At 72.7% G+C, this 55928-nt stretch carries 52 protein-coding genes (1 of these 52 only partly in view); 28 read left to right on the top strand and 24 right to left on the bottom strand.

Going from position 1 to position 55928, the window contains the following annotated elements:
* The 3 genes from ACIPSJ_RS23860 to ACIPSJ_RS23850 all read right to left on the bottom strand — a co-directional run.
* On the bottom strand, positions 1 to 603 hold the 5' portion of the coding sequence (locus ACIPSJ_RS23860; protein WP_401348600.1) for a peptidyl-prolyl cis-trans isomerase. Its footprint begins 63 nt before the window's first position; only the first 603 of its 666 coding nucleotides appear in the window; the start codon lies at positions 601 to 603; the stop codon falls past the left edge of the window.
* Positions 600 to 4862, bottom strand: coding sequence for an NEW3 domain-containing protein (locus ACIPSJ_RS23855; protein ID WP_401348597.1), 4263 nt, complete (start codon positions 4860 to 4862; stop codon positions 600 to 602). Before ACIPSJ_RS23855 ends, ACIPSJ_RS23860 begins: the two co-directional genes overlap by 4 nt.
* Positions 4863 to 4969: 107 nt before the next feature.
* The gene (locus tag ACIPSJ_RS23850) at positions 4970 to 5854 is read right to left on the bottom strand and encodes a MurR/RpiR family transcriptional regulator (RefSeq protein ID WP_359222766.1); all 885 of its coding nucleotides are present in this window, start codon (positions 5852 to 5854) and stop codon (positions 4970 to 4972) included.
* Positions 5855 to 6005: 151 nt separating this feature from the next.
* On the opposite strand from ACIPSJ_RS23850, the gene ACIPSJ_RS23845 reads away from it, so the two are divergent.
* Positions 6006 to 6794 carry a sugar isomerase domain-containing protein gene (locus ACIPSJ_RS23845; RefSeq protein WP_401348595.1) on the top strand — a complete coding sequence of 263 codons (789 nt, stop codon included), beginning with the start codon at positions 6006 to 6008 and terminating at the stop codon, positions 6792 to 6794.
* 18 nt (positions 6795 to 6812) lie between these two features.
* On the opposite strand, the gene ACIPSJ_RS23840 is transcribed toward ACIPSJ_RS23845, so the two are convergent.
* On the bottom strand, positions 6813 to 8261 hold the full coding sequence (locus tag ACIPSJ_RS23840) for an amidase (protein WP_401348592.1): 1449 nt from the start codon (positions 8259 to 8261) through the stop codon (positions 6813 to 6815).
* A 98-nt stretch (positions 8262 to 8359) separates the two neighbouring features.
* Between ACIPSJ_RS23840 and ACIPSJ_RS23835 the strand changes: the two genes are divergently transcribed.
* Positions 8360 to 9235, top strand: coding sequence for a helix-turn-helix domain-containing protein (locus ACIPSJ_RS23835; protein ID WP_401348591.1), 876 nt, complete (start codon positions 8360 to 8362; stop codon positions 9233 to 9235).
* Between the two features lie 483 nt (positions 9236 to 9718).
* Here ACIPSJ_RS23835 and ACIPSJ_RS23830 read toward each other — a convergent pair whose 3' ends face one another.
* From ACIPSJ_RS23830 to ACIPSJ_RS23810, 5 genes are all read right to left on the bottom strand, one after another.
* Positions 9719 to 12016 carry an FUSC family protein gene (locus ACIPSJ_RS23830; protein ID WP_401348588.1) on the bottom strand — a complete coding sequence of 766 codons (2298 nt, stop codon included), beginning with the start codon at positions 12014 to 12016 and terminating at the stop codon, positions 9719 to 9721.
* A gap of 135 nt (positions 12017 to 12151) precedes the next feature.
* Positions 12152 to 12922: a polysaccharide deacetylase family protein gene (locus ACIPSJ_RS23825; protein WP_355729050.1), complete on the bottom strand. Its 771-nt coding sequence runs from the start codon at positions 12920 to 12922 to the stop codon at positions 12152 to 12154.
* Positions 12923 to 13384: 462 nt separating this feature from the next.
* Positions 13385 to 14449, bottom strand: a complete 1065-nt coding sequence (locus ACIPSJ_RS23820; RefSeq protein ID WP_401348585.1) for an LLM class flavin-dependent oxidoreductase — start codon at positions 14447 to 14449, stop codon at positions 13385 to 13387.
* Entirely contained in the window at positions 14449 to 14955 is a 507-nt protein-coding gene (locus tag ACIPSJ_RS23815; protein WP_401348582.1) for an SRPBCC family protein, read from the bottom strand. Before ACIPSJ_RS23815 ends, ACIPSJ_RS23820 begins: the two co-directional genes overlap by 1 nt.
* Positions 14956 to 15037: 82 nt before the next feature.
* Positions 15038 to 15538 (bottom strand): winged helix-turn-helix transcriptional regulator, encoded by a 501-nt coding sequence (locus ACIPSJ_RS23810; RefSeq protein ID WP_401348580.1) that lies wholly within the window; start codon positions 15536 to 15538, stop codon positions 15038 to 15040.
* Positions 15539 to 15710: 172 nt separating this feature from the next.
* Here ACIPSJ_RS23810 and ACIPSJ_RS23805 point away from each other — a divergent pair, with 172 nt between their 5' ends.
* Together ACIPSJ_RS23805 and lpdA are read left to right on the top strand one after the other, a co-directional pair.
* Positions 15711 to 16409: an SDR family oxidoreductase gene (locus ACIPSJ_RS23805; protein WP_359222758.1), complete on the top strand. Its 699-nt coding sequence runs from the start codon at positions 15711 to 15713 to the stop codon at positions 16407 to 16409.
* A gap of 53 nt (positions 16410 to 16462) precedes the next feature.
* Positions 16463 to 17860, top strand: coding sequence for a dihydrolipoyl dehydrogenase (lpdA, locus tag ACIPSJ_RS23800; protein ID WP_359222757.1), 1398 nt, complete (start codon positions 16463 to 16465; stop codon positions 17858 to 17860).
* A gap of 38 nt (positions 17861 to 17898) precedes the next feature.
* Here lpdA and ACIPSJ_RS23795 read toward each other — a convergent pair whose 3' ends face one another.
* Positions 17899 to 18315, bottom strand: coding sequence for a VOC family protein (locus ACIPSJ_RS23795; protein WP_401348576.1), 417 nt, complete (start codon positions 18313 to 18315; stop codon positions 17899 to 17901).
* Between the two features lie 383 nt (positions 18316 to 18698).
* Here ACIPSJ_RS23795 and ACIPSJ_RS23790 point away from each other — a divergent pair, with 383 nt between their 5' ends.
* From ACIPSJ_RS23790 to ACIPSJ_RS23780, 3 genes are all read left to right on the top strand, one after another.
* Positions 18699 to 19802 (top strand): DNA alkylation repair protein, encoded by a 1104-nt coding sequence (locus ACIPSJ_RS23790; RefSeq protein WP_401348574.1) that lies wholly within the window; start codon positions 18699 to 18701, stop codon positions 19800 to 19802.
* Positions 19803 to 19904: 102 nt separating this feature from the next.
* Complete coding sequence (locus ACIPSJ_RS23785; RefSeq protein ID WP_401348571.1) at positions 19905 to 20255, top strand: ArsR/SmtB family transcription factor; 351 nt, start codon at positions 19905 to 19907, stop codon at positions 20253 to 20255.
* Between the two features lie 142 nt (positions 20256 to 20397).
* Positions 20398 to 21405, top strand: coding sequence for a zinc-dependent alcohol dehydrogenase family protein (locus ACIPSJ_RS23780; protein ID WP_401348569.1), 1008 nt, complete (start codon positions 20398 to 20400; stop codon positions 21403 to 21405).
* 43 nt (positions 21406 to 21448) lie between these two features.
* Here ACIPSJ_RS23780 and ACIPSJ_RS23775 read toward each other — a convergent pair whose 3' ends face one another.
* Both ACIPSJ_RS23775 and ACIPSJ_RS23770 read right to left on the bottom strand, forming a co-directional pair.
* A complete protein-coding gene (locus tag ACIPSJ_RS23775; RefSeq protein ID WP_401348566.1) occupies positions 21449 to 22081 on the bottom strand; it encodes a TetR/AcrR family transcriptional regulator in 633 nt (210 codons plus the stop codon).
* Positions 22082 to 22178: 97 nt separating this feature from the next.
* Positions 22179 to 22691: a MarR family transcriptional regulator gene (locus ACIPSJ_RS23770; RefSeq protein ID WP_359222751.1), complete on the bottom strand. Its 513-nt coding sequence runs from the start codon at positions 22689 to 22691 to the stop codon at positions 22179 to 22181.
* Between the two features lie 62 nt (positions 22692 to 22753).
* Here ACIPSJ_RS23770 and ACIPSJ_RS23765 point away from each other — a divergent pair, with 62 nt between their 5' ends.
* The 3 genes from ACIPSJ_RS23765 to ACIPSJ_RS23755 all read left to right on the top strand — a co-directional run bounded on the left by ACIPSJ_RS23765 (position 22754) and on the right by ACIPSJ_RS23755 (position 26691).
* A complete protein-coding gene (locus ACIPSJ_RS23765) occupies positions 22754 to 24055 on the top strand; it encodes a multidrug effflux MFS transporter (RefSeq protein WP_401348563.1) in 1302 nt (433 codons plus the stop codon).
* A 269-nt stretch (positions 24056 to 24324) separates the two neighbouring features.
* On the top strand, positions 24325 to 24771 hold the full coding sequence (locus ACIPSJ_RS23760; RefSeq protein WP_359222749.1) for a hypothetical protein: 447 nt from the start codon (positions 24325 to 24327) through the stop codon (positions 24769 to 24771).
* 9 nt (positions 24772 to 24780) lie between these two features.
* Positions 24781 to 26691, top strand: coding sequence for a M64 family metallopeptidase (locus ACIPSJ_RS23755; RefSeq protein ID WP_401348561.1), 1911 nt, complete (start codon positions 24781 to 24783; stop codon positions 26689 to 26691).
* A 50-nt stretch (positions 26692 to 26741) separates the two neighbouring features.
* Here ACIPSJ_RS23755 and ACIPSJ_RS23750 read toward each other — a convergent pair whose 3' ends face one another.
* Positions 26742 to 28217: a subtype B tannase gene (locus ACIPSJ_RS23750; protein WP_401348558.1), complete on the bottom strand. Its 1476-nt coding sequence runs from the start codon at positions 28215 to 28217 to the stop codon at positions 26742 to 26744.
* Between the two features lie 251 nt (positions 28218 to 28468).
* Here ACIPSJ_RS23750 and ACIPSJ_RS23745 point away from each other — a divergent pair, with 251 nt between their 5' ends.
* Together ACIPSJ_RS23745 and ACIPSJ_RS23740 are read left to right on the top strand one after the other, a co-directional pair.
* Complete coding sequence (locus ACIPSJ_RS23745; RefSeq protein WP_401348555.1) at positions 28469 to 30220, top strand: SulP family inorganic anion transporter; 1752 nt, start codon at positions 28469 to 28471, stop codon at positions 30218 to 30220.
* A 135-nt stretch (positions 30221 to 30355) separates the two neighbouring features.
* Complete coding sequence (locus ACIPSJ_RS23740) at positions 30356 to 30706, top strand: ArsR/SmtB family transcription factor (RefSeq protein ID WP_401348683.1); 351 nt, start codon at positions 30356 to 30358, stop codon at positions 30704 to 30706.
* 46 nt (positions 30707 to 30752) lie between these two features.
* Here ACIPSJ_RS23740 and ACIPSJ_RS23735 read toward each other — a convergent pair whose 3' ends face one another.
* Both ACIPSJ_RS23735 and ACIPSJ_RS23730 read right to left on the bottom strand, forming a co-directional pair.
* Positions 30753 to 31091 (bottom strand): ArsR/SmtB family transcription factor, encoded by a 339-nt coding sequence (locus ACIPSJ_RS23735; RefSeq protein WP_401348552.1) that lies wholly within the window; start codon positions 31089 to 31091, stop codon positions 30753 to 30755.
* Between the two features lie 5 nt (positions 31092 to 31096).
* Positions 31097 to 31279 (bottom strand): hypothetical protein, encoded by a 183-nt coding sequence (locus tag ACIPSJ_RS23730; RefSeq protein ID WP_365678480.1) that lies wholly within the window; start codon positions 31277 to 31279, stop codon positions 31097 to 31099.
* A 136-nt stretch (positions 31280 to 31415) separates the two neighbouring features.
* Between ACIPSJ_RS23730 and ACIPSJ_RS23725 the strand changes: the two genes are divergently transcribed.
* The 6 genes from ACIPSJ_RS23725 (at position 31416) to ACIPSJ_RS23700 (ending at position 36932) form a co-directional block, all read left to right on the top strand.
* Positions 31416 to 32252 (top strand): hypothetical protein, encoded by an 837-nt coding sequence (locus ACIPSJ_RS23725; protein ID WP_401348549.1) that lies wholly within the window; start codon positions 31416 to 31418, stop codon positions 32250 to 32252.
* A 91-nt stretch (positions 32253 to 32343) separates the two neighbouring features.
* Positions 32344 to 32766 (top strand): BlaI/MecI/CopY family transcriptional regulator, encoded by a 423-nt coding sequence (locus ACIPSJ_RS23720; RefSeq protein ID WP_359222742.1) that lies wholly within the window; start codon positions 32344 to 32346, stop codon positions 32764 to 32766.
* A gap of 4 nt (positions 32767 to 32770) precedes the next feature.
* Entirely contained in the window at positions 32771 to 33772 is a 1002-nt protein-coding gene (locus tag ACIPSJ_RS23715; protein WP_401348546.1) for a M56 family metallopeptidase, read from the top strand.
* Positions 33773 to 33788: 16 nt separating this feature from the next.
* Positions 33789 to 34232: a hypothetical protein gene (locus ACIPSJ_RS23710; protein ID WP_401348543.1), complete on the top strand. Its 444-nt coding sequence runs from the start codon at positions 33789 to 33791 to the stop codon at positions 34230 to 34232.
* Positions 34233 to 34797: 565 nt separating this feature from the next.
* The gene (locus ACIPSJ_RS23705) at positions 34798 to 36186 is read left to right on the top strand and encodes a glycosyltransferase (protein ID WP_401348541.1); all 1389 of its coding nucleotides are present in this window, start codon (positions 34798 to 34800) and stop codon (positions 36184 to 36186) included.
* Positions 36183 to 36932: a polysaccharide deacetylase family protein gene (locus ACIPSJ_RS23700; RefSeq protein WP_401348538.1), complete on the top strand. Its 750-nt coding sequence runs from the start codon at positions 36183 to 36185 to the stop codon at positions 36930 to 36932. Before ACIPSJ_RS23705 ends, ACIPSJ_RS23700 begins: the two co-directional genes overlap by 4 nt.
* Before the next feature lie 40 nt (positions 36933 to 36972).
* Here ACIPSJ_RS23700 and ACIPSJ_RS23695 read toward each other — a convergent pair whose 3' ends face one another.
* The 6 genes from ACIPSJ_RS23695 to ACIPSJ_RS23670 all read right to left on the bottom strand — a co-directional run bounded on the left by ACIPSJ_RS23695 (position 36973) and on the right by ACIPSJ_RS23670 (position 42827).
* Positions 36973 to 37815, bottom strand: a complete 843-nt coding sequence (locus tag ACIPSJ_RS23695) for an ABC transporter permease (RefSeq protein WP_359222737.1) — start codon at positions 37813 to 37815, stop codon at positions 36973 to 36975.
* Positions 37812 to 38768 carry an ATP-binding cassette domain-containing protein gene (locus ACIPSJ_RS23690; protein WP_401348535.1) on the bottom strand — a complete coding sequence of 319 codons (957 nt, stop codon included), beginning with the start codon at positions 38766 to 38768 and terminating at the stop codon, positions 37812 to 37814. The genes ACIPSJ_RS23695 and ACIPSJ_RS23690 overlap by 4 nt, the downstream gene beginning before the upstream one ends.
* Before the next feature lie 147 nt (positions 38769 to 38915).
* Positions 38916 to 39578: a transglycosylase SLT domain-containing protein gene (locus ACIPSJ_RS23685; RefSeq protein WP_359222735.1), complete on the bottom strand. Its 663-nt coding sequence runs from the start codon at positions 39576 to 39578 to the stop codon at positions 38916 to 38918.
* 174 nt (positions 39579 to 39752) lie between these two features.
* Positions 39753 to 41420 (bottom strand): DEAD/DEAH box helicase, encoded by a 1668-nt coding sequence (locus ACIPSJ_RS23680; RefSeq protein WP_401348531.1) that lies wholly within the window; start codon positions 41418 to 41420, stop codon positions 39753 to 39755.
* Positions 41421 to 41507: 87 nt separating this feature from the next.
* Positions 41508 to 41711 (bottom strand): cold-shock protein, encoded by a 204-nt coding sequence (locus tag ACIPSJ_RS23675; RefSeq protein ID WP_355727909.1) that lies wholly within the window; start codon positions 41709 to 41711, stop codon positions 41508 to 41510.
* A gap of 156 nt (positions 41712 to 41867) precedes the next feature.
* The gene (locus ACIPSJ_RS23670) at positions 41868 to 42827 is read right to left on the bottom strand and encodes a GlxA family transcriptional regulator (protein WP_401348527.1); all 960 of its coding nucleotides are present in this window, start codon (positions 42825 to 42827) and stop codon (positions 41868 to 41870) included.
* A 102-nt stretch (positions 42828 to 42929) separates the two neighbouring features.
* Here ACIPSJ_RS23670 and ACIPSJ_RS23665 point away from each other — a divergent pair, with 102 nt between their 5' ends.
* A complete protein-coding gene (locus ACIPSJ_RS23665; RefSeq protein WP_401348525.1) occupies positions 42930 to 43568 on the top strand; it encodes an HD domain-containing protein in 639 nt (212 codons plus the stop codon).
* Positions 43569 to 43578: 10 nt separating this feature from the next.
* On the opposite strand, the gene ACIPSJ_RS23660 is transcribed toward ACIPSJ_RS23665, so the two are convergent.
* Positions 43579 to 44238: a TetR/AcrR family transcriptional regulator gene (locus tag ACIPSJ_RS23660; protein WP_401348522.1), complete on the bottom strand. Its 660-nt coding sequence runs from the start codon at positions 44236 to 44238 to the stop codon at positions 43579 to 43581.
* 151 nt (positions 44239 to 44389) lie between these two features.
* Here ACIPSJ_RS23660 and ACIPSJ_RS23655 point away from each other — a divergent pair, with 151 nt between their 5' ends.
* Positions 44390 to 44944 (top strand): cysteine hydrolase, encoded by a 555-nt coding sequence (locus ACIPSJ_RS23655; protein WP_359222730.1) that lies wholly within the window; start codon positions 44390 to 44392, stop codon positions 44942 to 44944.
* An 8-nt stretch (positions 44945 to 44952) separates the two neighbouring features.
* Here the strand turns inward: ACIPSJ_RS23655 and ACIPSJ_RS23650 are convergent, their stop codons facing one another.
* Positions 44953 to 46227, bottom strand: a complete 1275-nt coding sequence (locus ACIPSJ_RS23650; protein WP_401348519.1) for a cytochrome P450 — start codon at positions 46225 to 46227, stop codon at positions 44953 to 44955.
* A gap of 10 nt (positions 46228 to 46237) precedes the next feature.
* Positions 46238 to 47596 (bottom strand): glutamine synthetase family protein, encoded by a 1359-nt coding sequence (locus tag ACIPSJ_RS23645; RefSeq protein ID WP_401348517.1) that lies wholly within the window; start codon positions 47594 to 47596, stop codon positions 46238 to 46240.
* Between the two features lie 361 nt (positions 47597 to 47957).
* Here ACIPSJ_RS23645 and ACIPSJ_RS23640 point away from each other — a divergent pair, with 361 nt between their 5' ends.
* The 8 genes from ACIPSJ_RS23640 to ACIPSJ_RS23605 all read left to right on the top strand — a co-directional run bounded on the left by ACIPSJ_RS23640 (position 47958) and on the right by ACIPSJ_RS23605 (position 55810).
* Positions 47958 to 48146: a ferredoxin gene (locus ACIPSJ_RS23640; protein ID WP_355729126.1), complete on the top strand. Its 189-nt coding sequence runs from the start codon at positions 47958 to 47960 to the stop codon at positions 48144 to 48146.
* 2 nt (positions 48147 to 48148) lie between these two features.
* Positions 48149 to 49342, top strand: a complete 1194-nt coding sequence (locus tag ACIPSJ_RS23635; protein WP_401348514.1) for an NAD(P)/FAD-dependent oxidoreductase — start codon at positions 48149 to 48151, stop codon at positions 49340 to 49342.
* 10 nt (positions 49343 to 49352) lie between these two features.
* Positions 49353 to 50165, top strand: coding sequence for an acetoacetate decarboxylase family protein (locus tag ACIPSJ_RS23630; protein WP_359222726.1), 813 nt, complete (start codon positions 49353 to 49355; stop codon positions 50163 to 50165).
* A gap of 99 nt (positions 50166 to 50264) precedes the next feature.
* Positions 50265 to 51725: an aldehyde dehydrogenase gene (locus ACIPSJ_RS23625; protein ID WP_401348512.1), complete on the top strand. Its 1461-nt coding sequence runs from the start codon at positions 50265 to 50267 to the stop codon at positions 51723 to 51725.
* Entirely contained in the window at positions 51718 to 52653 is a 936-nt protein-coding gene (locus ACIPSJ_RS23620; RefSeq protein WP_401348509.1) for a 3,4-dihydroxyphenylacetate 2,3-dioxygenase, read from the top strand. The genes ACIPSJ_RS23625 and ACIPSJ_RS23620 overlap by 8 nt, the downstream gene beginning before the upstream one ends.
* 11 nt (positions 52654 to 52664) lie before the next feature.
* Positions 52665 to 53510 carry a fumarylacetoacetate hydrolase family protein gene (locus tag ACIPSJ_RS23615; RefSeq protein WP_401348507.1) on the top strand — a complete coding sequence of 282 codons (846 nt, stop codon included), beginning with the start codon at positions 52665 to 52667 and terminating at the stop codon, positions 53508 to 53510.
* A gap of 43 nt (positions 53511 to 53553) precedes the next feature.
* A complete protein-coding gene (locus ACIPSJ_RS23610; protein WP_401348505.1) occupies positions 53554 to 54180 on the top strand; it encodes a TetR/AcrR family transcriptional regulator in 627 nt (208 codons plus the stop codon).
* A gap of 187 nt (positions 54181 to 54367) precedes the next feature.
* The gene (locus tag ACIPSJ_RS23605) at positions 54368 to 55810 is read left to right on the top strand and encodes an APC family permease (protein WP_401348502.1); all 1443 of its coding nucleotides are present in this window, start codon (positions 54368 to 54370) and stop codon (positions 55808 to 55810) included.
* Positions 55811 to 55928: the final 118 nt, after the last annotated feature.

Raw genomic sequence — 55928 nt, 5'->3', positions numbered from 1 at the left:
CGCGACGCCCTCGCGGGCCCGGTCCAGCCAGTCGAAGAAGGCCTGCCGCCCCCGCGCCCGCCGCAACTCCCGTGCCACGTCGTCCCGTACGCGCTCGTACGGCCGGAAGTCGTCGGCCGTCGCCGTCGCGAAGGGGTCCACACCGCGCCGCAGCGCGTCCTTGGTGAGGAAGCGGTCCCGGTTGCGGACGTAGTAGTCCCGCCCGGCCTCCTCCAGCACCCGCTGTTCGGCTTCCAGAGCGGCCAGCAGGGCGCGCGCCGCGGGGGAGTGGGCGAGCGCCACCGCCACGATGCTGCCCAGGTCGGCGACATCGGTCCCGGACACGGCCAGGACCCGTTCCGGGGACACCTCCCCGGGCGGTGCGAGCCCGCGCTCCGCACAGGCCCGGCGGGCGAGTTCGTCCGTGACGACCACCTGGGTCGCCCATCGTCTGCGCTGCCGTTCGGCCCGCGCGAGGGCTTCCGTGCGGGCCGTCTCCCGGTCCCGGGTGGATCGCCGGTCCCGGGGCGTTCTCGCGTCCCGCGCGGGAACGGCCGCCAGCAGCGCGTCCACCCGCTCCACCGGCACCGGCTCCCCGCTCACCACGGCCGCGTGCTCGCTCACGGCGTCACCTCCAGTACGACCGCCTCGGTGTAGGCGACGGATCCGTGCCCGGCGACCTTCGCCAGCAGCCAGTACGACCCCGGGTCCACCGCCGAGCCGTCCACCTCGATGCCGCACTCCAGCGTCTCCCCGGCACCCACGGTGAAGCCCTGACAGCCCGGGGCGACCCCGCCCCAGGTGCCCCACGGCGACACCGCCCACAGCGTTCCGCCGACCGGCCCCCGGGTCGTGTTCCGCAGCACGACCGGCACGGTCGCCCGCTCCCCCCGGCGCACCCGGACCCGCTCGGCCCCCAGCCGGGCCGTGAGGGTCCGCCCGTCCGGCTCGCCCTCCGGCACGGCGCCCGGCACATCGACGGCGACCACGTCCTCGTACGCCTGTCCGTCGTGGGTCAGCCGGGCGCCCAGCCAGTACCGGCCCGGCGGTGTGTCCGGCGGCGGGCTGACCGTCACCTCGGTGAGGGTGAAGCCGCCGGGGCCCAACGCGTAGGGCAGCTCGGCGGGTTCGGCCGCCCAGCCGGGCGGTCTGCGGAACCGGACGGTGCCCGAGGCCGGTGCGTCGGTGAGCTCCGAGGAGATCCGCACCGTCACGGTGACCGGTCCCGGGGCGGTGAGCAGACCCGGCGAGAGAAAGACGGCGACCGGCAGGTTGCCGCGCGGCGCGGGCCCCGAGTTGTGCAGCCAGTAGCGGGTGGCGACCGGCTGGGCGGGCTCGTGCGCGGCGACACCGGGACCCTCGGCGTGCCGTGCGTTCGCGGGAGTCGCCCCTACGGTGGCCACCTCGAAGCCGCCGAGGTCGAGATCGAGCGCGCCGCCGACGGGGGCCAGCGGCTCTCCCGGCGTCTCCAGTACGTCGGCCCGCGCCCCCCGCGTCCAGGGGAGCGGACCGGTCAGCCGGGCCCGCACCGGACGCCCGTCCACCTCGTGCAGCCGTACGACGACACCTCGCGCCGGTTCGGCGGGTGCCGCGCTGCCCCGGGCGAGGGGCGAGCCGCTCGGTTTCAACGCGTCCAGCAGCACCCGGCCCTCGGGCTCCAGTGACAGCAGGGTCCCTGTGCGCGGCAGCCGGCCGGCCGGCCCGGCGGGCGGTCTGATCCGGGCGGTGAGCGGGTGGTTGTAGGCGTGCCCGGCCCGGGGCAGCCCCAACTCCCGCCAGTCGCCCGCCCCCGCCACCACCGCGTACTCGAACGTGTGCGACCAGCGCTGGAGTTGGAAGCCCGACCCGTCGGGCGCGGTACGGCGGGGCGGGTCCACCCAGATGCCGGAGGGCCAGCCGGTGCAGGACCGCATCAGGGACATCCACAGGTCGCCGGAGGAGGTGACCACACAGCCCGGCGTGCCCCGGTTGAGCACGGCGAAGCTCCGCCCGTCCCAGGCGTCGCCCGGCGGCAGCGCCTCCCCGCGCCCGGCCGCCGTGGCCCGCACGACCGCGTCGTCCAGGTCGGCGACCAGCGCGTCGACCGCCTTGGCGTCGTCCTCGGGCCGGGCGCCCGCCACCACCAGCAGCGGCAGCCGCTCCAGATCGCGCAGGTCGGCGCCGGGCACCCACTCCTCGCGCAGCGAGGCGCGCGGGGCCACCCAGATCGCCGCGAGCCCGTCCGCGGCCAGCTGCCGGTGCAGCTCCCGGGCCGCCGCCGGGTCCCAGCCCAGCGCCTCGGCGACCACGGCGTTGCGGTCCGGGCCGCCGACGGCGATCCGGATGTCGGGCAGATTGGAGTCCACCTCCAGATCGCCGTAGCGCGGACCGCCGGCGATCGTGGACGTGGCCGTGACACCCGCCCGGACCAGCGCCGCCGCCAGCGGGGTGCCCAGCTCACCGGCGGTGTCCCAGTCGGCGTAGACGAGTTCGGCGACCCCGATCGCCCGGTGCCCGAGCAGCCGCCCGGTGTCGTCGTGCACCGCGACCCGGGCCGTCGAACCGAGCCCGAACCAGGTGTTGGCCGGGTTGTCCAGGGTCCACGGGAACCGCTCGCTGTCCACGTCCACGAAGCCGAAGCCACGCCCGATCACGGCGTCCGCGACCTCGTGCACGGGCAGCCCGCCCCGCACGTCCGAGGGCCAGCGCACCCGGATCAGCCGGTCGGCGCCGTCGTACCCGTCGACGGTCGTCGTCACGTCGAGCCGGTCCACGCCCGTCCAGAGCGTCAGCCGCTGGGTGTACCGGAAGAGCCCCAGGTCGCCGCGGACGGTGATGCGCGACCCGGCGGGGGAGTGCTCGACCTCGACGTCCGCGGTGACGTCCCGGCTCCGGGCGGCCGTGGTCCCGGTCGGGGTCAGGTGCCAGGGGCCCTCGCCGAAGCGCGGATGCCGCGGGTACTCCTCCTGGACGACCAGTTCGTTGCCGAGGTCGCCGGTGCGCAGCAGCTCCCGCCCGCCCTCGGTGAGCCGGCGCAGACCGCACACGCCGCCCCCGCGTGCCGGGTCGACCGTGACCTCGTAGAACTCGTTGCGGACGGTGCGCCCCTCGCCCGGTGTCCAGCCGGGCACCGGACCCTCCGCGAGCGAGAGCGCCTTGAGCCCCATGCCGGGTACGTCGGGTACGACGACCCGGAGCAGGCCCTCCTCGCGCACCGCCGGCAGCGGCAGACCGGTGAGGTCCAGCGGGACCAGACCGCCCGGGTCGTCGACGACGAGCACGTCCCGCCGCTGCCAGGTCGCGGCGTTGAAGACGACCAGGTCCGGTGCGCCGCCCGGGAGTTGGGCCACCTCGCGGGCGAGCGCGTCGGTGGCGTCGGCGTGGACCGTCCGGGCGAGGTCGTGCAACTCCCGCCAGCCGGTGAGGAGATCGATGTAGACCTGGTCCGACTCCGAGCCGGTGATGGCGTCGTGGTGGGCGCCGTAGATCAACTGCCGCCAGGCCTTGTCCAGGGCCGCGTCCGGGTACGGATGCCCGGTGACGAGGGAGGCGAGGGTCGCCCAGGCCTCCGCGTCGGCGAGCAGGGTCTCGCCGTACCGCTGGGCCTGCTTGGTGTCGATGTAGGAGACGTCCTTGCCCGTGTAGACCGGGTTCATGTCGCGGGTCTGCGGGGACGCCCTGCGCCCCTCGGCCGCCAACTCGGCGCGCACGGCGGCGAAGAAGTCCCGGGGGAGGGCGCTGACGAAGCGCGGCCAGACGTACCGCTCGTTCCAGTCGCGGTGGATGCCCATGACCCAGCGGCACGGCGGCGCGTAGTCCCCGCCGACCGGCAGCAGCACGTTCCTGGTGAGCGCGACCTTCTTGAGACCCTGGAACAGCTTGAAGGCGGCGGCCTCCGCGGCGGGCAGGGTGGCGGCGTTGTCGATCGCCCAGCCGGCGCCGTAGTGGTTGACCATGTACGCGGTCAGCAGTCCGCGCCCCGAGGGCGCGATCCAGCTGAACTCGGCCGGGAACTGCATCCGTCCGGGGTCGCGCGGCTCCTCGCCGAAGACGGAGAGCGTCGGCCCCCACTGGTGGAACGGCCCGCGCGCCCACGAACTGGAGGAGATCCCGGCGTCCGCCATCAGCCCCGGGAACTGCGGATCGTGCCCGAACGCGTCCAGCTGCCACGCGGTCTCGGGCGCCGCCCCCATGATCCGGCGCTGGAAGCCGTCGCCGTACAGGGCGTTGCGTACGGTGGCCTCGGCGCCGGTGAGGTTGGTGTTCGGCTCGTTGTAGGTGCCGCCCATGATCTCGACGCGCCCGGAGCGGATCAGCTGGCGCAGAAAGGCCCGCTCCTCGGGGAACGCGTCCCAGTAGGGCTTGAGGTAGTCCACCTCGGCGAGCACGAAGGTGTACGCCGGGTCGCGCCGGGCCAGGTCGCAGTGGGCGCGCACCAGGCTCATCCCGGACTGGCCGCGCGAGTCGAAGGTGCGGGCGGGCAGACCGGTCACGGCCGGTTCGTCGGCGTGGTCCCAGGTCTCGGTGTAGGCGGCCTGGGTGTTCCACCAGACGGGGTCGTAGTGGAAGTGGCTGACCATGAACATGGTCCAGCCGGGCTCGGCGGCCGTGAACTCGGCCGAGTGGTGCAGGAGCAGGCCCGCGTCGGCGTCCTCGACGGTGACGGTGATCCCGCGCCGGTCACCGGGCGCGAGCGACCCGGCCGCCACGGGTATCTCCGCGCGCACGGTCCCGTCCTCGCCGGTCGTGACGCGGTTCTCGCCGACACCGCGCACCCCGGGCCCCGCCACGGTCAGCAGGACCGGGCGGCCCGGGAGGTGCTCGACCTCGACGGCCACGACCTGGTGCGGTCGGTGCGCGGTGCCGGTGAAGAGCTCGGTCGACTCGACAGAGGTGACGCGCATGAGGCTCCTACGAGTGCTCGGCGGAGCCCCATCCTGGCATCGAGGGGTGGTTCAATCAACCGTGAACATTGTTCATTGATGGTTCATCCATGCAGATCGGATGGCGCTCAGCGAGACCGCCGGGCCTTCGCCGCGTGCTGTCCGGCGATGTGGTCGGTCAGCGCCAGTGAGGCGCTGGTGCGCTGGTAGGTGAGCTGGGCGACCCGGACGTAGAGGCAGTCGATGAGGAGCAGCACCGAGTGGCGGGCGCCGATGATGCCGGTGGGGAAGCTGGTCTCCGAGGTGGAGGAGATGAGCCGGATGTCGGCGGCGCGGGCGAGCGCGGAGCGCGGGTCGGAGGTCAGGGCGACGGTGGTCGCGCCGCGTTCCCCGGCCGTCTCGAACGGCTCGATCGTCTCGCGGGTCGCCCCCGAGTGGGAGATGCCGATCGCGACGTCGGCGGGCGTGAGCAGCGCGGCGGAGGTGGCCGCCGCGTGCACCTCGGTCCAGCCGCGCACCGAGCAGCCGATCCGGAACAGCCGGGTCTCGGTCTCCTGCGCCACGGCCCCGCTGCCGCCCACGCCGTAGACGTCGATCCTGCGCGCCCGGGCCATGGCCTGCGCGGCCCGCTCGACCGCGTCCAGGTCGATCCGGTCCACGGTCTGCTGGATGGCCCGCAGGTCCGCGGTGCCAACCACCTTCACGACCCGCTCCAGGCTGTCGTCCGGGGAGATGTCCGGACCGATCTCGGCCGTGCCCCAGTCGGACACCTCGCCGCGGCCCCGCTCCTGGGCCAGTGCGATCAGCAGATGCTGGTAGGAGTCGAGGCCCACGGCCCGGCAGAAACGGGTCACGGTCGCCTGGGAGGTGCCGGTGCGGCGGCCCAGCTCCGCGGCCGAACAGTGGGTGACGGCGGCCGGATCCTCCAGGATCAGCTCACCGACCTTCCGCAGGGAGCCGGCCAGGCGCGGCAACTCGGTTCGGATCAGTGTGGTGACGTCGGTCGAGGGCATGGGGAGAAGGTATCAGCCACCCTATATGGGGCGAGTTGAATACCAGGACCGGATCGGCGGGGCATTGCACTGCACAGCGAGCCCGTGATTTATTGATTCATCGATAGGTGCGAATCTTGGGTGGTTCAATCCATCAGTGGGGAGTGCGTACGTGTCCGTCGAGTCCGCCAACGAGTCCGGGACCGAGCCGGTGAACGCCGAACGCTTCGCCCGCGAGGGCCTCGCCGCGCTGCACCGCCTCACCGAGTCCGCCCACGCCGACGTGGCCCGGGCCGCCGCACTCATCGCCGACTGCCTCCGCGCCGACGGGGTGATCCAGGCCTTCGGCACCGGCCACTCCCAGGCCATGGTCCTCGAAGTCGCCGGCCGCGCGGGCGGGTTGGTGCCCACCAACCGGATCAGCATCGCCGACCTCGTGCTCTACGGCGGCGAGCACCCCAGCGTCCTCGACGACCCGCTCCTGGAACGCGAGCCCGGCATCGCCGCCCGCCTCTACGAACTCGCCGCCCCGCGCCCGCAGGACCTGTTCGTCATCATCTCCAACTCCGGTGTGAACAACGTGATCGTGGAGATGGCGCTGCGCGCCAAGGAGCGCGGACACCGCGTCCTCGCCGTCACCTCCCTCGCCCACACCCGGGCGGTCCCGGCCGGCCACCCCAGCGGCGGCAGACTCGCCGACCTGGCCGACGTGGTCCTCGACAACGCGGCCCCGCGCGGCGACGCGCTCCTCGAACTGCCCGGCGGCGGCGCGGTCTGCGCACTGTCCACGCTCACCGGGGTCATGCTCGTGCAGATGGCGGTGGCCGAGGCGGCCGGCCTGCTCCTCGCCGCCGGTGACCGCCCCCCGGTCTATGTCTCGGCCAACGTGCCCGGCGGCTTCGAGGGCAACCTCGACCTGGAGAAGCGGTACGCCGGCCGGATCCGGCGCACCGCGAGCTGACCCCGCGAGGCCCGGGCCTCAGCCGACGGGCGGGCGGCGGCCGCCCCAGGGCAGGGCGAGCTCCAGGGTGCGCGCCACCTGGAGCAGCAGGTCCTCCCGCCAGGGCGCGGCGACGATCTGGACGCCGACCGGCAGCCCGGTGGCCGCGTCCTGGTGGAGGGGCAGCGAGATCGCGGGCTGGCCGGTCACGTTGAACACCGAGGTGAACACACCCATCGGATAGCTGTTCAGCAGCGCGGCCAGAGGATGGTCCTCGGTGCCCGCCCGCCAGGCGCCGACACGCGGCGGGAGGCACGCCATCGTCGGGGTGACCAGCAGGTCGAAGCCCGCGACGAAGCCCTCCACGATCTGCCGGGAGAACCGCTGGGTCCGCTGCACCGCCTGCGCGTAGGCCCAGGAGTCGACCGACCGTGCCGCCTCGCGCAACGCCCGGTTGTGCGGCTCGATCCGCTCCGGGTCCGCGAGGTCCACCCCGGCCGCGCCGATGTTCCAGATCGTCGTGAACGCGGCGACCAGTTCCTCCGCCGGAGGCAGCGGAAGCGGAGTGTCGACGAGGTGGTGGCCGGCCGCTTCCAGCGCCCGCAGCGTGACCTCGACGGCTGTCACACACGCCGGGTCCACGTCGATCCCGTCGACCGGGGAGGTGGTCAGCGCACCGACGCGCAGCCCGGTCGGCGGGTCCGCCTGCGACGCGGCGGCGAACGACCCGCGCGGGGACGGCGGCGACCACCACGCGCCCGGATCATGGCGCGCCAGGACATCGACGGCCGCCGCGGTGTCCGCCACCGTGCGCGTGACCACACCGCCGACGGCGAGGCCCTCCACGAGGACGGTCTCGCCGCCGATCAGCCCGCGGGTGGACTTGAGGCCGACAAGACCGGTGCAGGAGGCGGGAATGCGGATCGACCCGCCGCCGTCCTCGGCGTGCGCGAGGGGTGCCATCCCGGCGGCGACGGCCACCCCCGCCCCACTCGACGACCCGCCCGGTGTGCGGTCCGGGTCCCACGGATTGCGCGAGACGCCCAGGGCCTCGCTCTCGGTGAAGGGCAGGGCGCCGAACTCGGAGGTGGTGGTCTTGCCGAGCGGCACGAACCCGGCGTCCACGAACCGCCGTACGATCCGGTCCGAGGCCGCCGCCGGTTCCTTGCGGGCGCCCGCGGAACCGTAGGTGGTGGGCCAACCGGCCACGTCCACAAGGTCCTTGACCGGCAGTGGCACACCGTGGAAGGGCGGCAGGTCGGCGGGCGAGGCGGCCCGCACCACCGCGTCCGCCGCCTCGGCCGCGGCCTTGCGGACGTCGTCGTCGGCCCGGTGACAGAAGGCGTTCAGCCGGGGATCCAGCTCGTCCATCCGCCGCAGACAGGCGTCGGCCACCTCCACCGGGCTCACCTCCTTCCGGCGGATGGCCGCGGCCAGTTCGACGGCGGGCGTGAACAGATCGATCGACTCCATCGGCGAGCGCGTCACGAGCGGTCCTCTCGGGTCCGGGGCGCTTGCGGGAACGACGTCAGTCTCGGCGCGCCCGCCCCGCTCCGTCTTGGACGAATGTCCCCTACGCTGACGCCATGCGTTCCGCCCGGCCGGCCCAGGAGGCCGCGCAGATCTGGGACATCGCGACCCCGGCAGGACCCGGTCGGCCGCCGGGGGTGAGCATGGCCGGTTTCCGCGCGCGGACCGCGGACGCCGTCGAACTGGGCGTGGTGCCCTTCCCGGCCGTCACGGTGGTCGTCGACCTCGGCGACCGCTCACTCGCCGTCGACGACCTCGACGGCCGACGCCACCACGGCGTCATCGTCGCCGGTCTCGCGGCCGGCGGCCTGCGCGGCAGCGGCCGTTCCGTCGAGTGCCTGCAGATACGGCTGTCACCCGTCGTCGCCCACGCGGTGCTCGGCGCCTCCTCGGAACTGGGCGGCACGGTGGTCTCCCTCGACGACCTCTGGGGCCGCGAGGCCCTGCGCGTCCAGGAACGGCTGCGGGCCGCCGGAACCTGGGCGGAGCGGTTCGCGCTCGCCGAGGCCGCGCTCGCCCGCCGCCGGCAGGCAGGCCGCCCCGTCGACCCCGAGATCGCCTTCGTCTGGCAGCGGATGGCGGCACACCGGGGCGCGGTCCGGGTCGAGCCGCTGGCGGCCGAGGCCGGCTGGAGCCGCAAGCGCCTCTGGTCCCGCTTCCGCGCCCAGACCGGCCTCACCCCCAAGCACGCGGCCCGCCTGATCCGCTTCGACCACGCGGCCCACCGCCTCGCCGCCGGCCACAGCCCCGCCCTGGTGGCCGCCGAAGCGGGCTACACCGACCAGTCCCACCTCCACCGCGACGTCAGAGCGTTCACCGGAGCGACCCCCACAGCCGTCTCCATCGCACCCTGGCTCGCCGTCGACGACGTCGCGTGGGCCGCCCCCGGCTACCTGGGCGCACCACCGCCACGAACACGGTCCGGCCGATGACACGGCACCCACCCACCTGAGCCCGGCGGGTGCAGGAGGCCCGTCGGGGACGGTCGTCGAGCGGTGACACGGCGGCCGGGCTCGGGGCGGGCGCCGGGAGGTGTCGTTGCGGGCGGCTGTCGAGCGGTGGTGCGGCGGGGCCGGGGGCGGGTGGGTGTGCGGAGCCGTTGCGGGTGGTCGGTGGGCGATGGCACGGCGTGCTGGTCCGGTCGGGTGTTCGGAGCCGTTGCGGGTCGTTGGTGGGCGGTGGTGCGGTGAGAGTCCCGGGTGGGTGTCGGAAGAGGTGCTGTGGGTGGTCACCGGGCGATGGCGCGGCGTCCGGGTCCGGTGGAGGGTTCGGAGCTGTTGTGGCTGGTCGGTGGACAGTGGTGCCGGGGTGGTGCCGGGCGGGGTGTCGGGAGGGCTTCTGTGGGCGGCTGGCGGGCAGGGGTGTGGTGGGCGTGACGAGGTGGGCCGGGTGCTGGGACTGCGGGGCCGGTGTTCTCAGTTGGTGCGGCTCTTGCGGGGCCAGTTGTGGTGGGCGCGGGCCTGGGCTCGGGCGGCGTCGGCGAGGCCGGGTTGGAGGCGGCGGGCGGCGTCGACGTGGTCGTCGGTCCAGATGACCCGGACGGCGACGGGGGTGGCGCGGCCCTGTGCGTCGCTGAGTTCGGTGCGGACGGACTCGACGAGTCGCGTGGCGCCCTCGGGCCAGAGCGGGACGACGTCGGGGACGGTGGAGCGGCCGCCGAGGCTGGCGGCGAACTCGTGGTACCAGCCGGTGACCTGGGCCGCCGTCCCGAGGACGGCACGGTGGGCGTCGGCCCGGACCGCCTGGCCCCGGGCCCGGTCCTCGCACTGCCACAGGGAGACGACCGCGTCGCCGGCCAGGCGCAGCCCGACGACCCCGGTGACCAGGGTGGTCGTACAGGCCAGTGACAGCGGCTTGGCGCCGCGTTCGGCCAGGTAGCTGCGGAACGCGTCGTCGAGGCGGCGGGCGGACGCCGCCGCCTCGCGGCCCTGCGGATCGGGGTCGACGGGACGGTGGTGGCCGAGGGCGTAGTCGACGGCGGCGCCGAGGTAACCCGCGCTGTCGTGGTACGCGTCGGCGAGCGCCTTGTGGACGGCGGCCCGGGCGCCGCGCGGCCAGAAGAACAGGGCGACGAGGATGCTGACCGCGCACCCCAGTGCGATGTCCTGGACGCGCAGCAGGGCGATGTGCCAGTCGGGGTCCTGGCCGATGTTGAACAGCACCACGAGCGTCACGGTGAACGCGGCCTGCCCGGCGGCGAAGGAGACGGCGGCGGGCGCGATGCCGGCGACGAGGATGGCCACGGGGAGCACGAACCACAGCGCGGTGCCGTGGTGGCCGATCAGATGCAGCAGCGCGGCACCGACCACGGAACCCGCCACCGTCCCCAGCACCGCGCGGACGGCGTTCTGCCCGGTGCTGAGCGCGTTGGAGCGCAGCACGGAGAGGGTGCCCAGCAGCACCCAGAAGGAGTGCCCCACGCCGGTCACCCCGGCCAGGTACACGGCGATGCCCAGGCCGACGGCGCCGCGCAGACTGTTGTGCAGCCACACCGAGTCGGGCCGCAGATGGGCGACGGCCCGTTCCCGGGCGGCGGCCAGCGGCGCGGCCAGCGCGCCCGGCTCATGTCCGAGGAGCCGCTCGGGCCAGCTGCGCTGCCAGGCGGTGGCCGCCGTGTCGACGTTGGCGGCGATCTGCAGCACGGCGAAGCCGACCTCCTGGGCGCGGAAGGAGACGTCGAGCGTGGCGATGAACCCGTAGACCTCCGCCGTGCTGGTGCCGCCCGGGTGCTCGGCCGGCACCTGGACGGTGGAGCTGTGCTCCATCCCGGCCAGCGCCGCCCGCAGCCCCTCGACGTCGGCCCGCAGCGGTCCGGTGTCGCCGTTCAGGTCCGTCAGCAGGTCGCAGGCCGCCTCCAGGACACGGGCGGCGGCGCGGCGCACGGTGTGCGCGGCCGGATCGCAGCCCGGGGGTTCGTCCGTGTAGTCGGACCGGTCGACGAGGACGGCGCACAGCCAGGTGAGTTCGTCCACCAGCCGGACCAGGGCGCGGGAGCTGGCGGACAGGCCGGTGGGGCGGTAGGGGGTGGCGTCGAAGACGCCCCGCAGGTCCGCGCGGCTGCCGGCGGTACGGTCCGCCGCCGCCCGGCACCGGTCGGCGTCGGACACCGGCCCGTCCGGGCCCGGCAGGGAGGCCCGGGCGCGCAGATACCCGGCGGCGGCACGGCAGACGGCCGCCGCCGGGGCGCTGAGCGGGTCGGCGACGGGACGCGGCCACAGCAGGGCGACGGCCGGGAGCGCCACCGCCGCCGCCAGGCCCGCGCCCGCGAGACGTTCGGGCAGCTGGGACAGGGGCACCGGGGCGCTGACGGGCAGCACGAAGGCCAGCAGGAGCGCCGTCGCGCTGCCCGCCAGGACCGAGCTGACCACGCCCGCGAAGAGGATCGCGAAACCCACCACGACCGTGCCCAGCACGGCGAGCCACAGCTGCCCGGCCGCCAGCGTCCCGGCACAGATCAGCACCAGCCACGCCACCGCGAGGGCCGCCTGGGCCCGCAGCCGCTCCACCATCGGGCCGGAGTAGTCGGCCAGCAGCAGCATCGAGAACGACCCGAACGCGGCGTAGCCCGCCATCGTCGGGGAGCGGAGCACCTCGGTGCACAGGGCGAACAGGGCGGGCATCACGAGCGCCGTACGCGCCGCCCGCCGGGTCGCCGCCAGGTCCGGGTCCCTGTCGCGCAGCCACGTCACCCAGCGTGCTGCCCGCCCCGACATGGACACCTCCGGCTGGGCCCAGGGCAGCCGGCCCCGCCGCCGCACCGCGCACACCACCCATATGCGGCCACCGCCGGGCCGTCCGCAACATTTGCCGGGGCGGGCGGCGCCCCGGGCGGGAGGTGCGCCCCGCGCTCAGCGCACCGGGAAGCCGAAGGAGTAGCCCTGCTCCTTCAGCCACGGCAGCACCTCGCGCAGCGCCGCCACGGTCTCGGAGCGGTCGCCGCCGGCGTCGTGGAAGAGGACGGTCGGACCGTTGGACATCTCGTCCTTGACGGTGGCGACGACCGTCTCCGTGCCGGGGCGTTCGAAGTCCTTCGAGTCGACGTTCCAGCCCAGCGGGCGCATGCCGTGGGAGGCGGCGAGCTTGCGGCTGTACGGGGTGAAGGCGCCGCCCGGGGCCCGGTAGTAGAGCGGTCGTACGCCCCCGGACGCCTTGGTGATCATGCGTTCCGCGTCGAGGATCTGCTGGGACTGGTAGGCCTCGGACTTCTTGTCCATGGTGACGTCGTGCGACACCGTGTGGTCGCAGAGCCGGTGCCCGGCCGCCACCACCGCCTTGACCAGGTCCGGGTGCGCCTCGGCCTGCGGGCCGATCATGCAGAACGTGGCCTTGACGCCGTACTCCTTGAGGACCTGGAGCACCTGGGGCGTCCAGACCGGGTCCGGTCCGTCGTCGATGGTGATGTTCACGCCCCGGGCGCCCCGGTCCGAGGCGTGCGCGATCTCCACCGACACGGGGGCCGCCTTGGGAGCGGTGCGGTGCGCCGAGGTCCCGGCTCCCGACCGGGTGTCGACGGGACCGGCCTGCGCGGTCCACAGCGAAGCGGCCACGGCCACCCCCGTGACCCCGAGCGCCGCCGCGGCCACCTGGCCGTACCATCCCCGTCCGCCGTGCCGCGCCATGTCCGCCCCGATCCTTCTCGTTCTGTCGATCTCGTGCACCCGTCAGGACGGGCGGCAGCGGGTGTCGGCTCCGTCCGTTACCAATCACGGACAATTCCGCGAGAGTTCTGCGACAGACGCTCCGCGTGACCTCTAACGCGCCTCCGGGCGATCGGTGTTGGCGGTGGCGGTGGCGGAAGAATTCGGACCGGCCTGGGTGCCCCGGTCCGGACGCGTCGGCGCGACGCGGTTGTGGTGACATTTCGGGTCATGAGTTCACCCCGCCCCCAGCGCGCCCGCAGCGGGGCCGCCGAGCGGCAGCGCGAGCGAGGTGACGCCGACCGACACCGCCGCCGCCGTGGTCATGCCCAGGTCCGCGATGCCGCGGTACTTCGAGCCCCGGGAGCAGAACTTCCTCCGGCTGCCCGACCCGACCCGACCCGCCCCCGCGCTGCCGTCGGGCGCCGGGAAACGAAGGAACCCTCAGGTGCCGTCGGCTCGGTCGAGGTCGCGGACCAGTTCGATCGCGCGGCCGAGCGTGTTGAGCCGCTCCTCCGGTGTCTCTCCGGCCGGGTAGAGGCGGACGGTGTCCACGCCCGCGTCGTGCCAGACGGCGAGCCGGTCGCGCACCATGGCCTCGGTGCCGATCAGCGTCGTACCGAGCACCATCTCGTCGGTGACCAGGGCGGCGGCGCCGTCGCGGTCGCCGGACTGCCAGCGGTCGCGCACCTCGGCGGCGACCTCGGCCCAGCCCTGGCGGCTGTAGGCGTTGTTGTAGAAGTTGGTGGACGCCGAGCCCATCCCGCCGAGGCTGAAGGCCAGTTCCTTCCTGCGTCCGGCGACCATCGCGCCGAGCGCCTCCTCGTCGGCGGCGAAGGCGACCTCGGCGCCCTGGCAGACGTCCAGGTCCGCGCGGGTACGACCGCTGCGGGCGAGGCCCTCGTCGAGGTGGGCGAAGTAGGCGTCGGCGGCGCCCTCGGGCACGAAGCTGGTGCCCAGCCAGCCGTCGGCGACCGCACCGGTCAGCCGGAGCATCGCGGGGGAGAGGGCGGCCAGGTAGACGGGGATCTCGTGCTCGGCGCGCATCGACAGCCGCATCGGCACGGCCTCGCCGCCCGGCAGCGGGAGGGTGAACTCCTCGCCGGAGTAGGCGAGTCGGCCGCCCTCGACCACCCGCCGGACGATCTCCACCGTCTCGCGCATGCGCCGCAGCGGCCGGGCGAAGGGGACACCGTGCAGTCCCTCGATCACCTGCGGGCCGGAGGCGCCGAGACCGAGCAGGAACCGCCCGCCGGACAGGTTGGAGAGCGTGATGGCCGTCTGGGCCACGGCCGTCGGGGTCCGGGTGCCCAGTTGGATGACGCCCGAGCCGAGCAGCATCCGGTCGGTGAGCGCCGCGTAATATCCGAGCGCCGAGGGCGCGTCCGAGCCCCAGGCCTCGGCGACCCAGCAGACGTCCAGGCCCAGCTTCTCCGCCTCGACGACGAAGTCGGCCTGCTGGGACCAGCGTGCGCCGCCCGAGGCCTCGATCGTGGTGGCCGTCCGCATCACGCCTCCGCCCGCCGCTTGATCTGCGCCAGGGTGGCGGTGATGCTCCGCTCGAACTCCCGCAGCCGTACGAACACGATCTTCTGCTCCTTCTCCGGCATCCGGTCGATCGCCGCCGACAGCCCCGAGCGCCCCGGCCCCAGCTGCATCCACTGCGCCAGTTCGGTCCCGCCGTCCTCGGGCCGCAGCCGGAACCGCCAGACCGCGGAGGGCTCGGCGGGGTCCTGCACGGCCCAGGCGAGGACCGACTCCGGGACGTACTCGATCACCTGGGAGGTGGTCTCCCAGGTGCCGAACGCCTCGTGCTCGCTGCGCCCGACGAACCTGGCCCCCACCGCCGGCCGCGCGGCCCCGTCCAGCCAGGTGACGGACCGGAGTTCCTCGCTCATGTCCGGCATCAGCTCGATATCGCAGACCAGGGCCCACACCGTGGCCGGTGGGGCGTCGATCCAGGTCCGTACCTCGACCGTCGGTCTGTCCGCGTAGCGTGCGCCCGTCCACTCCAAGGCGGTCGGCCTCCTTGCCGTCAGGGATCTGACCTCCAGAGTTGCGATATGAGACTCACCTTGTCAAGAGGGAGCGCCCCGCTCAGTCGGTGCCGAACCGCCGTCGCACGTCCGGCCGCAGCTTGAGCCGCTCGGGGTAGCCGGGCCCCATCCGCATCGAGGTCTCCTCGGACCGCAACGGCGTCCGGCACTGGGCGCAGACGACCTCGGGCGTGGTGTCGTGGTCGCAGGCCTCGTGATGGAAGACCACCGGGACGCCCTGCTCCCCGGCCAGCCACCGGTCGCCCCACGCGGACATCGCGGCGAGCACCGCGAACAGGTCCCGCCCCTTCTCCGTGAGGACGTAGTCGTAGCGCGGCGGCTCCGCCTCGTACAGCCGCTTCTCCAGGATCCGATCGTCCACCAGCCGGCGCAGCCGGTCGGTCAACGTGTTGCGGGCGATGCCCAGTTCCTGCTGGAACTCGTCGAAGCGACGGATCCCGTAGAACGCTTCCCGCACCACCAGCGGAGTCCAGTGGTCACCCAGCAGATCGACGGTCCGTGCGATGGAGCACGGCCACTTGGCGAACGACGTCCGTTTCATGGTCCTCACGATAGCGAGTCTCGGCATGAAACCCAGCTGACGGTGGGCACGCATGGACAGCGGTGCCCGGCGCGCTTTCACTGGTCATGACGGGGTTCCTTCGAGGAGGCGGCGTACGGCGAAGGACATGAACCCGAGAACGGCGGCGAACCGCGGAACGAGGTGTCCGACGATGAAGATCGAGGGATCGGTCGCGCTGGTGACCGGAGCGAACCGGGGGATCGGGCTGGCGTTCTGCCGCGCCCTGCTGGCCCGGGGCGCCGCCAAGGTGTACGCGGGCGTCCGCCGGCCGGAGGACTTCGCCGAGCCCGGGCTGTCAGCGCTGCGTCTCGACGTCACCGACCACGACCAGGTCGCGGCCGCCGCCAGGACGGCGTCCGACGCGACCATCGTGATCAACAACGCGGGCATCCAGGCCGGGCCCGGCCTGCTGGAGGGCCCCCTGGACGGCGCCCGGCGCGAGCTGGAGGTCAACTACCTGGGCACTTGGGCCGTCTCGCGGGCCTTCGCGCCGGTACTCGCCGCCCATGGCGGCGGCGCCCTGGTGAACATGCTGTCCGTGGCGTCGTGGCGCTCCACCGAGCGGTTCCCCAGCTACGCCGCGTCCAAGTCGGCGCAGTGGTCGCTGACCAACGCACTGCGGGTCGCCCTGCGGGAGCAGGGCACGCTGGTGGTCGGGGTGCACGTCGGCTGGGTGGAGACCGACGCCACCGTGCGGGTCGACGAGCCGAAGACGGACCCCGCCGAGGTGGCCGCGCGGACCATGGACGCGATCGAGCACGACGAGCCGGAGGTGCTCGTCGACGAGACGGCCCGCCGGGTGCGGGCCGCGCTGTCCGGGCCGCTGGATCTCCTCTACCCGACCGCCTGATCGTGCGACGGTGGAGTGAGCAGATCGACCCGACACCACGGTGAGGTGGAGACATGCACACCGATTTCGACGTCGTCGTCCTGGGCGCCGGGCCGGGCGGCTACGTGGCCGCGGTCCGCGCCGCCCAGCTGGGCCTGCGCACCGCCATCGTGGAGGGCCGCTTCTGGGGCGGTGTCTGCCTGAACATCGGCTGCATCCCGGCGAAGGCACTGCTGCGCAACGCCGAGGTGGCCCAGCTGATCCTGCACGACGCGGAGAAGTTCGGCGTGAAGATCAGCGGGGAGGTGAGCCTGGACTACCGTGCCGCCTACGAGCGCAGCCGGGTGGTGGCCGACGGACGCGTCAAGGGCGTCGGCTATCTCATGCGCAAGAACAAGATCGAGCAGTTCGAGGGGCAGGGCACCTTCCTCGACCCGAACACCCTGCAGGTGCGCATGCGGGACGGCGAGACGACGCTCTCCTTCCGCTCCTGCATCATCGCGACCGGCTCCACGGTGAAGCTGCTGCCGGGGACGACCCTGGGCCGGCGCGTGGTCACCTACGAGGAGCAGATCCTCTCCGACAGCCTCCCGGCGAGCCTGGTCATCGCCGGCGCGGGCGCCATCGGCGTCGAGTTCGCCTATCTGCTGCGGTCGTACGGTGTCGACGTCACCCTCGTGGAGTTCCTGGACCGGATCGCACCACTGGAGGACGAGGAGGTCTCGGCCGAACTCACCCGGCGCTTCAAGCGCCAGGGCATCAGGATCCTGACCTCCACCGCCGTGCAGTCCATCGAGGAGACCCCGGACAACGTCCGCGTCACCGTCCGGCAGGGCGGCACCGAGCAGGTGCTGGAGGCGGAGAAGATCCTGCAGGCCACCGGCTTCCAGCCGCGCACCGCCGGTTACGGGCTCAGCAGCACCGGGGTCCGGCTCACCGAACGCGGCGCCATCGACGTCGACGGGCACTGCCGCACCAGCCGGCCGCACATCTACGCCATCGGCGATGTCACGGCGAAGCTGATGCTCGCGCACACCGCCGAGGCGATGGGCATCGTCGCCGCCGAGTCCATCGCGGGCGCGGAGACCATGGAACTCGACTACCGGATGATCCCGCGTGCCACGTTCTGCCAGCCCCAGATCGCCAGCTTCGGCTGGACCGAGGCCGAGGCGCGCGCCCAGGGCTTCGACGTCCGCGTCGCGAAGTTCCCTTTCACGGCCAACGCCAAGGCGCACGGCCTCGGCGACACCGTCGGCTTCGTGAAACTCCTCAGCGACGCGCGGCACGGCGAGCTGATCGGCGGCCACATGATCGGACCGGACGTGACCGAACTGCTCCCCGAGCTGACGCTGGCGCAGCAGTGGGATCTCACGGCGTACGAACTCGCCAGGAACGTCCACGCCCATCCGACCCTGAGCGAGGCGGTCCAGGACGCCCTGCACGGACTCGCCGGACACATGATCAACCTCTGACGCGCGCAAGCGCCGCCGGGGAACCGCTAGGGGCGGACCTAGGGCCGGGTCATGATCTCCATGTTGTGGCCGTCGGGGTCCTCGAAGTAGGCGCCCCGACCGCCGAACAGGCCGTTGGTGCGGCCGGGTTCGGTGTGGTGGGGGTCCGCGTAGTAGGTGACGCCGGCCGCCTCCAGCCGGGCGATCATCCCGTCGAACCCCTCCTCGGGCACGAGGAAGGCGTAGTGCTGGGACTGGATCGGCTCGTCCCGCTTCTCGTAGTAGTCGAGCGTGACGCCGTTGCCGAGGTCGACGGGGAGGAAGGGCCCGAACGGGGTGCCGACCCGCAGGCCCAGGACGGCGGCGAGGAACCCGGCCGACCGGTGCCGGTCGGTGGCGTAGATGTTGGTGTGGTCCAGCCGGACGGCGGCCGGCGGCCGCTCGGATGCGGGCAGGTGTGACTGAGCAGAGGGCAAGGGTGTCTCCGGTCTCGGGATGCGCGGGAGGAGGGCGCCGCTTCGGGCGCCGGGGCGAGGACGCGGAGGGAACGGCGGGCCCCTGGCCCGCCTCGTGCTCACGCCGAGGCCGGGAACCTCACTCGTGCGTGGCCCATGGCCGACCCGGCAGTCACCCGACCGACCCTAGTGCCGACTGCCCACCGGGGCAACGGAGTTGTCCGGCGTACCGCGTACCGCGCTGCCGGTGCGCGCGTCCCTCACCACCTGCTGGGCATCGCACCCTCCCGACCTGCCGAGCTGCGACCGCACTACGGTGGCGTCATCGTCGCCGTCGAGTTCGACGGCGAGTACGACAAGACCGGCCGCCCGACCCCGCCGGACCAGCGCTTCCTGGAGGAACCGTGCCCACCGCCGACGAGCTGATCAGTCCGGACAGCATCCGCCGTCTGGCCGTCGTCCTCCGGGAGGCCGCTCCCGGAGCGTCACGCTGGCAGACCGTCGCGGACAGCGTGGCCGTCCTCGGCCCGCTGGGCCTCAGCGAGCGGGCGCGGACGGTCGGCGACGCCCTCCTCGCCGACTGCGGCCAGGACTACGAGCTGTTGGCCCGGTCGGTACGGCAGGCCCTGGCCCGTGCCGATCTGGCGGGCTGGATGATCTGGCCGGTCACCGAGGCCGTGGCCACCGGTGCCACCGCGTCCGGCACCCGCGGGCACTTCGACGACGGGCTGGACCTGCTCGCCCGGCTCACACCCCGCCTGACCGGCGAGTTCGCGCTCCGCACCTTCCTCAACGCGGACCTGGACCGCACCCTCGCGACGGCGCTCGCCTGGACCGAGTCCCCGGACCCGGCCGTCCGGCGGCTGGCGACCGAGGGCAGCCGCCCCAGACTCCCCTGGGCCCGGCAGGTCCCCGAGCTGAACCGCAACCCCGGAGTCACGGTCCCGGTGCTGGACCGACTGCACACCGACCCCTCGCAGGACGTACGCCGATCGGTGGCGAACCACCTCAACGACATCTCCCGCCTGGACGCCGCACTGGCCGCCGCGACCGCCGCGCGCTGGCTGCGGGACCCGGAGCCGACCACCCCGGCCCTGGTGCGGCACGCTATGCGCACCCTCGTCAAGCAGGGCGAGCCGGCCGCCCTGGAGCTGGTCGGCTTCCACGGCGGCCCGGAGGACCTGGAGGTGGTGGGGCCGCTGCTGACGGAGACCGACGTCCCGATGGGCGGCGACCTCGTCTTCACCGGGCGCATCACGAACGTCTCGGACCGGCCGGTCTCCCTGGCCGTCGACTACGTCGTCCACCACCTCAAGGCGAACGGGAAACTGGCGCCCAAGGTGTTCAAGCTCGCCAAGCGCGAACTGGCCCCCGGCGCCTCCGCCGACGTGACGCGCAGCCATTCCTTCCGCCCCGTCACCACGCGCGTCTACTACCCGGGGACACACGCCCTGCAGCTCCAGGTCAACGGCCACCGCTTCGGCATGACGGACTTCCGGCTCGGGTGACCTGACCGACCGCGCCGCCGGGAATGATCTTGGGGCCGGTGGTGGTTTCGATGACGGTCGTACTATGACGTGACCGTCCATGAGCCGCCCCGAGGAGTCACCGTGGCCCGCCCCCGCACCAGTACCCGCACCGTGGAGCACCCCGAGCTGTCGGAGGTCTCGCTCCAGCAGGTGCTGGAGGCGCTGGTGGATCCGGTACGGCGGCGGGTGACGGCGCAGCTCTCCCGCGCCGGGGAGGACATGAGCTGCGGGACGTTCGACGCGCCGGTGTCGAACTCCACCCTGACGCACCACTTCAACGTGCTGCGCGAGGCCGGTGTGATCCGGCAGTACTACGTCGGGACGACCAAGATGAACACCCTCCGCGCCGACGAGCTGGAAGAGCGGTTCCCCGGCCTGCTGCCGGCCGTGCTGGCCGCCTCGGCCGCGGAGGAAGAGGTGAGCGCGGTCTGAGCGGGAGGACGGGCATCTATTTCGATGATGCTCGAAATTTGACGGTCATCGAACTTTGGGGCAGGGTGGGTGCCACCACCGAGCGTATTCGGTGTGTTTCTCCCGGATCGTCGCAGATCCCTGCTTTGAGGACGGATGCACCATGGCACGAGTCGTACAGTTCGACCGGACCGGTGGCCCCGAGGTCCTGACCCTCCGCGATGTCGAGGTCGGCGCGCCCGGCGCGGGCGAGGTCCGGATCCGCGTCGACGCCATCGGCCTGAACCGCGCCGAGATCATGTTCCGCGAGGGCGGCTACTTCTACGAGCCGGTCTTCCCCTCCCTGCTCGGCTACGAGGCCGCCGGCGTCGTCGAGGCCGTCGGCCGGGGCGTGACGGGTCTCGCCGAGGGCGATCCGGTCGCGGTCGTACCGCAGTTCCTGCAGACCGACTACGGCACCTACGGCGACCGGGTCCTCGTCCCCGCCTCGGCGGTCGTGCCCCGCCCCGCGGAGGTCGACCCGGTCCTTGCGGCGGCCGTGTGGATGGCCTACGTCACCGCGTACGGCCCGCTCGTCGAGAGCGGCCGGGTGCGGCCCGGCGACCACGTCCTGATCACGGCCGCCTCCAGCAGCGTCGGACTCGCCGCCATCCAGATCGCCCGCCACATCGGCGCGATCCCGATCGCCACCACGCGCGGCCCCGGCAAGAAGCGGCGCCTGCTGGACGCGGGCGCCGCCGAGGTGATCGTCACCGACGAGGAGGACCTGCCCGCCCGCCTCAAGGAGATCACCGGCGGCGAGGGCGTCCGGCTGGCCTTCGACCCGGTCGCGGGACCCGGCGTGGAGACCCTCGCCCAGGGCATCGCCCCGGGCGGCTTCCTGGTGGTCTACGGCGCCCTCGACCCGCGCCCCACCCCGCTGCCCAACGCCCAGTCCTTCCCGGCGCTGAACAGCAGCACGTACACCCTCTTCGAGATCACCACGGACCCCGAGCGCCTGCGCCGCGCGGTCGCCTTCGTCAACGCGGGGCTCGGCTCCGGCGCCTTCACCCCGGTCGTCGACCGCACCTTCGACCTCACGGACATCGTCGAGGCGCACCGCTACTTGGCGGCCAACGAGCAGGTCGGCAAGATCGTCGTCACCGTCGCCCACGGCGACACCGCCTCCTGACCGGGCGGCGGGTCGCGAGCGGGGCGCGGCGGTGTGACGGCCGTCAGTACCCCGCGGGCGGAGCCAGCCGGGCGGCGGCGTCGTAGATGAGCCGGGCGTGCAGTTCGAACAGGGTCACCAGGTCGACGGAGTCGCCGTTGACCTCCCGGTGCACGAACAGGCCGTCGGCGCCGGCCACCGCGTAGGTGGTCAGGGTCTGCACGTCGTCCTCGGCCAGGGTGGGGAAGAGGTCGGCGACGACCTCGGCGACCCGCTCCTGGGCGACCGCGCGGACCTGGAGGAAGACCGTACGGCCGCGGGGCTCGGCGGGCCGGCGCTCCAGCGCGAGCATCAGGCCGAGCCGCAGGAAGTCCGGCTCGGCGACGAGGGACCTGGCCACGTTCGCCGCCATCAGGGCGACCCGGTCCTGCGGGGTCCCGGCCTCCTCGCCCGGCAGCGTGACGGCCGCGAGCCAGGTCTCGAAGCTGCGCTCGATGACGGCGGCGATCAGGTCGTCCTTGTCCTTGAAGTGCCAGTAGATCGAACTGGCGGGCAGCCCGCACTTGGCGCTGACGGCCGCGATCGAGGTGCCGTCGTAGCCGCGCTCGCCGGCGATCTCCACCGTGGCGTCGAGGATGCGCCGGCGCGACTCCACCCCGTTCGCCCGCTTCCTGCGTGCCGTCTGCGGCCCGGTCATCTCTGGTGTGCCTCTCGGGGGTTCTCGGCGGCCTGGGCGCAGGCCGCCTCCGAAGTGTCCACTCTAATTGGAACAGCTCCTACAGGAGGGGTCCGGATCAGCCCTGCCCCACGCGCGACTCCATGGCCTCCACCAGCCGGTGCAGCGCCCTGGTCACCCCCTCCCGGTCCTCACCCAGACCGGCCAGCAGCCCCACCTCGACGGAGAGCTGCCGGGGAAAGAGCTCGTCGACCGCCGCCGCGCCGGCCTCGGTGATGGTGACCAGGGCGGCGCGCCGGTCGGCCGGGTTGGGGGTACGGGTGATGAAGCCGCGTTTCTCCAGCTTGCCGAGGGTCTTGCTGACACCGGCCCGGGACAGGCCCAGCCGCTCGGCGAGGCTGCGGGCGATGAACGGCTCGGTCGCGTGCCGGAGCGGGATCAGCATGTCGACCTCGGGCGAGGTGAGGGCGGCGCCGGCGTAGAGGTGTTCCACGGCGCGGTTGAGCAGGCCGGTGGCGTGCTTGAGCAGGCCGACCAGCTCCATGGGGCTGGTGTCCAGGCCCGGGTTGTGGGCGGCCCACAGGGTGCCGACGTCGGAGGCCGAGGGGCTGGCGGAGGCGGGGGAGGGCATGCGGCTCGTCTTCTCGTTCGGCGTATTTGTTAGCTAGTGAACTATCGGTTACCTTTATTTTCATGGTAGCTCCGCCATCCTCGCGCAACCGCGCCGACGCCGTCCCCGACACCGCCGGACCTGCGCCTTCGGGCCGCACGGCCACCGCTCTCATCGCCGTGCTCGGCGCGCTGACCGCCGTCGCCCCGCTCGCGACGGACATGTACGTCCCCGGCTTCCCCGCGCTGGGGGAGGCGCTCGGCGCGAGCAGCTCGGCCGTGCAGCTGACGATGACGGCGTTCCTCGCCGGACTCGTCGTCGGCCAGCTGGTCATCGGTCCGCTCAGCGACGGGCTCGGCCGGCGCCGGCTGCTGACCGCCGGGGCGGCCGGGTTCGTCCTCTTCTCCGTCGCCTGCGCCGCCGCTCCGGACATCGCCGCCCTGACCGGCGCCCGCTTCCTGCAGGGCGTGGCCGGTGCGGCGGGCATGGTGCTGGCCAGGGCCGTCCTCACCGACCGCTTCCACGGACCCGAGCTGCCCCGCTACTTCGCGGTGCTCTCCCAGGTGATCGGCGTGGCACCGGTCGCCGCACCGGTGCTCGGCGGGGCCGTGCTGTCCGTCTCCACCTGGCGGACGGTGTTCGCCGTGCTGGCCGTGCTCGGGGTGCTGCTCCTGCTCGCCGTGGTGCGGGCGGTGCCCGAGTCGCTGCCGCCCGAGCGACGGCACGGCGGCGGGCTCGGCGGCAGCTTCCGGGCCATGGGCACCCTGCTCGCCGACCGCACCTTCATGGGATACGTCCTGGTCGTCGCCCTCGTCTCGGCCGCGCTGTTCACCTACATCAGCGGCTCCAGCTTCGTCTTCGAGAACCTCCACGGAGTCTCCTCGACGACGTACTCCCTCATCTTCGCCACCAACGCCGTCGCCATGCTGGCCGCCGGTGCGGCCTTCGCCCGCCTGGCCGGCCGGGGCGTCCGCCTCAACACCCTGCTCTCGGCCGGGGTCGGCACCGCCCTGCTGGGCGCGCTGGCGCAGGTGCTGCTGGTGACGACCGCGGGCGAGACCCTCGCGGGCACCTGGGCCACCCTGTTCGTGACCGCCGGCGGTATCGGCCTGGTCTTCCCGAGCGCGATGAGCATCGGCCAGGCGGTGGGCCGTACGGCACCGGGCGCGGCCTCCGCGCTCCTCGGCGGTTTCCAGTTCCTCTTCGGGGCCCTGGCCGCACCCCTGGTGGGGGTGTTCGGCGAGGACAGCTCCCTGCCGATGGCGGCCGTCATGCTGATCGCGCTGGTGGGGGCCGGGCTGGCGCTCGTGGGCCTGGCCCGGCCCTGGCTGGGGCGCGGCGAGCCGCTCGCGGCGGTGCCCGCGCCGCGGGAGGCGCGCGGCTGACGGATCGCCGGGAGGTGTCCCGCCCGGCCGCGGTACCGGCGGGCGGGCCTGATCGGCCGGGCCTACCCTGTTGAAGGACTCCGGCCTCGCGGTTCCACCGTCCGTCCCGCACGCCTGCCGGATGCGCTGGGCCCGTTGTGTGAGCCCCGGTTAGACGGGACAGGGCGCTCGGATGCGAGTTCCTTGCCGCGCCTGCGCGTCGGCCTTGCCGGGTCCTTCGTCGACCGGGAACATCTCCGGACATCACAGTCTCCGGGGGAGGAATCGTCATGGCAGGCCCGCAACAGACACCCACCGCCCGAGCCGTGCGGCTGATCTTCGAGTACGAGGGCGACTCGGTGACCCTCGTCTCCCAGCAGCCGGTCGACGCGGTCATCAGCGGCTTCGACGCCCATCCCGAGGTACGGCCCGGCAATTTCGTGGAGACGCGGGACGAGAAGGGGCAGCGCCTCGCCCGGGTTCCCGCGCGCGGCGCCTTCCGGGAGAGCGCGGAGGTCTTCCCGGAGGACCACTCGCAGCCCATCACCCGGGTCGACGTGGAGGCGCGCGGTGCCTTCACCGTGCTGCTTCCCGCACCGGACGAGGCCGTCCAGGTCGCCGTGGTCCGCGCCGCACCGGCGGCCCCCGACGCCCGGCTGGCTCCCGGAGGCGCGACCAGTCCGCCTCCCGGGGCGACGGAGGACGTCGACCTCGCCACCTTCCGGCTCGAGCGGTAGGGGGCCGGGATGACCACGTCCGACGGGACGGTCCAGGGCCGTACCCAGATCTTCGGATCCGCGCCGCGCAACCGGGCCTTCACCATCGTCCTGCTGGGCGACGGATTCACCGCCGCGCAGCAGACCGACTTCAACACCGCCTGCAAGGACTTCGTCAACGCGCTGACCGCCACCGCGCCCTACGACGAACTCGGTCCGGCGATCAACATCTGGCGGGTCAACGTCACCTCCACCGACTCGGGCGCCGACGACCCGGTCACCGCGGGCGGCAGCGGCGCGACGGCCCGCACCTACTTCGACTCGACGTTCGGCGCGAACGGCATCCGGCGGCTGCTGGTGTGCAACAGCTCGACGGTGCTCCAGACGGCCGCGGCCCAGGTTCCGGAGTTCTCCGCCGCGATCGTCGTGGTCAACTCCACGGTCTACGGCGGCAGCGGCGGTTCGGTCGGCACGTACTCCCTCGCGAGCGGCGCGACCGAGATCGCCATCCACGAGGCCGGACACACGGCGTACGGGCTCGCGGACGAGTACCCCTACTACGCCGGCGGCAACGAGACCGGGCACGACCACCATCCGGCGGGTGAGCCCGGCGAGCCGAACGTCACGCTGAACACCAACCGCACCACCCTGAAGTGGGGTTGGGCGGTCGCCGCGAGCACCGCCCTGCCCACGATGAGCAACCCGAACTGCTCGACGGTCGATGCGCGGGCCAGCACGGTGCCCGCCGGGACCGTCGGCGCCTTCGAGGGCGCGCACTACTACCACTGCGGTGCCTACCGGCCCGAATACACGTGCAAGATGCGTGAGTTGGGTGTCCCGTTCTGCCGGGTGTGCCGGCAGGTGATCTGGAACCGGATCGGCCCGCTCGCGACGCTTCCGGCCCGCGACCGCACGCCGATCAGCGTCGTCGCCCGCTACCCCGAGCACCTCGACGTCTTCGCCGCGGCGGCGGACGGCCGCACCATGTCCAACTGGTGGGACGCGAGCAGCGGTTGGGCGGGGTGGTTCCAGGTCTCCGGGGGCTTCGCCTCGCCCGGCGGCACGGGCGCGCCGATCACCTCGGTGGCACGGTACGCCGGTCACCTCGACCTGTTCGTCGTCGGCACCGACAACCGGATCTGGAGCACCTGGTGGGACCGGTCGACCGGCTGGGCGGGCTGGTTCCAGGTCGGCAGCCTGGTCGCGCGTCCCGGTTCGACGGTCAACGTGGTCAGCCGGTACGCCGACCACCTGGACCTGTTCACCACGGCGTCCGACGGCCGGACCATGTCCACGTGGTGGGACGCGCGTACCGGCTGGGCGGCCGACTGGTTCCAGATCGGCGGCGGGGTCGCGGCGAACGGCGCCACGGTCACGGCCGTGGCCCGCTACCCCTTCCACCTCGACGTCTTCACGGTGGGCACGGACAACCGCGTCTACAGCGCCTGGTGGGACGAGCGCACCGGCTGGTCGGCGTGGTTCCCGCTGCCGGGCATCGGCTGCCGGCCCGACTCCACCGTCACGGCCGTCTCCCGCCACCGTGACCATCTGGACCTGTTCACCACGGCCTCCGACGGAAAGATCATGTCGACGTGGTGGGACGCGCGCGGCGGCTGGGCGGGCTGGTTCCAGGTGTCCGGGGGCGTCGCCTCGGCGGGTTCGCCGGTCACCGCCGTGGTGCGCTACACGAACCACATGGACCTGTTCGTCGTCGGCACCGACAACCGGATCTACTCGACGTGGTGGCACGACACCACCGGCTGGGCCGCCTGGTTCAACGTGTCCGGCGGTGTCGCCAAGCCCGGCAGCCAGATCGCGGCACTGACCCGGATCACCGAGCACCTGGACCTGTTCGCGGTCGGCACGGACGGAACCGTGTACAGCACCTGGTGGGACGCGACCGGCGGCTGGGCCGGATGGTTCCAGCTCGGCATCACCTGACCCGCCGAGGGGGCATCCGCCGCGGCGGATGCCCCCTCGGCCGCGGGGTGTCAGCCGGTGTAGCCGGTCACCTCGCCGATCCAGGTGATGAAGTCGGCCGGGTCCTCGTCGGCGCCGTGCGCGCCGTCCCAGTACATGGCGGCGTCGACGGTGTCCCCGAGGTCCTCCAGGCTCAGGGCCAGGTTGCCGACGATCGTGAGCGCGGTGTCGCTGTCCGAGGTGCCGGTGCGGATCCACCAGTACTTGGCCCGGTCGTCGTTGCCCTCGCCGATGAAGTACATCGGGTTCATCATCTCCAGCTTGGCGGGGATGTCGCTGTCGAGCGAGGTGCCGCCGCTGCCGGAGGTGTCGTGCTCCAGGCCGTAGTCGGTGAAGTGCCGGGCCTCGGTGGTGTCGAGGCCGAACAGGTTGTTCTCGCCCGCCGACAGGTCGAAGGCGTCGAAGGCCGGGAGGCTCTTGGTGCGGGTCCCCACATGGTCGAGGTAGTCGGCCCAGGTGAACGTGGCCGACGAACCGTCCCAGGTGATGAACGTGTTGGAGGACAGGTAGGAGGTCCGTTCGGAGTCCGACAGGTCCGTCAGGTAGCTGGTGGCGGCCGGTTCGAGGTAGGTCGCCAGCAGGTAGTCGGCGAAGTTGTCCGTGGTGATCGTGCCGTAGTCGTCCGCCGTCAGGCCGAGCGAGGACTGGTACGTCTCGAACAGGGCGATCAGCTCGGCGGATTCGGTCTGGTCGACCTCCGAGCCGCTGCCGGTCTCGTTGGTGCCCCAGTTCCACTCGTAGGCGCCGTCGGCGTTCTCCAGGTCGGTGATGGGGCACCAGGCGCCGGTCGCGTAGATCACGTCGTCGGCGTCGGCCGCCCCGAGTTCGCTGAGGTAGTCGTCGTACAGCGAGCTGCCGCCGGAGGCCCCCAGCAGGGCCGACAGGGCGCCGCCGGCGCTGGTGCCGGCTGTGACGATCTTGTCGGTGTCACCCGGGATGGTGCCCGCGTTGTACCGCACGTACCGGATCGCCGCCTTGAGGTCCACGATCGCCGCGGGCGCGGTGCCGTAGTAGTCGCCGTCGGAGTCCACCAGGGTCCGGCCCCGCGCGCCCGGCTCCACCGCGACGTACCCGGCCGCGATCGCCAGCTTCGCCCGGCTGCTGCTCACGGCCGTGTTGGTCGACACCGAGGAGGGGAGGTAGCCGCCGATCGAGTTGGAGACGAGGATCGGGGCGTCGGTGGCGTCCACGGCGGTGCCGTCGATCGACACGGGAACGCTGACCGTCAGGCTCTGGTAGGTCTCGTCCACCGGGTCGGTGACGTAGGTGATCGCGCTCCAGAAGTGGTACGTCACCTCCTTGTCGCCGTCGTCGGTGGAGATCGTGGTCGTGATCTCGGAGTACGCGTCGGGGTCGAAGGCCAGCGAGGCGGCCGACGGGGTGGTGCTCAGCGCGTGCGCGCTGCTCGTGATTCCGGCCGCCGGTACGGCGACGACTGCTGCGGCTAATCCCTTGATGAGGGCCCTGCGCTTCATTGCGTGTGTCATTTCCGGTCTCCTTTGACTGGATTGCCGAGCAGCGAACCTAATAAGTTGCCGACAATATCGTCAACAATTCCAGGGGTTTCATCGTCAACCCATACGTGGCGTCGCGAAGTCTGAGATTCCTGAAGATCGACCTCCTCGGGTGGTCAGGGGATGAGGAATTGCGTAATTTCGCAATTGGTTAGATGCTGTGTTCGTAGTGTCTGCAGGTGCCCATGGGCACCGCCTTGCCTGTAAGGGAAGCCGAGGGGCCGATGACCACCGCATTCGGCCGGGCGTGGGTCCGGTTCGCTTCGCTGCTGCCCGGTCCGGCCGACCTCGCCGGAGTCCGCCGCGACCCGCGCCGGAACCTGCTCGCCGGTCTCACCGTGGCGATCGTCGCGCTGCCGCTCGCGCTCGGCTTCGGGGTCTCCTCGGGACTGGGCGCCGAGGCGGGGCTGGCCACGGCCGTGGTCGCGGGCGCCGTCGCCGCGGTGTTCGGCGGGTCCGACCTGCAGGTGTCCGGCCCGACCGGTGCCATGACCGTCGTCCTCGTGCCGATCGTGGGCCGGTACGGGCCGACCGGCGTGCTCACCGTCGGACTGATGGCGGGCGTGCTGCTCGTCGGCCTGGCGGTGCTGCGGGCCGGGAAGTACATGCGGTACGTGCCCGCACCGGTCGTCGAGGGCTTCACCCTCGGCATCGCCTGTGTGATCGGCCTCCAGCAGATCCCGAACGCGCTCGGTGTGCCCAAGCCCGAGGGCGACCGGGTGCTGGTGGTGGCCTGGCGTGCCCTTGAGGAGTTCGTACGGCACCCGAACTGGACGGCGGCCGGACTCGCGGCCGCGGTGGCCGCGGTCATGCTGCTCGGGGCGCGGTGGCGGCCGGCCGTGCCGTTCTCGATCGTCGCCGTGATCGCGGCGACCGTCGTGGCCCAGCTGGCCCGCCTGGACGCGGCGAAGCCGATCGGCGAGCTGCCGGCCGGACTGCCCGCGCCGTCGCTCTCCTTCCTCGACCCCGGCTCGCTCGGCACCCTGCTCGCGCCCGCCGTGGCGGTCGCCGCGCTCGCCGCGCTGGAGTCCCTGCTGTCCGCCTCGGTCGCCGACGGCATGACGGTCGGGCAACGGCACGACCCCGACCGGGAGTTGTTCGGCCAGGGCCTCGCGAACATCGCCGCCCCGCTGTTCGGCGGGGTCCCGGCCACCGGCGCGATCGCCCGCACCGCGGTCAACGTCCGCACCGGCGCGAGCTCCCGGCTCGCCGCCCTCGCCCATGCCGCCGTCCTCGCCGCGATCGTCTTCGCGGCGGCGCCCGTCGTCTCCCGGATCCCGCTGGCCGCCCTCGCCGGTGTCCTGCTGGCCACCGCGATCCGCATGGTGGAGGTCGGCTCGCTGAAGGCCATGGCCAGGGCCACCCGCTCGGACGCCCTCATCCTCGTCCTGACCGCGATGGCGACGCTGGCCCTGGACCTCGTGTACGCGGTGATCATCGGGCTCGTCGTCGCGGGCGCCCTCGCCCTGCGGGCCGTGGCCAAGCAGGCCCGTTTCGACCAGGTGCCGCTCGACCGGGGCGATCACAGCGCGGAGGAGCACGCGCTGCTGGCCGAGCACATCGTGGCGTACCGCATCGACGGACCGCTGTTCTTCGCCGCCGCCCACCGCTTCCTGCTGGAACTCACCGAGGTCGCCGACGTCCGCGTCGTCGTCCTGCGCATGTCCCGGGTGTCGACCATGGACGCCACCGGCGCCCTCGTGCTCAAGGACGCGGTGGACAAGCTGCACCGGCGCGGCATCCTCGTGCTGGCCTCCGGCATCCGGCCCGGCCAGCGCCGGGTCCTCGACTCCCTCGGCGCGCTCGACCTGCTGTCCCGCGAGGGCCGGGAGTACCCCACCACCCCCGACGCGATCCGGGCCGCCCGCGAGCACCTGGAGACGGCCGGCCTCCTGCCCGCCCGCACGCCCCGAACCTCCGGCGAGGAGGCCCCGCGGCCCGCACAGGGAAGTGCCTCACCCCGACCGTCGACATGACCTCCGACCCGCGTCGCGCCGCCCCCGACGACCCCGGCATCCCGTCGTCCCTCCTCGAATGACCTCAGTAATTGCTAACATTGGCAATTACTGAGGTCGTCACCGGAGGAGGTGGACGCGATGCACCGAGGCCAGGTGAGCACGCCGCTGTACCAGCTGAAGGCCGAGTTCTTCAAAACCCTCGGACACCCGGCCCGCATCAGGGTCCTGGAACTGCTGAGCGAGCGCGAGCACGCGGTCGCGGAGATGCTCCCCGAGGTGGGCATCGAGGCGGCGCACCTCTCGCAGCAACTGGCCGTGCTGCGGCGGGCGAACCTGGTGCGGACCCGCAAGGAGGGGTCCAACGTGTACTACTCGCTGGCCAGCCCGGAGCTGGCGGAACTGCTGCGGGTGGCGCGCTCGATCCTGTCGGGTGTGCTGGCGGGACAGGCGGAGCTGCTCGCCGACCTGAGAGAGGCCCAGTCGGAGGCGAAGCCGTCGTCCTAGCGACCGCCGTCAGCATTTCGGCCCTTCCGTGCGGACCCGCCCTCGGTCACCGCGAAGCCTGCGTCTCCCGCAGTTCCTCCAGGAGGCCCTGCCGGCCGCTCAGCAGGTTGGCCAGGATCCGCCGCGCCGCGGCGAGCAGCTCGGCCACATCGCCGCCGGCCAGCTCGTACACCACCGTCGAACCGGTACGGGTCGCGGTCACGATCCCGGAGCGGCGCAACACCGCGAGCTGCTGGGACAGGCTCGACGGCTCGACCTCGATCGCCGCGAGCAGCTCGCGCACTGGCTTGGGTCCGTCCTGCAGCAGTTCGAGCACACGGATGCGCACCGGGTGCCCGAGCATCCGGAAGAACTCGGCCTTCGCCTCGTACAGCGGAACCGGCATCCCGATCACCCCTCGTCCGTCCCCGTCGCCTCGGTGTCCACCCCGTGCCGCCGCGCCAGCCGTATCGCGTCGTCCAGCTCGTCCTCCGCTACCGCCACCGCGTACGCGTCCGCGGCACTCAGGGCCGCCGCCAGAGCGGCACGTGCCGCGCGCACCCGAGCCAGCAGCGCCTCGGTGACCTCGTTCACGGGAACCTCCGGGCGATGGACGGGAGTCAGGGAATGTGGCAACTGACCAATTGAAGAAGTCTTCAACTGGATTGTAGGGGGTCGGGACCACGGCAGTCAGGATGCGTTCAGGTGACGGGTGGCACGGTCGGTGCCCATGGCACACGAGACGTCACAGACCCCCGTGCCGGACCTGGCCGACACCGCGGCGTCCCCGGGCCGCCGGTCGCGCTGGAACAAGGTGCCCGAGGTCACCGTCTACTTCTGGATCATCAAGGTGCTGTGCACGACGGTCGGGGAGACGGCCGCCGACCTGCTCGACGAGAGGGCCGGGCTCGGCCCGGCCGGGGTGTCGGTGCTGACGGGCGCCCTGCTGGCGGTCGTCCTGGTCGCGCAGTTCCGCGCCCGTTCCTGCCGGGCCGGCGTGTACTGGACGGCCGTCGCGCTGATCAGCGTCGCCGGCACCCTGATCAGCGACAACCTCACCGACGACATGAGGGTGCCGCTGGAGACCAGTACCGGCGTCTTCGCGATCGTCCTCGGGGCCGTCTTCGTGGTCTGGTACCGGCGGGAGCGGACGCTGGCCCTCCACAGCATCGACACCACGGGCCGTGAATTCTTCTACTGGCTCGCCGTCCTGTGCACGTTCGCGCTCGGTACCGCGGCCGGCGACCTGGTCCGCGAGCGGATGGACTTCGGCCACTGGCTGTCGGCGGTCCTCTTCGGCCTGGTCATCGCCGCGGTCGCGCTCGCCCACTTCGCGCTCGACCTGGACGCGGTGTGGAGCTTCTGGATCGCCTACGTCCTCACCCGCCCGCTCGGCGCCTCCATCGGCGCCTACCTCTCGCAGCCGGCCGGCGACGGCGGCCTGGGCCTGGGCACCGTCCTCACGGGCGCGCTGTTCCTCGCCGCCGTCCTCGCCCTGGTGGTGTACCTGGCGGTCACCCGCAAGGACGTGGCGCGGTCCCGGCAGACCACCCGGACCGCGGCCTGAGTCCACGGTTCCCGGCCCGGAACTCGCCTCCTACGGTCCGTAGGAGGCGTGCGGGTAGGCTGTGCGCGACGACGGCGAAGGAAGGCGGACGGTGGCGGACCGAGGCGGCGACGAAGCCCAGGAAGCATCCGGCAGGCGGGCACGCGGCGAACTGGAGGGCGATGTCCTCGCCGCGCTCTGGGCCGCCGACGGCCCGCAGACCGCACGCGAGGTCCGCGAACGGCTGCCGGGTGATCTGGCCTACACCACCGTCCTGACCATCCTGTCCCGGCTGTACGACAAGGGCATGCTCGTCCGGCACCGCGAGGGCCGCGGCTACGCCTACGAACCGACCCGGGACGAGGCGTCCCACACCGCCCGGCGGATGCACACCCTGCTGGAGGGCGGCTCCGACCGCGAGGCGGTGCTCGCCCGCTTCGTCTCGGAACTGTCCGCGCAGGACGAGCACGTGCTGCAGCAACTGCTGTCCGGGCACGACGAGCCCGAGAACAAGCGCGGCCACGGGAAGCGGTGAGCCGGTGCGGATCAGCGTCTACGTCCCGCTCCTCGTGAGCGTCGCGCTCGCGGTGCTCGCGCCCGGCGTGGCACGCAGGCTGCCCCCGCGCCCGGCCGCCTGGGCGCTGGCCTGTGCCGCGCTGGTCACGGCCGTCGGCTGGACGGGGTCGCTGGCCCTGCTGGCCTTCTCCGGAGTGGCGCTGATTCCCGAAGTGGCCGAGGAGGGCCGCTGGTCGGTGACGGCGCTGCGGGCCCAGGACCCGGTGTACTTCGTCGTCGCGGCCGGCAGCGCGCTGCTGCTGGCCGCGGGTGTCGTCGCGCTGGGCGTGGCCGCCGTACGGCAGTTCCGCCACCTGGCCTGGGCGCGGGCGGAGTGCGCGCGACTGGACGGGGACCTGGAGCTGGCCGTGATCGACGACGCGGTCCCGCTGGCCTTCGCGCTGCCCGGGGCCCCGGGCCGGATCGTGGTCTCCCGGGGCATGCTGCGCTGCCTCGGCGACCACGAGCGGGAGGCCCTGCTCGCCCATGAGCGGGCACATCTGCGGGGCCGTCACCATGTCTTCCAGAGCCTGTGGCGGCTCACGGCCGCGCTGAACCCCCTGCTGCGGCCCGTGGCCGTCACCGGTGGGTTCGTCCTCGAACGCTGGGCCGACGAGGAGGCCGCGCAGCGGGTCGGCGACCGCCGTGTCGTCGCCCACGCCGTCGGCCGCGCCGCACTCGCGTCCGCCGGGTCGCCCCGCCCCGCCGCGCTCGCGGTGACCGGCGGAGCGGTGCCGCAGCGGGTGCGGGCCCTGCTGGCCCCACCGCCCGCCCGCAGGAGCCTTCCCCTGGTGCTGGGCGGCCTGCTGCTGGCCGTGTGCTGCTGCTGCGCGAGCCTGGCCAACGCCGCGTCCGACAGCGACCGGATGCTGGACAGCGCGCAGCGGGCGCAGTGCGCGACTCACGCCGACATCGCGGGCATGCCACCGGCGGCCGACCACGGGCACGGACCGGGTCCCTGCTGTGCCGCTCACGACCACCCCTAGACGAGCGGTTCCGCCCATGGGGAGGGTCGAAGGGCTCTGGCAGGCCGGGGAGATGCCGTCCCGTGACGGCCTGTACCGGCCGGACGACACGGGTCTGGAATGGCGTGTCGAGGGTCCGGGCGCGTACCACCCGGATGCCGGGCAGCCGGTCCCCTTCCGCGTCGGTGGGCCCTTCGATGTGGCCCGGGCCATCGAGGAGCACGGCGTCGACGAGGTCGACACCTGCTTCGAGAGCCCGCTGCCGGACGGATCGGGGTGGGTGACCGGCGGGGGCGGCGGCGGGATGGGCAACATCGGCCACCTGGCCCGCCTCGACGCCGACCGCTCCTTGAGGTGGGTCGCCGTGATGTTCCGCTCCAACCTGTTCGTCGGAGTGCGCTACGACGGCACGAGCGCCGTCTTCACCAACGACTGGGGGAACCGGATGGTGCTCGACCTCGCGAACCCGGTCTTCGGCTGACACCGGCACGGGCGGAAGCGGACCTCTCGTCGACACTGCGCCGGGTAGGGTGCCTTCATGTCTACATCTTGTAGTAGGTGACGGCGTGGCGACGCCCCGACCGTGCGTACGACATCTGCCCACCCGGGACGTTTCGTCGCGGCGGGGGCCGTGTTCACCGTGGTCCGACGCGTCCCGGTGCGGCCGGGCGGGGGGATCGGCTGGGGCGAGACCGCGCACGTCAGCCCGGTCGGCGGACCCGCCCCGGCCGCGTGCGGTTGCTCCTGGCGCCGGCCGGTGATCTGCGTCGCGACGGCGTACGGGTGCCGTGTGTGATCGCCGGGGGTGGCCCGGCGGCCTCCGCCGTCCCGGTCGCGTGCTGCGCGGGTGCGTTGCGGCCGACATCGGCGGCCACGACGTGATCGTTTCCTAAGTTCTACATCATGTAGTAGCTTCACTGTCGGCGCCACCGAGGTCGATGTGTGGCCCGGTGCGCGCGTCAGCGCTGCCTCGGCCTGCCCGCGGTGCCGTCCGGCCCGGAGCGTGCCCGGCCGTGCCCCGTATCCCGTCAGGAGGCTGATCGACCGTGCCCCACCGCGACGACCTGGTGCCGCAGTCGGCGCCCTCGCCGTCCGCCGCCGCACCGCCGCAGGGCTCGACCGCCGGCCGGATCGCGATCATCTCCGCCGGTGTCGGCGCGGGACACGACGGCGCCGCCGAAGGGCTGGCCCAGCGGCTGGCCGAGCACGGATTCCTGGTGGACCGGCACGACTTCCTCGACCTGCTCCCCGCCCGGACCGGCCGTCTGCTCTGCGGTACCTACCACCGCCTGCTGACCTGGATGCCGGAGGGCTATCAGCGCCTGTACGCGGCCACGGACCAGGCGGCGCGCCCCGGCATCGGGTGGCGGGCCCTGTTCCGTGCCGCCGAGCGGCGCACCCTGCGGGCGCTGGCACCGGACACCCGCGCGGTGGTCTCGACCTACCCGGGAGCCGGCCAGGTCCTGGGCGCGCTGCGCCGGCGCGGACTCCTGACGGTCCCGGCCTTCACCTACCTGACCGACTTCTCCGTCCACGCGCTGTGGGTGGCTCCCGGCATCGACGCGCACCTGGCCGTGCACCCGGTACCGGCCGCCCAGGCCCACGCCCGGGGCGCGACGGCCGTCACCGTCGCCGGCCCCGTCACCGACCGGCGCTTCGCCCCCGCCACCGCCGGTCAACAGGCCGCCGCCCGCGCCCGGTTCGCCCTGCCCGCGAACGCGACCCTCGCCCTGCTGGTCGCCGGTTCGTGGGGCGTCGGCCCGGTGCGGCGGGCCGCCGCCGAGATCCAGCGGACCGGGGTCGCGGTGCCGGTGGTGGTCTGCGGACGCAACGAGGCCCTCGCGGAGCAGCTCCGCCGGGACGGCATCGAGCACGCCTTCGGGTGGGTGGACGACATGCCGGGCCTGATGCACGCCTGCGACGTGCTGGTCCAGAACGCCGGCGGGCTGACCTCCCTGGAGGCGTTCGCCGCCGGACTGCCGGTGGCGAGCTACCGCTGCATACCGGGCCACGGCCAGACCAACGCCGCCGCCCTGGACGAGGCGGGCCTCGCGGCCTGGATCCGCGACCCGGCCGACCTCGGCCCGCTCCTGGCAGAGCTTCTCCACGGACCGCGCGGTGAGAACCAGCGTGCGGCCGGACTCGCCCTGCACCGCTCCGCCCCAGGCCCGGTACCCGCCATCGCCGCCGCTGCCGTCGCCACCGGGCCACTGCCACCGCCCCCGCTCGCGGCCGTCAGCACCGGGCCACTGCCCACGCCCGCCGCACGGCCCGCACCGAAGCGCTTCCGAGGCGGGCGGCGACTCGTCCTGACCGCCGCCGCCACGGCGGCCACCGTCTCCCTCGGCGTGGCCGCCCCACTCGCCTACGCCTACTCCGAGGCCCCCGCCCGCTTCACCACCGTCGCCCACTACCTGGACGGAGACGGCCGATGACCGCCGCCCGCCTCGCCCGGGCCGGCGCGCTCGCCTCGGCCGCGGCGCTGCCCGCGCTCGCCGCCCTGCACGCCGCGCCCGTGGCGTCCACCTTCGGCCCGCTGCGCAACAGGATCATGCCCAAGCTGTCCGGACAGGGCCGTCCCGACCACATCGCCCTCACCTTCGACGACGGCCCCGACCACCTGTCCACCCCGCACTTCCTCCGTCTCCTCGACGCCCGCGGGGTGCGTGCCACCTTCTTCCTGCTCGGGTCGATGCTGGTCCGCTCGCCCGGCCTGGCCAGGGAGATGACCGACGCCGGGCACGAGATCGCCGTCCACGGCTGGCACCACCGACCCCTGCTGCTGCGCGGGCCCCGCGCCACCTACGAGGACCTCGCCCGCGCCCGTGACGCGGTCGCCGCCGCCACCGGTCACCCGCCGACGCTGTTCCGGCCCCCGTACGGGGTGATGACCACCTCCGCCCATCTGGCCAGCCGTCGCCTCGGGCTGACCCCCGTGCTGTGGACCTGCTGGGGCGAGGACTGGCGCCGCCGGGCCACCCCGCGCTCGGTGTACGACACCGTCCTGCGCGACCTGCGCGGCGGCGGCACCATCCTGCTCCACGACTCCGACTGCACCTCCGCCACCGGCTCCTGGCGCACCACCCTCACCGCCCTGCCCCGGATCCTCGACGCCTGCCAGGAGGGCGGTCGGCAGGTCGGCCCCCTGCGCGAGCACGGCGCGCGGACCATCGCCCGCTGAAGCCGCTCAGTCCGCGTGCGGGCGGGCCAGGCCATGGTCGTCACACGTCGCTGCGCAGCAGCCGGTAGGCCGCCCCGGCGAGGGCGAGCGCGGTCCAGCCGAGGAAGACCAGCAGTCCGGCACCGGGGGAGAGACTGGTGGTGTCGTGGGTCAGGGCGAACATCGACCCGCCCGCGTTGCTCGGCAGGTAGGGGCTGATGTCGTCCTGCCAGGAGCTGGGCAGCAGCGAGATCAGCCCGGGGATCAGCATCAGCGTGGCGACCAGGACCGAGATGCCGCCGGCCACCGACCGCAGCAGCGCGCCCAGCGCGGTGCCGATCACGCCGACCAGACCGAGGTAGAGACCGGCGCCCAGCAGGCTCCGTACGACCCCGGCGTGCGAGAAGTCCATCGCGGCGGGCGTGCCGGAGACGATCCGGCTGCCGAAGAAGAAGGCGACGAACACACCGACCGTGGAGACGGCCAGGGCGACCAGGCCGAACACGGTCGCCTTGGACCACAGCACCGGCAGCCGGCGCGGCACCGCCGCCATGGTGGAGCGGATCATGCCGGTCGAGTACTCGCCGGCCGTGACCAGCACGCCGAGGACGCCCAACGCCAGCTGCGCGAAGTTCGTACCGAACAACGACAGGCGCACGGCGGTCGAGCGGGCGAAGTCCGGGTCCATGTGGGCGGAGCCGATGGCGGACTTGTACCGGCTCGACGCGATCAGCCCGAACGCGACCAGGAACAGCAGCCCCAGCCCGAGGGTGATCCAGGTGGACCGCAGGGTCCAGAGCTTGGCCCACTCCGAGGCCAGCACCCGCCGTCCGGTCACCCGGTGGGCGGGGCGGGCGGCCCCGGCGACCGGCGCGTCGGGGGTCGTGGCGGTGAGGGTGCTCATGCGGTGCTCCCGACGGGCTCGGCGCTCTCGGCGGTCTCGGTCGTGGTCGTGGCGCCGTGGTACTCCACGGCATCCTTGGTCAGGTCCATGAAGGCCTGCTCCAGCGACATCTGGCGGGTGCTCAGCTGGAACAGGGCGATCCCGTGCTCGGCGGCCTTCAGCCCGATCTCCCGGGCGCTGAGCCCGGTCACCAGGAGCTCCTCCGAACCGATGCGCCCTTCGATCCCGATCTCCGGACCGGCCAGGACGTCCCGCAGCCGTGCCGGGTCCTGCGTGGCCACGTGCACGGTGTCGCCGCCCGCCTCGCGCACCAGGTCGCCCACGGTCGTGTCGGCGAGCAGCCGGCCCCGGCCGACGACGATCAGATGGTCCGCCACCAGCGCCATCTCGCTCATCAGGTGCGACGACACGAACACCGTGCGCCCTTCCCCGGCGAGCGAGGTCAGCAGGTTGCGGATCCAGAGCACGCCCTCGGGGTCCAGCCCGTTGACGGGCTCGTCCAGCATCACGGTCTGCGGATCGCCCAGCAGGGCCGCGGCGATCCCGAGCCGCTGGCCCATGCCGAGCGAGAAGGCACCGGCCCGCTTCTTCGCCACACTGCCCAGCCCGGCGAGCTCGATGACCTCCTCGACCCGGCGGCGCGGGATGCCGTGGGTGAGCGCCAGCGCCCTGAGGTGGTGGTAGGCCGAACGGCCCGGATGGACCGACTTGGCCTCCAGCAGGGCACCGACCTCCTGCAGCGGGGCCCGGTGCCGGGCATAGCGCCGGCCGTTCACCGTGACGGAACCGCTCGTGGGGGCGTCCAGGCCGACGATCATGCGCATCGTCGTGGACTTCCCCGCGCCGTTGGGGCCCAGGAAGCCGGTCACAGTACCCGGCTTCACGACGAATTCCAGGCCGTCGACGGCCGTCTTCTCGCCGTATCTCTTGGTCAGCTGCCGTGCGTCGATCATCGGAGCTCTTTCTCTCGGGCTCGGCGTCCCTCACAACCGACGCCTCTGAGCCACGCTAAGTCCGTGATCGGTCCGAACCGGTCGTACCGGGGGCTGAATGGGGCCCCACCCGTGGTACAGGGGTACTACGCGCTTCCGAGCACGGGCTCAGTACGCGTGGTGGACCTGCCAGAAGGCCCAGGCCTGGCAGGGGCTGCCGTAGGTGGTGTTCATGTAGTTCAGGCCCCACTTGATCTGGGTGGCCGGGTTGGTCTGCCAGTCGGCGGCGACGGAGGCCATCTTGGAGCCGGGCAGAGCCTGGACCAGGCCGTACGCGCCGGAGGAGGGGTTGACCGCCAGGTAGTTCCAGGTGGACTCGTGGTCCACGATGTTGCTGAAGCACTGGAACTGGCCGGTGCCCACGATCTGCGCGGCCATCGCCTTGAGCTGTGCCACGGTGTAGGAGCTCCGCACCGGGAAACTGGCCGAGGAATCGCCGGCCGCTGCCTTGGCCTCCGCGCGTTCCCTGGCATCGGCCATCCTGGCCTCGGCGGTTCTGGCCGCCGCCACCCGGGCGGCCTGCTCGGCGTCCTTCCTCGCGCTCGCGTCCGCCAGCACGGCCATGGTGTCGGCCTGGTGCGTGAGGGAGGCGGTCTGCACCCGGGCCTGGTGGCCCACGGGTATGTCCGCGAGCAGGGGGGTGTCGGGAGCCGTGGCCTGCGCGTCGTCGTTCTGGGTGCCGCTGGCCGAGGCGACCCCGGCCACGCTTCCGACCGCGGTGACCGCGGTGGCCGAGACGACCGCGAGTCCCCGCACAGACATCCGGCTCACGCGCTTGCCTTCCTCTGGAAGCATCCCGCTTGCTGGGTACGACAGTCGGCATACTCTTGCGCACCCGCCCGGCCGACGCAATCGTCCACAGCCGTGACAAGAGTCAAGCAGCACCTGATTGCTCGATTGTTGTCGCGCTGCTCCCGGCCGCCCGGGACACCCTGACGAGCGTCCCTAGGCGGCGTCACCGGCGGATCTGCGGGTCGTCGTACGACGGCCGGACGTCCGCGCGGTGTTGCCGGAGCCGGCGCGGGCGGCCGTACCCGCGGTGGACCGGCGGGCGGAGTTCCGGGCGCCCGCAGCGGGGGTGGTGCCGGTCGTCTTGGCGGATCCGGCCCGGCGGGCGGCGCCGCGCTCGCCCGTCGCCGGGGTGCCGCCGGAGGCCTTCGCCCCGGTCGAGGACCGGCGGGCGGAGCCCTCGCCGCCCGCCCTGGAGCCGCCGCCCGGCACGGTCTGGGCCTCGCCGCCGCCGCCGCGGCGCCGCCGGGAGGGCCGTCCGCCGGTCTTGCGGGCCGGGCGGGACTCCGCCGGTGGCGTCGGCTGCGGGACCTCGATGGTGACGGCCACACCGGACGGCTCGCGGGCGCCGGTGATGGTGGCCAGTTCCGCGTCGCCGGAGGTGACCCGGGCGGTCCGGGGGCGGATGCCCGCGTCCGACATGAGCCGGGTGACTTCCCGCTTCTGCTCGGGCAGGACCAGCGTGACCACGCTGCCGGAGCCGCCGGCGCGGGCCGTGCGGCCGCCCCGGTGGAGGTAGTCCTTGTGGTCGGCGGGCGGATCGACGTTCACGACCAGGTCGAGGTCGTCGACGTGTATGCCACGGGCCGCGACGTTCGTCGCCACCAGCGCGGTGACCTGGCCGTTCTTGAACTGCTCCAGGGTGCGGTTGCGCTGCGGCTGGGAGCGTCCCCCGTGCAGGGCCGCCGCGCGGACACCGACGGCCAGCAGCCGCTTGGTGAGCCGGTCGGCGGACCGCTTGGTGTCCAGGAAGAGGATGACCCGGCCGTCACGGGCCGCGATGCGCGTGGTGACGGCCTTCTTGTCGGTCTCGTCCTGCACGTGCAGGACGTGGTGCTCCATGGTGGTCACCGCGCCCGCCGACGGGTCCACGGAGTGCACCACGGGGTCGGTCAGGAACCGCTGCACCAGCCGGTCGATGTTGCGGTCCAGGGTGGCGGAGAAGAGCATGCGCTGCCCGTCCGGCCGTACCTTCTCGATCAGCTTGGTGATCTGCGGCAGGAACCCCATGTCGGTCATCTGGTCGGCTTCGTCCAGCACGGTGATGCGGACGTCGTCGAGCACGCAGTCCCCGCGTTCCACGAGGTCGTTGAGGCGGCCGGGGCTCGCCACGACCACCTCGGCACCGCGCCGGAGGGTGGCGGCCTGCTTGGTGATGGACAGCCCGCCGACCACGGTGGCCAGGCGGAGGTTCACCGCCGTCGCGTAGGGGGTCAGCGCGTCCGTCACCTGCTGGGCGAGTTCACGGGTGGGCACCAGCACCAGGGCGAGGGGCGCCTTGGGCTGGGCGCGCAGTCCGGCCGTGCGGGCCAGCAGCGCCAGCCCGAACGCGAGGGTCTTGCCGGAGCCGGTGCGTCCCCGCCCGAGCAGGTCGCGGCCGGCGAGCGAGTTCGGCAGGGTGGCGGCCTGGATGGGGAAGGGCGTGGTCACGCCCTGCGCGGTGAGGGTCTTCAGCAGCCCGGCGGGCATGTCCAGACCGGCGAAGTCCTCGACGGGGGGAAGCGCGGGGGTGGTGCCTTCCGGCAGCCGGAACTCCCTCGGCGCCGACGGGGACGGCGAGGGCGACGCGGCGCGCCGGTTCGACTTCTGGGGCCTGCGGGGCATGCGATGGTCTGCCTTCCTGGAAACAGCACAAACCGGGGTCCGCACCATGACGGTGCGGACCCCGGCCAGCGGATACGCGTCCGGCGATCAGGCGGGGACGATGTTCTCCGCCTGCGGGCCCTTCTGGCCCTGCGTGACGTCGAAGGAGACCCGCTGGCCCTCCTGGAGCTCACGGAAACCCTGGCTGGCGATGTTCGAGTAGTGGGCGAAGACGTCCGGACCGCCGCCGTCCTGCTCGATGAAGCCGAAGCCCTTTTCCGAGTTGAACCACTTCACAGTGCCCTGTGCCATGACAGTTTCTCCTTCTGTAGGCGATGGCCCCATCCGGAGATGCCGGAAAACAAACAATGCGCCTGAAGGATGAACAGTCCCGTCAGGCGCACATAGGTTCATGGGTACCACAACTGCAACGGGCTAAAGCCTAGCACAGGTCGGCTGCCTTCATGATCAGTTCTGGCGGCCGGTGGTGGCGAAGCGTCTGCGGTAGTGGGTCGGGGTCGTGCCCAGGTGGCGGGCGAAGGCGCGGCGGAGGGTCTCGTCGGTGCCCAGGCCGCTGTGCCGGGCGGCGGCGGTGACGCTGTGGCCTTCAAGGAGCAGCTGCTGGGCGCGGTCCAGACGGACCCGCTCGACCCAGCGCGCGGGCGTGGTGCCCAGCTCGGCGGTGAACAGCCGGGTCAGATGCCGGGTGCTGACGGCGGCGGACGCGGCCAGGGCGGGCAGGCTGTGGTCGGCGGCCGGGTCGGCGAGCACGGACGCGATCAGCGTGCGCAGCGGCTCGGTGCGGGCCGGAGGCGTGGTGACGGCCGTCGAGAACTGCGACTGCCCGCCCGGGCGTTGCAGGAAGACGACCAGCTCGCGGGCGATGTCCCGGGCCACGTCGGCGCCGTGGTCGTCCTCCACCAGGGCGAGGGCCAGATCGATGCCCGCGCTGATGCCCGCCGAGGTGACGTACCGCCCGTCGCGGACGTGGATGGCGTCCGGCTCGACGCGCACCCGGGGGTAGCGGCGGGCGAACACGGCCGCGTGCCGCCAGTGGGTCGTGGCCCGGCGGCCGTCGAGCAGGCCCAGCTCGCCGAGGACGAACGCGCCGGTGCAGACCGAGGCGACCCGGCGTGCCCCCTCGGTGAGATCGCGGGCCGCGGCCAGCAGCCCGTCCTCGATCGGCCCCTCGGCCAGCCGGTCGCCCCCGGCCACCAGCACCGTGTCGACCGGACCGGCGTCGGCCGCCCGGACCGTGCCGGTCAGCGCCGGTCCGGCGGAGGTGGTGACCGTTCCGCCGGTGGGGGAGACCAGCACCAGCTCGTAGGGGGCGGCGAGCCGGCCCGCCTGGTGCAGCACTTCCGAGGGGCCGCTGACGTCGAGCATGGTCACCCCCTCGAAGACCACAAAGCCCACCCGATGCGTCATGTCCGAATCCGTGGTTTTCCTGGCGGCAGAGACATGGCCCAGCCTACGTCCCCCGGAGAACCCTGGATCCACATCACCCGTTCGGCACGGAGGCTGAGGAAGATGAGCGAAGAGATCGCAGGTGTACGGATCCCGGACACCGCCCTGGTGCGGGAGGCCACCGAGAGGGTGCGCGACATCGCCGCACCGCTGGTGTTCGACCACTCCCGGCGGGTGTTCCTGTGGGGCTCGCTGCGCGGCCGGGAGCTGGGCCTGGCCTTCGACCCCGAACTGCTCTACGTGGGCGCGATGTTCCACGACCTCGGGCTCACCAAGAGCCTGCGCCGCACCGACCGGCGCTTCGAGATCGACGGCGCCGACGAGGCCCGCGCCTTCCTGCGCGCCCACGGCATCACCGGGGAGGCCGCGGACCGGGTCTGGACGGCGATCGCGCTGCACACCACCCCGGAGATCCCACTGCACATGGCACCCGAGATCGCCCTGGTCACCCGGGGTGTGGAGCTGGACGTGCTGGGCATCGGCTACCACGAGGTCACCGACGAGCAGCGCGCGGCGGTCGTCGCGGCGCACCCGCGCCCCGACTTCAAGAACCAGATCCTCGCCGCCTTCACCGAGGGTATCCAGGACCGCCCGGACACCACCTTCGGCAACGTCAAGGCCGATGTGCTGGCCCACTACGTCCCGGGCTTCCGGCGAGGTGACTTCGTCGAGGTCATCCAGGGCTCCGCCTGGCCCGAGTGACCGGCGGGGGTCAGTCCGGCCGCGGGCCGAGCAGGCCGTCCACGACGTCGAGGAGCGGGCCCAGCAGGTCCTCGGGTGTCGCGTCGGCGAGCGGCCGCAGGCCCACCGCGGACCGTACGACGGCGACCCCCACCCCCAGGGCGACCAGGAGTTCCGCCCGCAGCAGGGCGTCGGGCGCGGCCGGGGCGCCCGACGCCTCCAGCACCTGCCGGCCGAACTCCTCCAGGGCCCGCCGGCGCAGTCCGGCCACCTGCTCGTCGCCGGAGTCCCGCAGCAGCATCAGCACCGGATGCTCGCCGAACTCCGCCCAGGCCCCGGCCGCCAGCTGACGGCTGAGCGCCTCCGCGAGGGCGGTGCGGCCGTGCGGGAACTCCGCCTCACCCCCCAGGAACCTCGGCGTCGAGGCCAGCGCGGCCTTGAACAGGCCCTCCTTGGAGCCGAAGTACCGCTTGATCAGCGCCAGGTTCACCCCCGCGTCGGCGGCCACGTCCCGCAGCGTCGTGCGGTCGTACCCCAGCCGGGTGAACCGGGTGCGGGCGGCCAGCAGCAGGGCCCGGCGCGTCGCCGCGGCGTCCCGGCGCCGGGGCCCGTCGGCGTCCTGCCCGGTCGTGTCCGGCTCGGTCGCGTTCTGCCCGGTCGTGCCGTGCTCGGTCGTGTCCTGCGATGACACAGCGGCTCCTTTCGTGAACACCACCGCGGACCCTTCGGCGGGCCTGGGCCCCACCGTCAAGTCATCATTCGTTGACATTGTCCCCGAGCGGGGCTACGTTGCCAAGTAATCGCTTGATGACTAACGCGGTCGTGTGGAAGGAACAGAGCCGGTGCCTCAGCAAGCCCTTCTCGTCATGGATGTCCAGCAGGTCGTCGTCGACCGCTTCCCCGACCCCGATTACCTCCCACGCCTGGGCAAGGCGATCGAGGCCGCCCGTGCGGCCGGCGTTCCGGTGATCTACCCGGTGGTCGGGTTCCGCCCGGGATACCCGGAGGTCAGCCCCCGGAACAAGATGTTCCGGGGGCTGGTGGGCGCCGCGACCCGCAAGGCCGGTGACGACCGGGCCACGCAGGTCCATCCGGACGTGGCGCCGGCGCCCGGCGAGACCGTGGTCACCAAGCGGCGGGTCAGTGCCTTCGCCGGCAGCGACCTCGACATGGTGCTGCGGGCCGGCGGGATCGACCATCTCGTCCTCACCGGCATCGCCACCAGCGGGGTGGTGCTGTCCACCCTGCGCCAGGCCGCCGACCTCGACTTCGAACTCACCGTGCTGTCCGACGGCTGCCTCGACTCCGACCCGGAGGTGCACCGGGTGCTCACGGAGAAGGTGTTCCCGATGCAGGCCGAGGTCACGACCGTGGACGCGTGGGTGGGGGGTTTCTGACCCCTCCGTCAGGCGAGGGTCACCTCCACCGGCAGCTTCTTGATGCCGTTCACGAAGTTGGACCGCACCCGCGGCACGTCGCCGGCCAGCCGGATGTCGGCGAGCCGCGGGATCAGCTCCTCGAACATGATCCGGATCTCGGTGCGCGCGAGCAGGTTGCCCAGGCACAGGTGCGGGCTGCCCTTGCCGAAGGTGACGTGGTCGTTGTTCTGCCGGGCCACGTCGAAGTCGTACGGGTTCCCGAAGACCTCCTCGTCACGGTTGCCCGAGGCGTACCACATGACGACCTTGTCGCCCTCCCGGATCCGCTTGCCGCCCAGCTCGACCTCGCGGGTCGCGGTACGGCGGAAGTGGTAGACCGGGGACGCCCAGCGCAGGAACTCCTCGACCGCCGTGGGGATCAGCGACGGGTCGTCCTTGAGGCGGGCCAGCTGCTCGGGGTGCTGGAGGAGGGCCAGCATGGAGTGGGTGATGGTGTGCCGGGTGGTCTCGTTGCCGGCCACCACCAGGAGCAGGAAGTAGTTGTCGAAGTCCCGCGCGGAGAGCGGGACCCCGTCGCGCGGGGTGGTGTTCACCAGCTTGGAGACCAGGTCCGTCCCCTCGCCGCCGCGCCGCTGCCGGGCCAGTTCCCGCCCGTACTCGAAGACTTCGAGCGAGGCGGGGGAGCGGAACGGCAGATCGCGGTACTTCTCGCTCTCCGCGCTGTGCAGCAGGACGTCCGCGTAGTCGGGGTCGGTGTTGCCGATGATGCGGTTGCCCCAGTCGATGAGCTGCTGGTTGTCCTCCGGCGGCACGTCGAGCAGCCGGGCGAGGACGTTGATGGGGAAGTCCGCGGAGACCTCCTTCACGAAGTCGAAGGTGCCCTTGGCCAGGGCCGCGTCCAGGGTCTTCGCGGTCAGCCCGCGCAGGAAGTCGGTGTAGCTGTTGATGACACCGGCGCCGAACTGCCGCTGGATCACACTGCGCAGCGCCCGGTGGCGGACGCCGTCCAGCTCCAGGATCGAGGCGCGTTTCCTGATCTGGTCCTCGTCCAGCTCCTCCAGGTTCACGAACCGGGTGGAGGTGAAGGTCTCGGAGTCCCGGTCGACCCGCGCGATGTCGGCGTGCCGGGTGACCGCCCAGAAACCGGAGTTGGGCGCCTCCTCCGGCTGCCAGTGCACCGGGTCCTCGTGCCGCAGGGTGTGGAACATCCGCCAGGGGGTGACCCCGTCGGTGAAGTGGTCGAGGTTCGCGAGGTCGACGTCGGCGAGGCGCATGGCCTCGACGCCGGTGGCTGTGGTCATCGGTGATCCTTCACAGGTGGTAGGCGTACTCGGTGAACTCCCAGTCGGTGACATGCCGTTGGAAGCGTTCGACCTCGTTGCGCTTGTAGGAGAGGTAGGAGTCGGTGAAGTCCTTGCCGAGCAGCTCGACGAGCGCGGTGTCCGCCTCCAGGGCGTCCAGCGCGGCGGACAGGTCCATCGGCAGCACGGCCGCCTTCGCGGTGTCGTAGCCGTAGCCCTCCAGCGGCGCGGGCGGCTCCTCGCCGGCCAGCACGCCGAGCAGGGCGGCGGCCGCGGTCGCGGCGATCGCCAGATAGGGGTTGGCGCTCGCGTCGCCGAGGCGCAGTTCCAGCCGGGCACCGGCCCCGCGCTCCGGCGGGACGCGGACCATCGCGCTGCGGTTGTCCAGACCCCAGTCGATCAGCCAGGGGGCGAGGGTGTCGGGGCCGAAGCGTTTGTACGAGTTGACGGTCGGGTTGAGCAGCGCGGCCAGGGCGGGGGCGTGGGCGAGGACTCCGGCGATCGCGTGCCGGGCGGTGGCGGACAGGCCGTAAGCGCCGGACGGGTCGTCGAAGGCGTTGCCTCCCTGGGCGTCCGACTCGTCGGTGCAGGAGAGGTGCAGGTGGAAGCCGGAGCCGCCCGCGTCGTTGAAGGGCTTCGCCATGAAGGTGGCGAGCCGGCCCTCGCGCCGGGCCAGCTCCTTGATCGCGGCCTTGAAGCGGAACGCGCGGTCGGCTGCGGAGAGGGCCTCGGAGTGCAGCAGGTTGATCTCGAACTGTCCGCCGTCGAACTCGTGGTTCCCGCTCAGCACCCCGATCCCGAGGTCGCGCACCTGCCGCAGGGTGCGCAGCAGGTGGTTGTCGGGGTCGGCGCGCAGCCCGGCCGTGTAGACGACGCCGGGGTGGCCGCCGTAGCGCCGCCAGCCGCCGCCCGGTTCCGGCTCGCACAGGAAGTACTCCAGCTCGGGGCCGACGACCGGGCTCAGCCCGTGCTCCCGGCACCGGTCGAGGACCGACCGCAGCAGGTCGCGGGGCGACTCGGGAGCCGGTGCCCCGGTGGCCGGGTCGACGACGTCGGCGAGACAGGCGGCCACCCCCGGCTCCCAGGGCAGGGCGACCAGCGTGCCGAGGTCCGGCCGTACGGAGATGTCCGGCAGGCCCGCGTCCAGACCGCCGCTGACCGGGACCACGTCGCCCTGCGGACTGGTGTGGTAGACGGCCCGGCAGAAGGCCAGCCCGTGCTCCAGGGCACGGGGCAGCTCCTCCACCAGCACATCACGGGCCCGGTCGGTGCCGATGAGGTCGGGATAGGTCACCCGGACGACATCGATGCCGTCCGCGGCGAGCCGGTCCAGGTGCCGGCGGACTTCTGACAGGTCTTGATCGCTCACCGTTGTCTCCTCGGGCGGACGGACGTCGGGGCACCGCCTCCGGGACCGGGAATCCGGGGTCCGGGAGGCGGGTGGCGTGGGGAGTGACAGCCGGGGCGCGTGGTCGAGGCGGCTCTCCGGCCTGCTGTTTGAAGCCAAACGGTAGGCAGGGGTGCAGCTTGCCGCAAGAGGGCGACGGAAAGAATTTATCCAGACGGATAGGTATTGACCAGGGGGAGACGTCTGCCTACCTTGTTTGAAGCCAAACGAGTTCGGGTCGCGGTCCGCCGCAACCCGTTGGCAGGGCCCGGTCGGTACGACCGGCCGGGCCCGTTCCCTTCTCCTCTCTCCCTTCGCTTCCGCTCCCTCAGGAGGACCGGCCATGAAGGTCGTCGTCGACATGAACAAGTGCCAGGACCACGGCCAGTGCGTCTTCGCGGCCCCCGACGTCTTCTCGATGGACGACGCGGGCCACCTCGTCCACGTCTCCGACCCGGACGACGCACTGCGCGACGAGGTCGAGGAAGCGGCGGACGTCTGCCCGCTCCAGGCCATCCGGATCGAGGCCTGACCGTGGACGCGCGCATCGTCGTGGCCGGCGCCTCCATGGCCGGCCTGCGCGCCGCCGAACAGCTGCGCGCGGCCGGCTGGACCGGTGCGATCACCCTCGTCGGCGACGAACCGCACATGCCCTACAACCGGCCGCCCCTGTCCAAGGAGGTCCTGGCCGGCAAGGCCCCCTTCGACTCCCTCGCCTTCCGGCCGCGCGCGAGCGTGTCCGACGTCGAGTGGCGGCTCGGCAGGAAGGCCGTCTCCGCCGACCTCGACCAGCGGACGGTACGGCTCGACGACGGCGGCGCGCTGTCCTACGACGGACTGGTCGTCGCCACCGGCATGCGCCCCCGGCGGCTGGCGTGCCCCGGCCCCTCCGCCGGCCGGCACACCGTCCGCACCCTCGACGACGCCCAGGGCCTGCGCGAGGCGCTGATCCGGCCCGGCGCCCGGGTCGTCGTGGTCGGCGCGGGATTCATCGGCTGCGAGGTCGCCGCGACCGCGGTGGCGCTCGGCGTGGCGGAGGTGACGGTCGTCGATCCGCTGCCGCTGCCCATGGGCGGGCCGCTCGGGGAGCTTCTCGGACGTGCGCTGCTGAAGCGGCACGAGGATCGCGGGGTGCGCTTCGCGCTGGGGACCGGGGTGGCCGGGTTCGCCGGTGACGACCGGGTCACCGGTGTGGTGCTCAGTGACGGTTCCGTACTGCCCGCGGACGTGGTCGTCGAGTCGGTCGGGTCGGTCGCCAACACCGAATGGCTCGACGGCAACGGACTGGATCTGACCGACGGGGTGCTCACCGACGAGTACCTGCGGGTCGGCGGCCGGCCGGACGTGGTCGCGGTGGGTGATGTGGCACGGTTCCCCAACGCCCGCTACGACGGCGTCCCCCGCCGGGTGGAGCACTGGTGCATTCCGACCGACACCGCCAAGCACGCGGCGAGGACGCTGGTCTCCGATGCCGAGCCGGCGCCGTTCGCGCCGCTGCCCACCTTCTGGAGCGACCAGCACGACTTCCGGCTCCAGTCCTTCGGAGCGCCGGGGCTCGGCCAGGACGACGTCCGGATCCTCGACGGCCACCCCGACGGGGACGTGCTCGTCGGCTACCACCGCGACGGCCGACTCGTCGGTGTCGTCGCCCTCGGCGGGCAGGCCGTCGCCGCGTCCGCCGCCCGCTACCGCGCCGAGCTGCTCCGGCAGCCCGCCCTCACTGTTTAAGGAGCCCCAAGTGGCCAGTCTCCGTGGTTACTTCCATCCGAAGACGGCGAGCGGTGCCTCGTCGCTGATTCCCTCGCCGCCGTGGCGGTACTCCGGCGATCTGCTGACCGTCGAGTACCGGACGGATCCCGCACGGGTGCGCGAACTGCTGCCCGAGCCGCTGGAGCTGGCCGAGGAGGACCCCGGCGCGGTCGCGCTGATCTGGGCCGACTGGCAGTCCTGCTCGGCGTCGGGGGAGGAACTGCTCGACCCGGTGCTCGCGCAGTACAAGGAGGCGTTCGCGGTCGTGCGCTGCACGTACCGGGGGCAGACGTACTCGCGGTGCGTCTACATCTGGGTCGACAAGGACTTCGCGATCGCCCGGGGGCTGCACCAGGGGTACCCGAAGAAGCTCGGATCGATCCACCAGACACGGCCGCATCCCTACGGGCCCGCCCCCCGGATCGAGGCGGGGGCCCGGTTCGGGGCGACGCTGGCCGCGGCGGACCGGCGGCTGGCGCAGGCGGTGGTGACGCTGCGGGAGCCGTCCGCGACGAACGGGTTCGTCAACGGGCATCCGATGGCTCATCACCGGTGGCTGCCGTCGATCGAGAAGGGGAAGGGGCTGGCGCTGGACGAGCTGATCGAGTCGGGGGCGGCGGACTTCGAGGGCGGTCAGGCGTGGGTGGGGGACGCGGAGCTGGAGCTGTTCGAGGCGCCTACGGAGGAGTTGGCCCGGCTGGAGATCCGGGAGCCGATCGCCGCGTACTACCGGCAGGTGGGAGTGGTGTGGGACGGGGGGCGCCTGTTGGAGAGCGGGATGTCCGGAGTGGTCGCGGGGTGAGGTGCGTGGTCGGGTGCGGGTGCGTTGTGGCTGGTCGCGCAGTTCCCCGCGCCCCTGAGGTACGTGGCAGATCCCTTCGTATGAATGGAAACCCTTCTCATGGCTGACAAGATCACCGTTGCCGGAGTCGCCGTCGACACCCGGCACTGGATCGGTGGACAACGCGTCGCTTCCGCCGAGACGTTCACGGACAGCTCGCCCATCGACGGGCAGCCGATCGGCGAGATCGCCCGCGGCGGTCCCGCCGAGGCCCGGGCCGCTGTCGCCGCTGCCAAGGCGGCCTTCCCCGGCTGGGCCGCCACCTCGCGTGCCGAGCGCGCCCGCCTGCTCCACGCCATCGCCGACGGGGTCGAGAAGCGGATCGAGGAGCTGGCGATCGTCGAGACCACGGACAACGGGGCGTTGCTGCGCTCGCACCGCCGTGGGGTCATGCCCCGGGTCGCGCACAACTTCCGGTTCTTCGCGGACTGGCTGCTGACGCTGGAGCACGAGGACTTCGAGACCCGGGGGCACGCCAACCACGTCAGCTGGGACCCGGCCGGGCCCTGTGTGCTGATCACCCCGTGGAACGCGCCGCTCATGCTGGCCACCTGGAAGGTCGCGCCGGCGCTCGCCGCCGGGAACACCGTGGTGCTCAAGCCCGCCGAGTGGTCGCCGCTCACCGCCTCGCTGCTCGCGGACATCGCCGCCGAGGCGGGGCTCCCCGCCGGTGTGCTCAATGTCGTGCAGGGATACGGTGCGGAGATCGGCGACGCGCTCACCTCGGACCCGGACGTGCGGCGGATCAGCTTCACGGGGTCCGTGCCGACGGCTGAGCGGATCGCGGTGTCGGCCGCCGCCAACCTCACCCCGCTCAGCCTCGAACTCGGCGGCAAATCGCCCCTGTTGGTGTTCGCCGACGCCGATCTCGACCTTGCCGTGGACCTCGCGGTGGAGCAGTACGACAACGCCGGGCAGGTCTGTCTGGCCGCCACCCGGTTCCTCGTCGAGGAATCGGTGGCCGAGGAGTTCACGCGGCGGTTCGTCGAGAAGGCCACGGCCTTGAAGCAGGGCGACCCGCGTGACGAGGCCACCGACATCGGGCCCAACATCCATCCCCGTCAGCTGGAGAAGATCGACGGGTTCGTGCGGCGCGCGGTCGACGCGGGGGCGCGGGCCGTCATCGGCGGCCACCGCGAGGACGGGCAGTACTACGCGCCGACGCTCCTCACCGAGGTCGCGCAGGACAGCGAGATCGTGCAGGAGGAGGTCTTCGGGCCGGTCCTGACGCTCCAGACCTTCGCCGACGAGGAGGAGGCGGTGCGGCTCGCCAACGACACCCGGTTCGGGCTCGCCGCCACCTTGGCCACCGGCGACCGGGAGCGTGCCGAGCGCGTCACCGCACGGCTCGTCGCCGGCACCGTGTGGGTCAACTGCTTCTTCGTCCGGGACCTCCAGGCGCCCTTCGGCGGCTCCCGCCTGTCCGGTGTCGGGCGTGAGGGCGGTACCTGGAGTTTCGACTTCTACTGCGACCTGAAGAACACCGTCACCGCGCCTGGAGGGTGGAAGGACCATGGGTGAGATCGTCGGGGCGGGGCTGCTCGCCCACGTGCCCACCGTCGTGCTGCCGGAGGCGGACCGGCTGGAGCTGAACGAGGGCAGGGAGATCACCCTCGTCACCGGACTGCGGGAGCTGCGCCGGGAGGTGTTCGAGCGGGACGACTACGACACCGTCGTCGTACTGGATTCGCACTGGGCGACCACCGTCGAGTTCGTGGTCACCGCCCAGGAGCGGCGGGCCGGGCTGTTCACCTCCGAGGAACTGCCGCGCGGGATGTGCCGGATGCCGTACGACTTCCCCGGCGACCCGGAACTCGCCCGCAACGTGGAGAAGTTCGCCGACAAGCACGGCACCTGGATCACCGCGATCGACGACGCGTACCTGCCGATCTACTACGCCACCATCAATCTGTGGAAGTTCCTGGGGGAGGGGCTGGCCGACAAGCGGTGGGTGACCATCGGGGTCTGCCAGACCGGGGACATGGAGGACCATCTGCGGCTGGGGCGGGCGCTCGCCGACGGGATCGCCGCCACCCCGGGGCGGCGGGTGCTGCTCATCGCCTCCGGCGCGCTCTCGCACACCTTCTGGCCGCTGCGCGAGCTGCGGGATCACGAGGCCAGCGACCCGGCGCACATCCGAACCCCCCAGGCGCGGGAGGCGGACTACGAGCGCATCGAGTGGTTCAAGGACGGCCGGCACGACAAGGTCCTGGACACCATGGACGCGTTCTGGAAGGTCAAGCCCGAGGCGAAGTTCTTCCACTACCTGATGATGGCCGGCGCCCTCGGCGAGCAGGCCTGCACCGCCCGGGCCCGGCAGTACGGCGAGTACGAGAACTCGATCGGCACCGGCCAGGTCCACCTCTGGTTCGACCGGCCCGCCGACGGCTGGACCGGCACGGAGACATCCGTGACCGCCGAGCCCCGCAACCCGCACCGCCGCTCCTAGGAAGGCCCGCCATGCCCGAATACCGCCGTATCCTCCTGGACGGCGCCGCCGTCCAGGTCACCGTCGACGGGGACGAACTCGTCGCCGGGGACGGTCGCCGCGTGAAGACCGAGGACGCCCTGCATCTGCCGCCGGTCGTGCCGTCGAAGGTGATCGCCGTCCATCTCAACCACCGCAGCCGGGTGGACGAGTTCCAGATCGAACTGCCCGACACCCCGACCTACTTCCACAAGCCGACCTCCTCCCTCAACTCCCACAAGGGCGCCATCGTCCGGCCCGAGGGCTGCAAGTGGCTCAACTACGAGGGCGAGGTCGCCATCGTGATCGGGCGGACCGCGCGGAACGTCTCGCCGGCCGAGGCGGGGGAGTACATCGCCGGGTACACCATCGCCAACGACTACGGGCTGCACGACTTCCGGGACACCGACGCCGGGTCCATGCTGCGGGTGAAGGGGTCGGACACGCTGTGCCCGCTCGGCCCGGGACTGGTCACCGACTGGGACTTCCACGGCAAGAGCCTGCGCACGTACGTCAACGGCGAGGTCGTCCAGGACGGTTCGACCGACGAGATGAAGTGGGACATGCACTACCTCGTGGCCGACATCGCCCGGACCATCACCCTGTACCCCGGTGACGTGCTGCTGTCCGGGACCCCGGCCAACTCGCGGCCGGTCCAGCCGGGTGATGTCGTCGAGGTGGAGGTGGAGGGGCTCGGGCGGCTGACCAACCACATCGTCACCGGGCCCACCCCCGTCCGCAGCGACGTCGGCGCGCAGCCCACCGAGTCCGAGGAAGTGCTGTCCACCGCGCTCGGCGGCGACTGGGAGTTCCGTGGCGTCCGCGCGCCCCGCAGGTAGACGGCACGACAGGCGCCGGGACCCGGCGGGTAGGGTCGCGACCATGACCGAATCCGCCGGGACCCCGCAGCCCTCCGACGCCCGGTCGCGCAAGCGGCTCGGGTACGGGGAGGGGCGCGAGGCGCTGCTCAAGGCCGCGGTCCGGGTCGTCGGGCAGCGGGGGCTGCGCCATCTCACCTACCGCGCCGTGGCCGAGGAGGCCGGGGTCACCCACGGTCTGGTCGTCCACCACTTCGGCTCCCGGGACGCGCTGATCGAGGAGTCCCTCGCCTACGCGGTGCGTCTCAGCCTCAGCAGCAGCCTGCTGGAGCCCGGCACCGGGAAGCCCGAGGACTTCGTGACCGGGCTGACGGACATGGTCGAGGACGACGCGGACGTGCAGGCGTACCAGTACGAACTGCTCCTGGAGGCCCGCCGCCGCCCCGAGCTGCTGCCGCAGGTCCGGGAGCTGTACGACGAGTACTTCGGCGCCTCCCAGCGCGAGCTGGCCCGGATACTGCCCGACGACGCGAGCCCGGCGTTCAACCGGCTGGTCTTCGCCGCGCTGGACGGACTGGTGCTGCACCAGCTCACGGGCATCGGTGACCGCGCCGACACCGAGGCCGCCCTCGCCGAGCTGCGTGCGCTGCTGCACACCCTGGGTGAGCGGCCGGCGGAGAACCGCGACTGAGCGTGCCCGGCACTGAACCCCCCGTCGCGGTCCGGGCGGGGGGTTCGGCATGCCCTGGGCAGGGCGGTTTCCGCGGCGTAAATTCCCCTCCCCACCCCCTTGCCGGATGGATAGTTCTGGCCCACCATGAGGCAACTCGTTTGGCTCAAAACGAAAACTCCTCCCTTCCCCTCAGCAGGTGATCCGAGTGGACAGTCAGACGGTCGACGCCTCTCCGCAGACCGGGGAGGGCCGCCCCGCGGCCACCCTCAAACGCAACGCCCTGGGTGTCCTGGGCATCCTCTTCTTCGTCCTGTCCGCCCAGGCGCCGCTCACCGGCATCGCGGGCGCCGTCCCGATCGCCGTGGCGGTCGGCAACGGCGCCGGGGCCCCGGCCGCCTACGCCATCGCCGGAGCGGTGATCCTGCTGTTCTCGGTGGGCTTCGTGGCCATGGGCCGGCATGTCGTGAACGCCGGCGCCTTCTACACGTACATCGGCAAGGGCCTGGGCCGGACCACCGGCAGCGGCAGCGCGGCCGTGGCGCTGTTCGCCTACTGTACGGTCCAGGCCGCCATGTACGGCCTCTACGGGTTCACCGTCAGCGGGCTGGTCGAGCACTACTCCGGCGCGCACATCGCCTGGTGGGTGTGGGCCCTGGTGACCATGGGCGCCGTCCAGGTGCTGGGCGCCGCCGGGATCGAGCTGGGCGCCAAGGTGCTCGCCGTGTTCGTGCTCGCGGAGTTCAGCATCCTGCTCGTCTTCGCCCTGGTCACCCTCGTCAAGGGCGGCGGTCCCGAGGGACTCGACTTCGGCGGCACCTTCTCCCCGAGCGCGGTGCTCCAGGGCGCGCCCGGTGTGGCCCTGATGTTCGCCGTCGCCTCCATGTTCGGCTTCGAGGCCACGGCCATCTACGGCGAGGAGGCCCGCGAGCCCCACAAGACCGTCCCCCGGGCCACCTATCTGTCGGTCGCCGTGGTCACCGGCTTCTTCGCCTTCGTCTCCTGGATGCTGGTCTCCTCCTACGGCCCCTCGAAGGTCACCGCGGCCGCGGGCAAGGCCCTGGCCGGCGGCGACTCCACGGTCTTCGTCTTCGCGCCCATCGCCGACCAGTTCGGCGGCTGGGTCAACGACGTACTGCCGATCCTGCTCGGCACCTCGCTCTTCGCCGGCATCCTCGCCTTCCACAACTCCGCCAACCGCTACCTGTTCTCGCTGAGCCGCGAGGGCCTGCTGCCGGGCCGGCTGCGCACCCTCAACCACCGGCACTCGCCGTGGGTCGCGGGCCTGGTCCAGACGGCGATCGCCGTCCTCCTGGTGATGCCCTTCGCCCTCGCCGGCAAGGACCCGGTCCTCACCCTCTTCTCCTGGTTCAGCGGCGTCGGCGTGCTGGCCTGCATGCTGCTGTACTTCCTGACCTCGGTCTCGGTGATCGTCTTCTTCCGCCGCGAACGCCTCGACACCCGGCGCTGGAACACGCTGATCGCCCCCGCCCTCGGCGCGCTCGGCATCGCCGCCGTGATCTGGGTGGTCCTCACCAACTTCACGACCCTCATCGGCGGCGACGCCACCACGGCCCTCTGGCTGGTCCTGGCCGTCCCCGCGGTGCTGCTCCTCGGGGCGGGGACCGCACGGGTCGTGCACGGTCGCTGACCCACCCCCGCCGGGGGGGGGCGGCCCCCCCCGGCCCCCCCCCCCCCCCGCACGCCGGCCCCGCACAGGCCGCCGACCCCCCACCACCAAACCCCGCCCCCCCCCCCCCCCACAACCC

Source organism: Streptomyces sp. NPDC090088, assembly GCF_044747345.1.
Lineage (GTDB): Bacteria > Actinomycetota > Actinomycetes > Streptomycetales > Streptomycetaceae > Streptomyces.
Note: the sequence above shows the minus strand (reverse complement) of the source record. Positions and strands in the feature narration are given on the sequence as shown.

What these genes read in the sequence shown, in the direction of transcription:
- ACIPSJ_RS23640 (WP_355729126.1), top strand. Translation starts at nt 47,958, where the DNA reads ATGAAGGTCGTCGTCGACATGAACAAGTGCCAGGACCACGGCCAGTGC.
- ACIPSJ_RS23825 (WP_355729050.1), bottom strand. Translation starts at nt 12,922, where the DNA reads ATGGCGCGGCACGGCGGACGGGGATGGTACGGCCAGGTGGCCGCGGCG.
- ACIPSJ_RS23700 (WP_401348538.1), top strand. Translation starts at nt 36,183, where the DNA reads ATGACCGCCGCCCGCCTCGCCCGGGCCGGCGCGCTCGCCTCGGCCGCG.
- ACIPSJ_RS23765 (WP_401348563.1), top strand. Translation starts at nt 22,754, where the DNA reads ATGGTAGCTCCGCCATCCTCGCGCAACCGCGCCGACGCCGTCCCCGAC.
- ACIPSJ_RS23620 (WP_401348509.1), top strand. Translation starts at nt 51,718, where the DNA reads ATGGGTGAGATCGTCGGGGCGGGGCTGCTCGCCCACGTGCCCACCGTC.
- ACIPSJ_RS23695 (WP_359222737.1), bottom strand. Translation starts at nt 37,815, where the DNA reads ATGAGCACCCTCACCGCCACGACCCCCGACGCGCCGGTCGCCGGGGCC.
- ACIPSJ_RS23625 (WP_401348512.1), top strand. Translation starts at nt 50,265, where the DNA reads ATGGCTGACAAGATCACCGTTGCCGGAGTCGCCGTCGACACCCGGCAC.
- ACIPSJ_RS23610 (WP_401348505.1), top strand. Translation starts at nt 53,554, where the DNA reads ATGACCGAATCCGCCGGGACCCCGCAGCCCTCCGACGCCCGGTCGCGC.
- ACIPSJ_RS23710 (WP_401348543.1), top strand. Translation starts at nt 33,789, where the DNA reads ATGGGGAGGGTCGAAGGGCTCTGGCAGGCCGGGGAGATGCCGTCCCGT.
- ACIPSJ_RS23780 (WP_401348569.1), top strand. Translation starts at nt 20,398, where the DNA reads ATGGCACGAGTCGTACAGTTCGACCGGACCGGTGGCCCCGAGGTCCTG.
- ACIPSJ_RS23850 (WP_359222766.1), bottom strand. Translation starts at nt 5,854, where the DNA reads ATGCCCTCGACCGACGTCACCACACTGATCCGAACCGAGTTGCCGCGC.
- ACIPSJ_RS23750 (WP_401348558.1), bottom strand. Translation starts at nt 28,217, where the DNA reads ATGACACACGCAATGAAGCGCAGGGCCCTCATCAAGGGATTAGCCGCA.
- ACIPSJ_RS23855 (WP_401348597.1), bottom strand. Translation starts at nt 4,862, where the DNA reads ATGCGCGTCACCTCTGTCGAGTCGACCGAGCTCTTCACCGGCACCGCG.
- ACIPSJ_RS23615 (WP_401348507.1), top strand. Translation starts at nt 52,665, where the DNA reads ATGCCCGAATACCGCCGTATCCTCCTGGACGGCGCCGCCGTCCAGGTC.
- ACIPSJ_RS23745 (WP_401348555.1), top strand. Translation starts at nt 28,469, where the DNA reads ATGACCACCGCATTCGGCCGGGCGTGGGTCCGGTTCGCTTCGCTGCTG.
- ACIPSJ_RS23835 (WP_401348591.1), top strand. Translation starts at nt 8,360, where the DNA reads ATGCGTTCCGCCCGGCCGGCCCAGGAGGCCGCGCAGATCTGGGACATC.
- ACIPSJ_RS23670 (WP_401348527.1), bottom strand. Translation starts at nt 42,827, where the DNA reads ATGACGCATCGGGTGGGCTTTGTGGTCTTCGAGGGGGTGACCATGCTC.
- ACIPSJ_RS23770 (WP_359222751.1), bottom strand. Translation starts at nt 22,691, where the DNA reads ATGCCCTCCCCCGCCTCCGCCAGCCCCTCGGCCTCCGACGTCGGCACC.
- ACIPSJ_RS23690 (WP_401348535.1), bottom strand. Translation starts at nt 38,768, where the DNA reads ATGATCGACGCACGGCAGCTGACCAAGAGATACGGCGAGAAGACGGCC.
- ACIPSJ_RS23830 (WP_401348588.1), bottom strand. Translation starts at nt 12,016, where the DNA reads ATGTCGGGGCGGGCAGCACGCTGGGTGACGTGGCTGCGCGACAGGGAC.
- ACIPSJ_RS23760 (WP_359222749.1), top strand. Translation starts at nt 24,325, where the DNA reads ATGGCAGGCCCGCAACAGACACCCACCGCCCGAGCCGTGCGGCTGATC.
- ACIPSJ_RS23665 (WP_401348525.1), top strand. Translation starts at nt 42,930, where the DNA reads ATGAGCGAAGAGATCGCAGGTGTACGGATCCCGGACACCGCCCTGGTG.
- ACIPSJ_RS23650 (WP_401348519.1), bottom strand. Translation starts at nt 46,227, where the DNA reads ATGACCACAGCCACCGGCGTCGAGGCCATGCGCCTCGCCGACGTCGAC.
- ACIPSJ_RS23735 (WP_401348552.1), bottom strand. Translation starts at nt 31,091, where the DNA reads ATGCCGGTTCCGCTGTACGAGGCGAAGGCCGAGTTCTTCCGGATGCTC.
- ACIPSJ_RS23725 (WP_401348549.1), top strand. Translation starts at nt 31,416, where the DNA reads ATGGCACACGAGACGTCACAGACCCCCGTGCCGGACCTGGCCGACACC.
- ACIPSJ_RS23755 (WP_401348561.1), top strand. Translation starts at nt 24,781, where the DNA reads ATGACCACGTCCGACGGGACGGTCCAGGGCCGTACCCAGATCTTCGGA.
- ACIPSJ_RS23675 (WP_355727909.1), bottom strand. Translation starts at nt 41,711, where the DNA reads ATGGCACAGGGCACTGTGAAGTGGTTCAACTCGGAAAAGGGCTTCGGC.
- ACIPSJ_RS23775 (WP_401348566.1), bottom strand. Translation starts at nt 22,081, where the DNA reads ATGACCGGGCCGCAGACGGCACGCAGGAAGCGGGCGAACGGGGTGGAG.
- ACIPSJ_RS23680 (WP_401348531.1), bottom strand. Translation starts at nt 41,420, where the DNA reads ATGCCCCGCAGGCCCCAGAAGTCGAACCGGCGCGCCGCGTCGCCCTCG.
- ACIPSJ_RS23805 (WP_359222758.1), top strand. Translation starts at nt 15,711, where the DNA reads ATGAAGATCGAGGGATCGGTCGCGCTGGTGACCGGAGCGAACCGGGGG.
- ACIPSJ_RS23810 (WP_401348580.1), bottom strand. Translation starts at nt 15,538, where the DNA reads ATGAAACGGACGTCGTTCGCCAAGTGGCCGTGCTCCATCGCACGGACC.
- lpdA (WP_359222757.1), top strand. Translation starts at nt 16,463, where the DNA reads ATGCACACCGATTTCGACGTCGTCGTCCTGGGCGCCGGGCCGGGCGGC.
- ACIPSJ_RS23820 (WP_401348585.1), bottom strand. Translation starts at nt 14,449, where the DNA reads ATGCGGACGGCCACCACGATCGAGGCCTCGGGCGGCGCACGCTGGTCC.